Annotated in this window: 55 protein-coding genes and 1 pseudogene (2 of these 56 only partly in view); 36 read left to right on the top strand and 20 right to left on the bottom strand. The window is 62.7% G+C overall.

Annotation, left to right across the window (positions count from 1 at the left end; all coding sequences use genetic code 11):
- Positions 1 to 631: the 5' portion of a helix-turn-helix domain-containing protein gene (locus NXT3_RS10975; protein WP_097538221.1), read on the bottom strand. The gene continues 176 nt to the left of window position 1, outside the view; 631 of the gene's 807 nt are visible here — the first part of the coding sequence; its start codon is at positions 629 to 631; its stop codon lies off the left edge, out of view.
- Between the two features lie 399 nt (positions 632 to 1,030).
- Here NXT3_RS10975 and gndA point away from each other — a divergent pair, with 399 nt between their 5' ends.
- Both gndA and NXT3_RS10965 read left to right on the top strand, forming a co-directional pair.
- Positions 1,031 to 2,461, top strand: a complete 1,431-nt coding sequence (gene gndA / locus NXT3_RS10970) for an NADP-dependent phosphogluconate dehydrogenase (protein WP_104839325.1) — start codon at positions 1,031 to 1,033, stop codon at positions 2,459 to 2,461.
- Positions 2,462 to 2,566: 105 nt separating this feature from the next.
- Entirely contained in the window at positions 2,567 to 2,836 is a 270-nt protein-coding gene (locus NXT3_RS10965; RefSeq protein ID WP_097524941.1) for a hypothetical protein, read from the top strand.
- 24 nt (positions 2,837 to 2,860) lie between these two features.
- Here the strand turns inward: NXT3_RS10965 and NXT3_RS10960 are convergent, their stop codons facing one another.
- Positions 2,861 to 3,460, bottom strand: a complete 600-nt coding sequence (locus NXT3_RS10960) for a YdeI/OmpD-associated family protein (protein WP_097524940.1) — start codon at positions 3,458 to 3,460, stop codon at positions 2,861 to 2,863.
- Positions 3,461 to 3,688: 228 nt separating this feature from the next.
- On the opposite strand from NXT3_RS10960, the gene NXT3_RS10955 reads away from it, so the two are divergent.
- Both NXT3_RS10955 and NXT3_RS10950 read left to right on the top strand, forming a co-directional pair.
- Positions 3,689 to 4,363, top strand: a complete 675-nt coding sequence (locus NXT3_RS10955; protein WP_037423723.1) for a hypothetical protein — start codon at positions 3,689 to 3,691, stop codon at positions 4,361 to 4,363.
- Positions 4,364 to 4,479: 116 nt separating this feature from the next.
- Positions 4,480 to 6,258 (top strand): adenylate/guanylate cyclase domain-containing protein, encoded by a 1,779-nt coding sequence (locus NXT3_RS10950; RefSeq protein WP_104839324.1) that lies wholly within the window; start codon positions 4,480 to 4,482, stop codon positions 6,256 to 6,258.
- Positions 6,259 to 6,280: 22 nt separating this feature from the next.
- Here NXT3_RS10950 and NXT3_RS10945 read toward each other — a convergent pair whose 3' ends face one another.
- Positions 6,281 to 7,342, bottom strand: coding sequence for a LacI family transcriptional regulator (locus NXT3_RS10945; protein WP_037426813.1), 1,062 nt, complete (start codon positions 7,340 to 7,342; stop codon positions 6,281 to 6,283).
- A 514-nt stretch (positions 7,343 to 7,856) separates the two neighbouring features.
- On the opposite strand from NXT3_RS10945, the gene NXT3_RS10940 reads away from it, so the two are divergent.
- The 10 genes from NXT3_RS10940 (at position 7,857) to NXT3_RS10895 (ending at position 19,989) form a co-directional block, all read left to right on the top strand.
- Positions 7,857 to 9,092 (top strand): ABC transporter substrate-binding protein, encoded by a 1,236-nt coding sequence (locus NXT3_RS10940; RefSeq protein WP_037426803.1) that lies wholly within the window; start codon positions 7,857 to 7,859, stop codon positions 9,090 to 9,092.
- A gap of 197 nt (positions 9,093 to 9,289) precedes the next feature.
- The gene (locus tag NXT3_RS10935; protein ID WP_037426801.1) at positions 9,290 to 10,198 is read left to right on the top strand and encodes a carbohydrate ABC transporter permease; all 909 of its coding nucleotides are present in this window, start codon (positions 9,290 to 9,292) and stop codon (positions 10,196 to 10,198) included.
- Positions 10,191 to 11,132 carry a carbohydrate ABC transporter permease gene (locus NXT3_RS10930; protein ID WP_104839323.1) on the top strand — a complete coding sequence of 314 codons (942 nt, stop codon included), beginning with the start codon at positions 10,191 to 10,193 and terminating at the stop codon, positions 11,130 to 11,132. The genes NXT3_RS10935 and NXT3_RS10930 overlap by 8 nt, the downstream gene beginning before the upstream one ends.
- Before the next feature lie 6 nt (positions 11,133 to 11,138).
- Positions 11,139 to 12,224 carry an ABC transporter ATP-binding protein gene (locus tag NXT3_RS10925; protein ID WP_104839322.1) on the top strand — a complete coding sequence of 362 codons (1,086 nt, stop codon included), beginning with the start codon at positions 11,139 to 11,141 and terminating at the stop codon, positions 12,222 to 12,224.
- Between the two features lie 79 nt (positions 12,225 to 12,303).
- Entirely contained in the window at positions 12,304 to 14,778 is a 2,475-nt protein-coding gene (locus NXT3_RS10920; protein ID WP_104839985.1) for a beta-mannosidase, read from the top strand.
- A 112-nt stretch (positions 14,779 to 14,890) separates the two neighbouring features.
- Positions 14,891 to 15,652 carry a sugar phosphate isomerase/epimerase family protein gene (locus tag NXT3_RS10915; protein WP_097538229.1) on the top strand — a complete coding sequence of 254 codons (762 nt, stop codon included), beginning with the start codon at positions 14,891 to 14,893 and terminating at the stop codon, positions 15,650 to 15,652.
- Positions 15,653 to 15,667: 15 nt separating this feature from the next.
- Positions 15,668 to 16,801 carry a Gfo/Idh/MocA family protein gene (locus NXT3_RS10910; protein WP_097538230.1) on the top strand — a complete coding sequence of 378 codons (1,134 nt, stop codon included), beginning with the start codon at positions 15,668 to 15,670 and terminating at the stop codon, positions 16,799 to 16,801.
- Between the two features lie 205 nt (positions 16,802 to 17,006).
- Positions 17,007 to 18,035, top strand: coding sequence for an L-glyceraldehyde 3-phosphate reductase (gene mgrA / locus NXT3_RS10905; RefSeq protein ID WP_097524934.1), 1,029 nt, complete (start codon positions 17,007 to 17,009; stop codon positions 18,033 to 18,035).
- A gap of 294 nt (positions 18,036 to 18,329) precedes the next feature.
- On the top strand, positions 18,330 to 19,436 hold the full coding sequence (locus tag NXT3_RS10900) for a TRAP transporter substrate-binding protein (RefSeq protein ID WP_097524933.1): 1,107 nt from the start codon (positions 18,330 to 18,332) through the stop codon (positions 19,434 to 19,436).
- Positions 19,437 to 19,575: 139 nt separating this feature from the next.
- Positions 19,576 to 19,989 (top strand): cupin domain-containing protein, encoded by a 414-nt coding sequence (locus tag NXT3_RS10895; protein ID WP_104839321.1) that lies wholly within the window; start codon positions 19,576 to 19,578, stop codon positions 19,987 to 19,989.
- Positions 19,990 to 20,080: 91 nt separating this feature from the next.
- Here the strand turns inward: NXT3_RS10895 and NXT3_RS10890 are convergent, their stop codons facing one another.
- Together NXT3_RS10890 and NXT3_RS10885 are read right to left on the bottom strand one after the other, a co-directional pair.
- The gene (locus tag NXT3_RS10890) at positions 20,081 to 21,874 is read right to left on the bottom strand and encodes a TRAP transporter large permease (protein ID WP_097524932.1); all 1,794 of its coding nucleotides are present in this window, start codon (positions 21,872 to 21,874) and stop codon (positions 20,081 to 20,083) included.
- Positions 21,871 to 22,446 (bottom strand): TRAP transporter small permease subunit, encoded by a 576-nt coding sequence (locus tag NXT3_RS10885; RefSeq protein ID WP_097538233.1) that lies wholly within the window; start codon positions 22,444 to 22,446, stop codon positions 21,871 to 21,873. Before NXT3_RS10885 ends, NXT3_RS10890 begins: the two co-directional genes overlap by 4 nt.
- Before the next feature lie 315 nt (positions 22,447 to 22,761).
- On the opposite strand from NXT3_RS10885, the gene NXT3_RS10880 reads away from it, so the two are divergent.
- On the top strand, positions 22,762 to 24,390 hold the full coding sequence (locus NXT3_RS10880) for a glycoside hydrolase family 43 protein (RefSeq protein ID WP_104839984.1): 1,629 nt from the start codon (positions 22,762 to 22,764) through the stop codon (positions 24,388 to 24,390).
- Between the two features lie 122 nt (positions 24,391 to 24,512).
- Positions 24,513 to 24,884, top strand: coding sequence for an RcnB family protein (locus NXT3_RS10875; RefSeq protein WP_037426751.1), 372 nt, complete (start codon positions 24,513 to 24,515; stop codon positions 24,882 to 24,884).
- A 98-nt stretch (positions 24,885 to 24,982) separates the two neighbouring features.
- Here the strand turns inward: NXT3_RS10875 and NXT3_RS10870 are convergent, their stop codons facing one another.
- Positions 24,983 to 26,005, bottom strand: coding sequence for a zinc ABC transporter substrate-binding protein (locus NXT3_RS10870; protein ID WP_104839320.1), 1,023 nt, complete (start codon positions 26,003 to 26,005; stop codon positions 24,983 to 24,985).
- A 157-nt stretch (positions 26,006 to 26,162) separates the two neighbouring features.
- On the opposite strand from NXT3_RS10870, the gene NXT3_RS10865 reads away from it, so the two are divergent.
- The 3 genes from NXT3_RS10865 to NXT3_RS10855 are packed head-to-tail and all read left to right on the top strand — an operon-like array spanning position 26,163 to position 28,280.
- On the top strand, positions 26,163 to 27,071 hold the full coding sequence (locus tag NXT3_RS10865) for an ATP-binding cassette domain-containing protein (RefSeq protein WP_104839319.1): 909 nt from the start codon (positions 26,163 to 26,165) through the stop codon (positions 27,069 to 27,071).
- The gene (gene znuB, locus NXT3_RS10860; protein ID WP_037426734.1) at positions 27,064 to 27,885 is read left to right on the top strand and encodes a zinc ABC transporter permease subunit ZnuB; all 822 of its coding nucleotides are present in this window, start codon (positions 27,064 to 27,066) and stop codon (positions 27,883 to 27,885) included. Before NXT3_RS10865 ends, znuB begins: the two co-directional genes overlap by 8 nt.
- Positions 27,885 to 28,280 (top strand): Fur family transcriptional regulator, encoded by a 396-nt coding sequence (locus NXT3_RS10855; protein ID WP_037426730.1) that lies wholly within the window; start codon positions 27,885 to 27,887, stop codon positions 28,278 to 28,280. Before znuB ends, NXT3_RS10855 begins: the two co-directional genes overlap by 1 nt.
- Positions 28,281 to 28,290: 10 nt before the next feature.
- Here the strand turns inward: NXT3_RS10855 and NXT3_RS10850 are convergent, their stop codons facing one another.
- The 5 genes from NXT3_RS10850 to NXT3_RS10830 form a co-directional block, all read right to left on the bottom strand.
- Positions 28,291 to 28,944, bottom strand: a complete 654-nt coding sequence (locus NXT3_RS10850) for a phytochelatin synthase family protein (protein WP_104839318.1) — start codon at positions 28,942 to 28,944, stop codon at positions 28,291 to 28,293.
- Between the two features lie 73 nt (positions 28,945 to 29,017).
- Positions 29,018 to 29,548 (bottom strand): gamma carbonic anhydrase family protein, encoded by a 531-nt coding sequence (locus NXT3_RS10845; protein ID WP_104839317.1) that lies wholly within the window; start codon positions 29,546 to 29,548, stop codon positions 29,018 to 29,020.
- Between the two features lie 53 nt (positions 29,549 to 29,601).
- On the bottom strand, positions 29,602 to 30,288 hold the full coding sequence (locus tag NXT3_RS10840; protein WP_037426723.1) for a fumarylacetoacetate hydrolase family protein: 687 nt from the start codon (positions 30,286 to 30,288) through the stop codon (positions 29,602 to 29,604).
- A gap of 210 nt (positions 30,289 to 30,498) precedes the next feature.
- Complete coding sequence (locus NXT3_RS10835) at positions 30,499 to 30,711, bottom strand: hypothetical protein (protein ID WP_050988417.1); 213 nt, start codon at positions 30,709 to 30,711, stop codon at positions 30,499 to 30,501.
- A 415-nt stretch (positions 30,712 to 31,126) separates the two neighbouring features.
- Positions 31,127 to 31,366, bottom strand: a complete 240-nt coding sequence (locus NXT3_RS10830) for a DUF982 domain-containing protein (RefSeq protein ID WP_037426721.1) — start codon at positions 31,364 to 31,366, stop codon at positions 31,127 to 31,129.
- 414 nt (positions 31,367 to 31,780) lie between these two features.
- On the opposite strand from NXT3_RS10830, the gene NXT3_RS10825 reads away from it, so the two are divergent.
- Positions 31,781 to 32,029 carry a hypothetical protein gene (locus tag NXT3_RS10825; protein WP_037386209.1) on the top strand — a complete coding sequence of 83 codons (249 nt, stop codon included), beginning with the start codon at positions 31,781 to 31,783 and terminating at the stop codon, positions 32,027 to 32,029.
- Between the two features lie 324 nt (positions 32,030 to 32,353).
- On the opposite strand, the gene NXT3_RS10815 is transcribed toward NXT3_RS10825, so the two are convergent.
- Positions 32,354 to 32,575 carry a hypothetical protein gene (locus NXT3_RS10815; protein ID WP_234819707.1) on the bottom strand — a complete coding sequence of 74 codons (222 nt, stop codon included), beginning with the start codon at positions 32,573 to 32,575 and terminating at the stop codon, positions 32,354 to 32,356.
- 539 nt (positions 32,576 to 33,114) lie between these two features.
- Here NXT3_RS10815 and NXT3_RS10805 point away from each other — a divergent pair.
- From NXT3_RS10805 to dusA, 3 genes are all read left to right on the top strand, one after another.
- A complete protein-coding gene (locus tag NXT3_RS10805) occupies positions 33,115 to 33,369 on the top strand; it encodes a hypothetical protein (protein WP_097524927.1) in 255 nt (84 codons plus the stop codon).
- Positions 33,370 to 33,509: 140 nt separating this feature from the next.
- Positions 33,510 to 33,914, top strand: a complete 405-nt coding sequence (locus NXT3_RS31630; RefSeq protein WP_158665337.1) for a hypothetical protein — start codon at positions 33,510 to 33,512, stop codon at positions 33,912 to 33,914.
- A 123-nt stretch (positions 33,915 to 34,037) separates the two neighbouring features.
- Positions 34,038 to 35,195, top strand: coding sequence for a tRNA dihydrouridine(20/20a) synthase DusA (gene dusA, locus NXT3_RS10795; RefSeq protein WP_104839316.1), 1,158 nt, complete (start codon positions 34,038 to 34,040; stop codon positions 35,193 to 35,195).
- 240 nt (positions 35,196 to 35,435) lie between these two features.
- Here dusA and NXT3_RS10790 read toward each other — a convergent pair whose 3' ends face one another.
- Positions 35,436 to 35,648 carry a cold-shock protein gene (locus NXT3_RS10790; RefSeq protein ID WP_012708287.1) on the bottom strand — a complete coding sequence of 71 codons (213 nt, stop codon included), beginning with the start codon at positions 35,646 to 35,648 and terminating at the stop codon, positions 35,436 to 35,438.
- A 503-nt stretch (positions 35,649 to 36,151) separates the two neighbouring features.
- On the opposite strand from NXT3_RS10790, the gene NXT3_RS10785 reads away from it, so the two are divergent.
- Complete coding sequence (locus tag NXT3_RS10785) at positions 36,152 to 36,769, top strand: J domain-containing protein (protein ID WP_086022816.1); 618 nt, start codon at positions 36,152 to 36,154, stop codon at positions 36,767 to 36,769.
- Positions 36,770 to 37,028: 259 nt separating this feature from the next.
- Positions 37,029 to 37,469, top strand: a complete 441-nt coding sequence (locus NXT3_RS33235) for a hypothetical protein (RefSeq protein ID WP_192882717.1) — start codon at positions 37,029 to 37,031, stop codon at positions 37,467 to 37,469.
- A 496-nt stretch (positions 37,470 to 37,965) separates the two neighbouring features.
- On the opposite strand, the gene uvrB is transcribed toward NXT3_RS33235, so the two are convergent.
- The gene (uvrB, locus tag NXT3_RS10770) at positions 37,966 to 41,010 is read right to left on the bottom strand and encodes an excinuclease ABC subunit UvrB (protein ID WP_104839315.1); all 3,045 of its coding nucleotides are present in this window, start codon (positions 41,008 to 41,010) and stop codon (positions 37,966 to 37,968) included.
- A gap of 246 nt (positions 41,011 to 41,256) precedes the next feature.
- Between uvrB and NXT3_RS10765 the strand changes: the two genes are divergently transcribed.
- Entirely contained in the window at positions 41,257 to 41,610 is a 354-nt protein-coding gene (locus tag NXT3_RS10765; RefSeq protein ID WP_037424128.1) for a DMT family protein, read from the top strand.
- Positions 41,611 to 41,618: 8 nt separating this feature from the next.
- Here the strand turns inward: NXT3_RS10765 and NXT3_RS10760 are convergent.
- Together NXT3_RS10760 and NXT3_RS10755 are read right to left on the bottom strand one after the other, a co-directional pair.
- Positions 41,619 to 42,211: pseudogene (locus NXT3_RS10760) on the bottom strand (hypothetical protein).
- A 10-nt stretch (positions 42,212 to 42,221) separates the two neighbouring features.
- Positions 42,222 to 42,608 (bottom strand): acyl-CoA thioesterase, encoded by a 387-nt coding sequence (locus NXT3_RS10755; RefSeq protein ID WP_037424131.1) that lies wholly within the window; start codon positions 42,606 to 42,608, stop codon positions 42,222 to 42,224.
- 200 nt (positions 42,609 to 42,808) lie between these two features.
- Here NXT3_RS10755 and NXT3_RS10750 point away from each other — a divergent pair, with 200 nt between their 5' ends.
- The 8 genes from NXT3_RS10750 (at position 42,809) to NXT3_RS10715 (ending at position 51,121) form a co-directional block, all read left to right on the top strand.
- Positions 42,809 to 44,617, top strand: a complete 1,809-nt coding sequence (locus NXT3_RS10750) for a methyl-accepting chemotaxis protein (protein WP_037424134.1) — start codon at positions 42,809 to 42,811, stop codon at positions 44,615 to 44,617.
- Positions 44,618 to 44,823: 206 nt separating this feature from the next.
- On the top strand, positions 44,824 to 45,366 hold the full coding sequence (locus tag NXT3_RS10745; RefSeq protein ID WP_104839314.1) for a Kazal-type serine protease inhibitor family protein: 543 nt from the start codon (positions 44,824 to 44,826) through the stop codon (positions 45,364 to 45,366).
- Positions 45,367 to 45,572: 206 nt separating this feature from the next.
- Complete coding sequence (locus NXT3_RS10740; protein ID WP_104839313.1) at positions 45,573 to 46,799, top strand: extensin-like domain-containing protein; 1,227 nt, start codon at positions 45,573 to 45,575, stop codon at positions 46,797 to 46,799.
- A gap of 272 nt (positions 46,800 to 47,071) precedes the next feature.
- Positions 47,072 to 47,893, top strand: coding sequence for a sulfite exporter TauE/SafE family protein (locus NXT3_RS10735; protein ID WP_097524919.1), 822 nt, complete (start codon positions 47,072 to 47,074; stop codon positions 47,891 to 47,893).
- Positions 47,894 to 48,077: 184 nt separating this feature from the next.
- Positions 48,078 to 48,968, top strand: a complete 891-nt coding sequence (locus NXT3_RS10730; protein ID WP_037424151.1) for an MBL fold metallo-hydrolase — start codon at positions 48,078 to 48,080, stop codon at positions 48,966 to 48,968.
- On the top strand, positions 48,969 to 49,307 hold the full coding sequence (locus NXT3_RS10725) for an ArsR/SmtB family transcription factor (RefSeq protein WP_179864697.1): 339 nt from the start codon (positions 48,969 to 48,971) through the stop codon (positions 49,305 to 49,307). It abuts the gene before it with no gap.
- Between the two features lie 129 nt (positions 49,308 to 49,436).
- Positions 49,437 to 50,363, top strand: coding sequence for an ABC transporter ATP-binding protein (locus tag NXT3_RS10720; protein WP_037424205.1), 927 nt, complete (start codon positions 49,437 to 49,439; stop codon positions 50,361 to 50,363).
- On the top strand, positions 50,360 to 51,121 hold the full coding sequence (locus tag NXT3_RS10715; protein ID WP_097524918.1) for an ABC transporter permease: 762 nt from the start codon (positions 50,360 to 50,362) through the stop codon (positions 51,119 to 51,121). Before NXT3_RS10720 ends, NXT3_RS10715 begins: the two co-directional genes overlap by 4 nt.
- Positions 51,122 to 51,138: 17 nt before the next feature.
- On the opposite strand, the gene NXT3_RS10710 is transcribed toward NXT3_RS10715, so the two are convergent.
- Genes NXT3_RS10710 through NXT3_RS10700 form a run of 3 tightly spaced genes read right to left on the bottom strand, consistent with a single transcriptional unit; the run spans position 51,139 to position 52,891 of the window.
- Complete coding sequence (locus NXT3_RS10710; protein WP_037424161.1) at positions 51,139 to 51,840, bottom strand: retropepsin-like aspartic protease family protein; 702 nt, start codon at positions 51,838 to 51,840, stop codon at positions 51,139 to 51,141.
- The gene (locus NXT3_RS10705) at positions 51,837 to 52,058 is read right to left on the bottom strand and encodes a DUF1289 domain-containing protein (RefSeq protein ID WP_037424164.1); all 222 of its coding nucleotides are present in this window, start codon (positions 52,056 to 52,058) and stop codon (positions 51,837 to 51,839) included. The genes NXT3_RS10710 and NXT3_RS10705 overlap by 4 nt, the downstream gene beginning before the upstream one ends.
- 44 nt (positions 52,059 to 52,102) lie before the next feature.
- Positions 52,103 to 52,891: an adenosylcobinamide-GDP ribazoletransferase gene (locus tag NXT3_RS10700; RefSeq protein WP_104839983.1), complete on the bottom strand. Its 789-nt coding sequence runs from the start codon at positions 52,889 to 52,891 to the stop codon at positions 52,103 to 52,105.
- Between the two features lie 149 nt (positions 52,892 to 53,040).
- On the opposite strand from NXT3_RS10700, the gene cobT reads away from it, so the two are divergent.
- Together cobT and NXT3_RS10690 are read left to right on the top strand one after the other, a co-directional pair.
- Positions 53,041 to 54,057, top strand: coding sequence for a nicotinate-nucleotide--dimethylbenzimidazole phosphoribosyltransferase (gene cobT, locus NXT3_RS10695; RefSeq protein WP_097538244.1), 1,017 nt, complete (start codon positions 53,041 to 53,043; stop codon positions 54,055 to 54,057).
- 187 nt (positions 54,058 to 54,244) lie between these two features.
- Positions 54,245 to 54,655: a diacylglycerol kinase gene (locus NXT3_RS10690; RefSeq protein WP_037424173.1), complete on the top strand. Its 411-nt coding sequence runs from the start codon at positions 54,245 to 54,247 to the stop codon at positions 54,653 to 54,655.
- A 23-nt stretch (positions 54,656 to 54,678) separates the two neighbouring features.
- On the opposite strand, the gene NXT3_RS10685 is transcribed toward NXT3_RS10690, so the two are convergent.
- Positions 54,679 to 55,940 carry the 3' portion of a sensor histidine kinase gene (locus NXT3_RS10685; RefSeq protein WP_097524914.1) on the bottom strand. Its footprint extends 274 nt past the window's final position, so only the last 1,262 of its 1,536 coding nucleotides appear in the window; its start codon lies beyond the right edge, outside the window; the stop codon is at positions 54,679 to 54,681.

Below are 55,940 nucleotides of genomic sequence, written 5' to 3'. Positions count from 1 at the left end.
GCTGCAGGCGCAGCACGCGATCTAGGGTCTTGGCACCATAGCCGAAATGCTCGAGGCAGAGACGGCGGAGACTTCGCTCGCTAGAGCCGGTTGTTCGCGCCAGGTTTCGGATGGGATCGGCCGCGGCTGGGCGAGCCTCGTGGAGATGCTTCACCAACGAAGCGATGTTCGGTGGCGGGGGGTGCGCGGTCGAGAGGCGGCCTTTAAATGCGCCTGCCAATATCGCGAGCCGCTCGGTGGCGTCCCGTGCCAGCGCCATCCGCTCGTCCATTTCGTTGGCCGCTCGCCCCCAAAGGAGATCGAGTGGGACCGTCCGGCCGGTCAACCCGCTCAACGGCGTGCGCAGCCAGGCGGCCGCTGCACCAATTCTGAACCGGGCACCGAAGATGGTTTCGCCTGCGGCGAGCTTGGGGAAGGCGGCGACACGGTCGGGTCCAACGATTGCCGGGCCGCCGGACGTCCAGATGACGTCGGCGCAGCCGTCCGGTACGACGGCCATGCTTGGCGCTTCGCCGTCGGGGAGTCGATGCAGCCACAGGCATTTGAAATAGGCAGCAAGCGCGCCGGCGGCGGGCCGCTCCCGGTAAATGCCCGTGCTTTGCGCAAGTCGGGGCGGTGTGATGTTCGGCATGCCCGGCTCTCCTCGATGTCGGCGCTACTACGGCGACACGGCAGCCATCTTACAGCCGGAAGTGGGCCGAAAGGAGCTGATTGTTGCCGGGGGCGACGCACCGCGCGCATTCGACTCCAGAACTTGACGCAGATCAAGGATCTGGGTCGGTCTCAGCCTCGCTGCATTCCGCTGGACGGCGCGTGCTCGACGACGGCGACGGCAAGCCGGAGAAGCAGTGATTTTCTCAGGAATGGCTTGTCGTAAATCGATTTGAGTGCCAAAACAGCCTCCTCCGCCGCATGTTGCCGGCACCCCCTTCGCGGGCCACCGGGACGTGCGCAGTTCAATTCGAAGGAGCCGGCACCGACGCGACTTCGCGGCCCGTGCATGGCTCTCCTGCCCAATGGAGGGAAGCACGTGTCACAGGCGGAAATCGGCCTCATCGGTCTCGGCGTCATGGGATCGAACCTGGCACTCAATATCGCGGAAAAAGGCAACAAGATCGCCGTTTTCAACCGTTCGGTTGACGCGACGCGGAAATTCTACGCGGAGGCGGGCGCGCTCAAGGAACAGATCGTTCCCTGCGAAACGATTCAGGAATTCGTCGCCGCTATCCGTCCGCCGCGCCCGATCATTATCATGATCAAGGCCGGCGACCCCGTCGACCAGCAGATGCAGGCGCTGAAGCCCCATCTCGACAACGGCGACATCATGATCGACGCGGGTAACGCCAATTTCCGCGACACGATGCGCCGCTTCGATGCGTTGAAGGATAGCGGCCTCACCTTCATCGGCATGGGAGTTTCCGGCGGCGAGGAGGGGGCGCGCCATGGACCGTCGATCATGGTCGGCGGTACGGAGGAATCCTATCGCCGCGTCGAGAAGGTGCTGACCTCGGTCGCCGCGAAATACGACAATGATCCCTGCGTCGCTTGGCTCGGCGAAAACGGCGCCGGCCACTTTGTCAAGACGATCCATAACGGCATCGAATATGCCGACATGCAGATGATCGCCGAGATCTACGGCATCCTGCGCGACGGACTGAAGATGACGGCGCAGGAGATCGGCGAGGTCTTCGGTGCCTGGAACAAGGGCCGGCTCAATTCTTACCTGATCGAAATCACCGAAAAGGTTTTGAAGGCCGCCGATCCTTTGACCGGCAAGCCCATGGTCGACCTGATCCTCGATAAGGCCGGACAGAAGGGCACCGGCAAATGGTCGGTGATCGAGGCGCAGAACATGGGCGTGCCGGCGACCGCCATCGAGGCGGCCGTCGCCGCCCGCAGCATCTCCTCCGCGAAGGAGGAGCGTGACGCAGCCGAAAAGATCCTCGGGCTGCCGCCGGTCGGCGAGTTCAAGGTGACGGACAAGCAAGCCTTCATCAAGGACCTCGAAAGCGCGCTGCTCGCCGGCAAGATCGGCGCCTATGCGCAGGGCTTCGCGGTGATGTCGGCCGCCTCGAAGGAGTTCGACTGGAACCTCCCGATGCCGACGATCGCCCGGATCTGGCGGGCCGGCTGCATCATCCGCTCGCAATTCCTCGACGAGATCACCACCGCCTTCACCAAGGCGCCGGATGCGGCCAACCTGATCGTCACGCCCGCCTTCGCGGCGATGGTCAAGGAAACCGACGGGGCGCTCCGCCGGGTCGTTTCCGCGGCGGTGCTCGGCGGCCTGCCGGTGCCGGCGCTCGCCTCGGCGCTCGGCTATTTCGACAGCTACCGCCGCGGCCGCGGCACGGCGAACGTCATCCAGGCGCAGCGCGACTTCTTCGGCGCTCACGGTTTCGACCGCGTCGACGGCGCCGACAGCCACCACGGACCGTGGGGCAGCGGATTGACCGCTTAGTTTAGAATCAGTTCAGATCGCTTCTACCAAAGGAAGGGTGGCGCCGGTCGCCCTTCCGCGGCAAGCTCACGACATCTCAAGCAAGGGAGCAATCGGGAAGGCAGCATGAAATTCAGGGTGATCGAAGGGGGCAAGGCGATCGACACTGGGTCCGGAACCGGGCCGGCAGGCATCCGCGGCGAGGCGGAGCGGCGCATAAGGGCGTCGGGCTACGAGCAATGGCGGGTACGCAGCCTGGCCACGGGTGCGCCGATGCCGCATTCCATCCGCTATCTGAAGATGCAGATCGATTTCGTCGCCGAGAAACTCGAACAGCTCAATCCGATCCCGGCGGATTTTACCGACGACAAGTACTGGCCAGCCGTGAGCATATGAAGCATAAGCACGGGCTCGATCGGTTCACTTCTTCCCCTGCGGATAGATCGTCTCGCCGCGCTTCAGCATCTCGACAAAGGTCTCGATCTTCTTCTTTCGACCGGCTTCGGTTTTCATGTTGTGGGTGCGGAAGGCCAGCGCGAAGCGGTTCTGTTCGCTAAGCTTGCTAAGCATCTCGTTGGCCTTGGGTTCGGCTTCGATTGCGGCCTGGAGGTCGTCGGGGATCTTCATGTCCTTGCCGCTCTTATAGGCGCGGTCCCAGCGGCCGTCGGCCTTGGCCATCTCCACCTGCCGAAGCCCGTGCTCCGTCATCCGGCCGTCCTTGATCAGTCGCGCGACATTATCGACATTGATCTGGCTCCAGGTGCTCTTCCTGCCACGTGGCGTGTAGCGTTGGAGAAAGCTTTTCTCATCGAGCCCCTTGCGCACCCCGTCGATCCAGCCCCAGCAGAGCACCACGTCTATGGCCTGCTTGGGCGTGATCGACTTGAGCCCCGACCCAACTTTGTGGACCTTGATCCAGACTTCGTCCTGCTTGTCGTGGTGCTCGCCGAGCCACGCATAAAAGGCTGCGGGGTCCTCGAACTCATGCACTTTGTCGGGATCGACCTTGACGGGCGGCATCAGTCAGTTTCCTCCTGGCGGTGACATCATCGCTCCTGAATCGGCGAGCCTACAAGGCGCCGCTGTCGCCTTCCAGCCCTCACCCTACGACGCGAACCGACAAGCGGGGCGCGGTAAACGCAACTGGCGTGCGCAACGGGCTCGTGAGATGGTTAAGTTACGTGGATGATTGGCCCCGGCATGCCTGCGCGTTCCGGATAACGTGACCTCCAACGGAAAGAGGCTCGCATGCCCGCGGTTTCGAACCTGAGCTACGATGCCTGGCTCGAGCACGCCTTTGGCCACTCGATCAGGCCGCACGGCTATCCCTGGTTCTTCGACGAAGATCCGCCTTGGTGGAATCCAGAGCCGCCCGTCGCCATCGAGTACTTCACGAGGCTCTTTTCAACAACTGAGCACTCGCTCGCCAGCTTCTCCGATGCGCAGATTGCCCAGGGACTCACCTATCTCCTGAGCACCAGCGCCTCGGGTGACAACGGGTGGTTCTACAGCACCTCAACGCCGACGGGGGCGCGGCTCTCCTGCATTGAGGCCATAGAGAACGTCTTCACCGATCTATTCGCACCTCGCTGTGCTGCTGTGTTGGGCCACATAGACGAGCCCGGCGCGGCTCCCCTGAACACTGTCTGTTACATGTGGTGGGACGAGTTCCCGTCTTTGGCGCTCCCGGACGATCCTTCTTGCGACCGCATGCAGAAGGCAGCGATCGATGTCATGCGCCGCACGCTAGGCCTCAGCTCGATCGCGTGCCAGGAAGCAGCCCTCCATGGCCTCGGCCATTGGGCACGGTACCGGCCGAGCGACGTCGCCGCGGCCGTCGACGAATTCCTCGGCGACGGGCGCAGCAAACGGGTCGAGATCATCTCATATGCCCGATCCGCGAGGTGCGGCTGCGTCCTTTGAAACATTGTGAAATCTGAAATGTTCGTCCGCGGCGGTGCATCTCATCGGTGTCGCCTCTGGATGAAGGCGTCCGGCAAGGTGTAGACTTGCTCCATTGAGGGGCGAGGGAGGGGCTAGTGCCGACGAATGAAGCAAAGGGACGCCATCTGGCCGTTGTCCTGGCTGCCGACGTCGCTGGGTACAGCCGTCTCATGTCGGAAGACGAAGAGGCGACGCTCAGCCTACTTACTAAGTATCAGGAGATCATTGCGGGTCTTGTCGCCGAACACCGCGGTCGGGTGTTCAACATGGCTGGCGATGGCGTCATGGTCGAGTTCGCAAGTGCCGTGCAGGCGGTGCGTTGCGCCGTCGCTATTCAGCGCGCCCTCGGCCGCCGCAATATCGATCTTCCCGAACGCCGCCGCATGATGTTCCGCATCGGCATCAATCTTGGCGACGTAATCGCCCGCGGCGGTGATCTCTTCGGAGACGGGGTCAATATAGCGGCGCGGCTGCAGACGCTCGACGAACCGGGCGACATCTGTATCTCTGCTTCCGTGCATGATCAAATCGTCGGAAAGCTAAGCTTTGCGTGTGAGTGCCTCGGCGAAAAAACCTTAAAAAATATCGCGCGACCGGTGCGCGCCTATCGCGTCCGCTCCAGCATGGAGCCGCCTGTGCCGATAACCGAGCTCCAGAGCGGCTCTTTGGCCTTGCCGGACAAGCCGTCGATCGCGGTGATGCCATTCGTCAATATGAGCGGAGATGCCGAGCAGGATTACTTTGCTGACGGCCTGACGGAGGATCTTATTACGGCCCTCGCAAAGTTCCGGTGGTTTTTCGTCATCGCCCGCAATTCGAGCTTCACCTACAAGAACCGCGCCGCCACGGTGCAGCAGATCGGCAGTGAACTCGGCGTGCGTTATGTGTTGGAGGGGAGCACGCGCAAATCGAGCGACAGGGTTCGCGTCACGGCGCAGTTGGTGGAAGCGGAAACCGGCCATCATGTCTGGGCCGAACGGTACGACCGTGACCTGGCGGAGCTCTTCGCGCTGCAGGACGAGATCGTCGACCGCGTTGCCGGCGCGATCGAGCCGGAAATGCTGAGAATGGAGACCCTACGGGTGCGGCGCAAAGCGCCGGACAACCTGACCGCCTGGGAACTGATCTTTCGCGGCATGTGGCACTTCTATCAGTTCACGCCGGCCGAGCATCGCTGTGCGCGCGAGCTGTTTCGCAAGGCGATCGTGGCGGCGCCCGATATCGCCGAAGGATACACCTGGCTTGGCAGGTGCAACGCGGGGACGCTGTTCTTCCGGTGGAGCGAGAACCCCGCGGGGGACATGGCGGAGGGATGGCAGGCGGCGCTGCGTGCCGCGCAACTTGCCGAAACCGACCCCTATGCGCATTATGCGGTGGGAATTATGAGCGTCGTCATGGGCAGGCTCCATCGGGCAATGGAGGCCGCCCAAAGATCGATTGACCTCAGTCCCAGCTTTGCGCTCGGCTATATGCTCCTCGGTATGTCGCGCCTCTTCCTCGGCCGGGCCGGCCAGGCGATTGAGCCATTTCAGAGAGGCCTGCGCCTCAGTCCGCACGATCCGCTTGCATTCCTATGGCTGCATTTCCTGGCCTTCGCTCATTTCCTCACAGGGGAGTACGAAGAATCGCTTCAACCGGCGCTCAATGCCGCGGCCAAGCGGCCGGATCTACCCTCCACGCACTGCGCACTCGTCTGTTGTCTCGTGGAACTGGGGCGCCAGCGTGAGGCCGAACAGGCAGCCGCCGAAATGCAACGGAACTCGTCTGAAGGACAGGAGGAACTCGGCGAGTTCGTATCGCGCTTCGTCAATCCCGAGCAACGCGAACAAATACGCACTAGTCTCCGCAAAGCGGGCTGGCAGGGCAACTGGTAGCCCGCGGATCGACCGACCTAGTCTAAACTTCCGGCGATCTCTGCATCGGCGGCTGGAATTCGGGCTGGCTGAGGCTTTGAAGCGTTTCGGGAGGGCTTCCCTCGATGCGGCCGATGACCGCCTTGGCGAGTTCGCGTCCGGCGACCCGGATATCCTCGTACATGGTCATCACTTCCGGGCGCAGCCAGCGCAGGAAGTCGCTCGGGACCTTGGAGACCATGTCTGCGTCCTCGCCGAGCTTCTTGCGCGCCGCCTCGATGCCGGCAATCAGCGCAATGGCACCCGAGCCGCTGCCGGAGACGATCCCGTCGGGGGCGTCCGAAGAGCCCATCAGCTTCTCGAAAGCGTCGCGGATGGCGACGAGGCTGTAGTCGATGTTGACCTGATGGAAGCTCACCGACTCCGCGCCGAAATCCTTGAGACCGTGCTCGAAGCCGGTGCGCATGTGGGAATGGAAGGTGAGGTGCGGCGGCGGTTCCAGGAGCACCAGCCGGCGCCTGCCGCGCTCGACAAGCCTGCGCACCGCCTCATACGCGAAGCGTCCGTTGTCGAAGTCGTGATAGGGATGGGCGATCCCCATTTCGGTCCGGCCATGTGTCGCGAAGGGAAATTGACGCTCGGTGAGCAGCGTCACGCGTGGATCGTTCGGCTCCATTCGAGAGATGATCACGCCGTCGGCAGCGCCGGTATCGAGAATGTAGCGGATCGGCCCGAGCGGATCCTTGGAGGAACTATAGGGCGTGACGACGAGATGATACGGCGTGCCGGCGAGGATCTCGGTGATGCCGATGACCATCGGGCTGGTGATGCCCATGATCTCTTCCTCGAGCGTCAGCACAAGGCTGATGACATTCGTCTTGCCGGTCCTGAGGCGGACGCCTGCGCGGTTCGGCTGATAGCCGATCTGCTTGGCGACCAGGCGCACCCGCTCCTTGGTCTCGGCGCCGATGTCGGGCGCGTCCTTCAGCGCGCGGGAAACGGTTGTGATGCCGAGCCCGGTCATGAAGGCGATCGTCTTCAATGTCGGCCTGCCGCCCTCCGTTGGCGGCGCTGCCGCTGGCCTGTTTCTCGTCCTGTCTTCCATGCCCATCACGCAAAGCCCGCTCGTTCGGACCTTCAAGGTCGCCGTTCCCAGCCGCACCCCGCGGTGGCCGCTCGCGATAGCCCGTCTCCTTAGCCCGTAGGGGCGTTATATACGATTTGCCCGAACGCACCATATCGGGGCGAGGCGAAATCGTATCTTGAAATCTGTAACGATACAGTAGTGATGTCGAGCCTTTTTGTTGTTGCGCTGCGAAGGGCGTAAACGGTGAGTTGAATTAGGAGTGCGTGCAGCGTCATGCTGCGTTCGCGGACACTCCATTGGTGATGCGCATCGCAACACGTCGAATTAAATTATGCATCGCAGGCACTTAAAGGATGATTTCTGAAGCGCTGCGGCAGCTTGGTATGGCCGATTGAAGCCATTTGCCGGGCCGCAGAATACAACCAAAGGAAGTATCAAAATAATAAATTTGAATTATCCGTTGTGGGTGTTGCGTCGGCAATTGGATTGAACTAAGTTTTTTACGGTAACGTTACAGTGAGGGAGGAGACTCATGAAATTACGTTCTTTGGCCGGCGCTTTGGCCGCAACCGTGGTCCTGCCGTTCGGCCTGGCTCAGGCCACCGATCTGGAGGTCACGCATTGGTGGACGTCCGGCGGCGAAGCTGCCGCGGTCGCCGAACTTGCGAAGGCATTCGACGCGACCGGCAACAAATGGGTTGATGGTGCGATCGCCGGCTCCGGCGGCACGGCGCGGCCGATCATGATCAGCCGCATCACCGGCGGCGACCCGATGGGCGCGACTCAGTTCAACCATGGCCGTCAGGCCGAGGAACTGGTCGAGGCCGGGTTGATGCGCGACCTGACCGATGTCGCTACGCGCGAAAACTGGAAGGAAATCGTCAAGCCGGCCAGCCTGCTCGACTCCTGCACGATCGAAGGCAAGATCTATTGCGCGCCCGTCAACATCCATTCCTGGCAATGGCTGTGGCTTTCGAATGCTGCCTTCAAGCAGGCCGGTGTGCCGGTGCCGAAGAACTGGGACGAATTCGTTGCGGCCGGGCCGGCGCTTGAAAAGGCCGGCATCATACCGCTTGCCGTCGGCGGTCAGCCGTGGCAGGCGGCCGGTGCGTTCGACGTGCTGATGGTGGCGATTGCCGGCAAGGACGTGTTCGAGCAAGTCTTTGCCAAGAAGGATGAGGAAGTCGCAGCCGGACCGGAGATCGCCAAGGTCTTCAAGGCGGCCGACGATGCACGCCGCCTGTCGAAAGGCACCAATGTTCAGGACTGGAACCAGGCGACGAACCTTGTCATCACCGGCAAGGCCGGCGGCCAGATCATGGGTGACTGGGCCCAGGGCGAGTTCCAGGTGGCGGGCCAGAAGGCCGGAGTCGACTATACGTGCCTTCCGGGTCTTGGCGTGAACGAAGTGATCTCGACCGGCGGCGATGCCTTCTATTTTCCGCTGCTCGAGGATGAGGAAAAGTCGAAGGCGCAGGAAGTGCTGGCATCGACGCTCCTCAATCCGAAGACACAGGTCGCTTTCAATCTGAAGAAGGGCTCGCTGCCGGTGCGCGGCGACGTGGACCTCGCAACCGCCAACGACTGCATGAAGAAGGGGCTGGAAATCCTCGCTAAGGGCAACGTGATCCAGGGCACCGACCAGCTGCTGTCGGCCGACAGTCAGAAGCAGAAGGAAGACCTCTTCTCCGAGTTCTTCGCAAACCCGTCGATGACGCCGGAAGACGCTCAGAAGCGCTTCGCCGAAATCATCGCCGCAGCGGACTGATCGCGGCTTGCTGACGGCCTCGCTGCTGCGCGAGGCCGTCGCCCGGCCTGCCGCCGTGCCCGGATGCCGCTGACGCGGGGTCGGTCGTTGCAGTCAAGGGCAGGGGCCACGTCCGTGGTCGGCGTTGAAGTTCGGCGGCTTGCTGGTCGCCGGTGCCGCCCGCCGCCAGACATTGTCGCAGTTCCGGAGGAGGAAACATGACGGCTCTAACACGTGGTTCGGGCAGACCGAACCAGTGGCTGCGTAACCTGAATGCGAAGATCGCCTCGATTCCGATGATCCTGACAGCCGTGGTCATCTTCCTCGGCGGCACGATCTGGACTGTCGTCTACTCGTTCACCAACTCGAAATTGCTGCCGCGTCTCTCCTTCGTCGGCCTCGACCAGTACGAGCGGCTGTGGGCGGCGCCGCGCTGGATCATCTCCATCCAGAACCTTGCGGTCTACGGCTTCTTCTCGCTGGTCTTCAGCCTGGTGATCGGCTTCGTGCTCGCGGCGCTGATGGACCAGAAAATCCGCTTCGAGAATACCTTCCGAACGATCATGCTCTATCCCTTCGCCCTGTCCTTCATCGTGACCGGGCTGGTCTGGCAGTGGCTTCTCAATCCACAATTCGGCATCCAGTCGATCGTTCGGTCGCTCGGCTGGACAAGCTTCTCCTTCGACCCGCTCTACGATGCCGATATCGTCATCTACGGCATCCTGATCGCCGCGCTCTGGCAGGGCACGGGTCTCGTCATGTGTCTGATGCTCGCGGGCTTACGCGGCATCGACGAGGACATCTGGAAGGCCGCGCGGGTCGACGGCATCCCAATGTGGAAGACCTATGTGCTGATCATCATCCCGATGATGCGCGGCGTTTTCATCACCACCCTGGTGATCATCGCGAGCGGCATCGTCAAGGTCTACGACCTCGTCGTGGCGCAAACGAGCGGCGGCCCCGGCATCGCGTCGGAGGTGCCGGCCAAATACGTCTACGACTACATGTTCCAGGCCCAGAACCTCGGCCAGGGCTTCGCCGCCTCCACCATGATGCTGATCACCGTCGCCATCATCATCGTGCCGTGGGCGTATCTGGAATTCGGAGGAGGCCGCAAGCGTGGATAACATTGCCAGCAACAGCACGCTCACTGCCCATGAAACGGCAACCGGGCGGATCGAAAAGGGCCCGAGCGGCCGCAAGCCGCGCCGCCGGCTATCGCGGCGCAACATCATCGTCTACGGCACCTTGATCGTCGTGGCCCTTTACTACTTGCTGCCGCTCTACGTGATGATCGTGACGTCGCTCAAAGGCATGCCGGAAATCCGCGTCGGCAACATCTTCGCGCCGCCGCTCGAAATCACCTTCGAACCCTGGGTGAAGGCTTGGGCGGAGGCCTGCACGGGGCTCAATTGCGACGGGCTCTCCCGCGGCTTCTGGAATTCGGTCCGCATCACCCTGCCTTCGGTGATCATCTCGATCGCGGTTGCCTCGGTGAACGGCTATGCGCTGGCGAACTGGCGCTTCAAGGGGGCGGAGCTCTTCTTCACCATCCTGGTCATCGGCGCCTTCATCCCATACCAGGTGATGATCTATCCGATCGTGATCGTGCTTCGTGAAATGGGCGTCTATGGCACGCTGACCGGACTTGTCATCGTGCATACGATCTTCGGCATGCCGATCCTGACCCTCCTGTTCCGCAACTACTTCGCGGGACTGCCGGAAGAGCTCTTCAAGGCGGCGCGGGTCGATGGTGCCGGGTTCTGGACGATCTACTTCAAGATCATGCTGCCGATGTCGCTCCCGATCTTCGTGGTGGCGATGATCCTGCAGGTCACCGGCATCTGGAACGACTTCCTGTTCGGCGTCGTGTTCACGCGGCCCGAGTACTACCCGATGACCGTCCAGCTCAACAACATCGTCAATTCGGTCCAGGGCGTGAAGGAATACAACGTCAACATGGCAGCGACGGTTTTGACGGGAGCCGTTCCGCTCGTCGTCTATTTCGTCTCCGGTCGGCTCTTTGTCCGCGGCATCGCGGCCGGTGCAGTGAAAGGATAAGCAAGGATGACAAGTGTTTCCGTCAGGGATCTGTCACTGAATTTCGGCGCCGTCACGGTTCTCGACAGGCTCAATCTCGACATCGACCATGGCGAGTTCCTCGTCCTGCTCGGTTCGTCAGGCTGCGGAAAGTCGACGCTGCTGAACTGCATCGCCGGCCTGCTCGACGTGTCCGATGGACAGATCTTCATCAAGGACCGCAATGTGACCTGGGAGGAGCCCAAGGATCGGGGCATCGGCATGGTGTTCCAGTCCTATGCGCTCTATCCGCAGATGTCCGTCGAGAAGAACCTTTCCTTCGGCTTGCAGGTCGCCAAAATTCCGCATGCGGAAATCGACAAGCGCGTGAAGCGCGCCGCGGAAATCCTGCAGATCCAGCCGCTGCTGAAGCGGAAACCCTCGGAGCTCTCCGGCGGCCAGCGCCAGCGCGTGGCGATCGGCCGGGCGCTGGTGCGCGACGTCGACGTCTTCCTCTTCGACGAGCCGCTGTCGAACCTGGACGCCAAGCTGCGCTCCGAATTGCGGGTCGAGATCAAGCGGCTGCACCAGTCGCTGAAGAACACGATGATCTACGTCACGCACGATCAGATCGAAGCGCTGACGCTCGCCGACCGCATCGCCGTGATGAAGAGCGGGGTCATCCAGCAGCTCGCCGATCCGATGACCATCTACAACGCCCCAGAGAACCTCTTCGTTGCCGGCTTCATCGGCTCGCCGTCGATGAACTTCTTCCGCGGCGAGCTGGAGGCGAAGGACGGCCGCAGTTTCGTTCGGGTCGACGGCGTTGCCTTCGACGTCACCGCCTATCCGGCACGCACGAGGCTTCACCCTGGCCAGAAGGTGGTCCTCGGCCTGAGGCCCGAACACGTCAAGGTCGACGAGGCGACGGAAGGGCACGAGGCGCACCCCGCGACGGTCGACATCGAGGAGCCGATGGGCGCCGACAACCTCCTTTGGCTGAGGCTTGCCGGCCAATCCATGTCGGTGCGGATCGCCGGCCAGCGGCGCTACCCACCGGGCAGCACGGTGCGCCTCTCCTTCGACATGGCCGTCGCCTCGATTTTCGACGCAGCCAGCGAAAACCGACTTTGACCGAACATCCGATAGGCCGGTGACGTCTCATCGGATGAAAGCCGGCGCGAAATCACCGGCCAATGAATGGACTGTGGGAATGCCTTCCGAGATCAACAACCGTGACCCGATCCGCATCGATCTTTCCGGCGACTGGCTGCTCGCTTCGGCCGACAACAGCCATGCCCTGACGATCGCGCTGCCGGGCGACGTGCACAGCGCGCTGCAGCGCGCCGGCATCATTGCCGACCCCTATCACGGCCGGAACGAGGCGGACGTCCAATGGGTGGCGTACAAGGACTGGGTGCTCGAGCGCACGGTCGCCATCGACGCGAGCGATCTCGAGGGACACTGGTATCTCGATTTCGAGAGCATCGACACGGTCGCCTCGGTCTTCGTCAACGATCGCCTCGTCTTGCAGGCGGACAATTGCTTCCGCCGCCATCGCCCCGATGTGTCGCAGGCACTTGTCGCCGGAGAGAACCGGATCCGCCTCGTGCTGCATTCCTCGATCGCCGAAGGTGCCCGGCGCCAGGCGGAGCAGCCGTTTTACGTGCCCTATCACGACGGCAACTCGCCGATCGCCAACGGCAACACGCTGCGCAAGCCGCAATGCCATTTCGGCTGGGATTGGAACATCGCCATCGCGCCGCTCGGCGTCTACGGCTCGCCGGCGCTCTGCCGGCTTGAGACGGCGCGCATCGAACATGTGACGACACGCCAGGTCTGGCTCGATGATGGGTCTGTCGACCTGCAGGTGACCGTGGAGCTCTATGCCGGCGATCCGGGCATCCTGCCGATCCATTTCGAACTCGACGGCCTGCGCGAGCGCCTGGACTGCAGCGTTGCCGCAGGCGAAACCCGCATCACCCATGTGTTCAACGTGGCGGAACCCAGGCGCTGGTGGCCGGCCGGCAGCGGCGAGCAGGTGCTCTCGATCCTCAAGGTGGAAACGCCCGAGGAGAGCGTCACGCGGCAGATCGGCTTTCGGACGCTCGAACTTGTCACCGACCAGGACGAAGCCGGCAGCCGCTTTGCGTTCCGCGTCAACGGCCGCGAGATTTTCTGCCGCGGCGCCAACTGGATACCGGCGGATGCGCTGACGTCCCGCGTGACGCCGCAGGGTGTCGAGGACCTGTTGCGCTCTGCAGTCGAAGCCAACATGAACATGATCCGCGTCTGGGGCGGCGGCTTCTACGAGCCGGATTGGTTCTACGATCGCTGCGACCGCCTCGGCCTGCTCGTCTGGCAGGACTTCATGTTCGCCTGCAATCTCTATCCCTCGACGGCTGACTTTCTCGAAAACGTTGCCGCGGAAGTCGAGTATCAGGTCAAAAGGCTTCAGTCCCATCCGTCGATTGCGCTCTGGTGCGGAGACAACGAACTGGTCGGAGCGCTGACCTGGTTCGAGGAAAGCCGCAAGGATCGCGACCGCTACCTGGTTTCCTATGACCGGCTGAACCGCACGGTGGAGACTGCGCTCAAGGCCGCCTCGCCGGAGGCGATCTGGTGGCCGTCGAGTCCGTCGGCCGGATATCTCAATTTCGGCGATGCCTGGCATGCGGATGGCGCCGGCGACATGCACTACTGGTCCGTCTGGCACGAGAACAAGTCCTTCGACAATTATCGCACCGTGCGGCCGCGCTTCTGCTCGGAATTTGGCTTCCAGTCCTATACGTCGATGCCGGTGATCCGGCAGTTCGCCGAGGCGGGCGACCTCAACATCGCCTCGCCGGTCATGGAGGCACATCAGAAGAATGCCGGCGGCAACGAGCGGATCGCCGGGACCATGTTCCGCTATTTCCGCTTTCCCAAGGATTTTCCAAGCTTCGTCTATCTGAGCCAGATCCAGCAGGGCCTGGCGATCCGCACGGCCGTCGACTACTGGCGCTCGCTGAAGCCCCATTGCATGGGAACGCTTTACTGGCAGCTCAACGACACCTGGCCGGTCGCCTCCTGGTCGAGCCTCGACTATGGCGGCCATTGGAAGGCCATGCATTACATGGCGCGCCGCTTCTTCCAGCCGGTCGCCGTCGCAGCCATTCCTTCGGTGGATGGCCGGGAGATCGCCTTCTCAGTGGTGAACGATACACCCGAGCCGGTGACGATCGAGCTCGAGGCTTTCCTCGTTGCGCTCGACGGCAGCCGCCGTCCATTGATGGCCGCCATGGGATCCTGCTCGTCGGACCGCGCGGCGACGCTCGTGAGCATCGCCGCAACCGACATTCCCCGGGATACGCTGCTCTTCTGGTCCTTCGAGGTCTCCAACGGCATGCGCGGGGAGGGGCACTACGTCCACGGCACCTACAAGGCGCTCGAACTCGCGCCGTCCGGGCTGTCGCTCGAAGCGGCATCGCGGCCGGACAGCAGTTTCGACGTCACTGCGACCGCGACCGGTCTCGCGCTGCATGTCATGCTCGAGGCCGATGTCGAGGGCCGCTATTCCGATAATGCCTTCGACCTGACGGCGGGCCAATCCAAGACCATTCGCTTTACACCAAGAACCCGGCTCGCCGAGGGCGCTCTGCCGCGCTTCGCCGCCTGCGATCTCGAATCCTGCCAGGGAAAAGGGTGAGTGAGTGAGGCGTATTCCGGCAAATGGCCCGCGGCTCCGCGTCCGACGTATGGGCGGTCGTTATCTCTTTTTTCCAGCAATCCTTCCCGCAAGTCCCACGAGGAGATTCTCAATGAAAGACGTCAGCTTCCAGCTCTATAGCGCCCGCAACTTCCCGCCGCTTGCCGAGGTGCTCTCCGCTCTCGGTGATGCCGGCTACACGCAGGTCGAGGGCTACGGTGCGCTCTACGCGTCGCTTAGCGACGGCGAGATTGCCGGCTTCAAGAGCGGTCTCGATCGCCACGGCCTCTCCATGCCGACCGCCCATTTCGGGCTCGACATGCTCGAGTCGGATCCGGAGCGGGTCCTGAAGATCGCCAAGGCGCTCGGCATCCGCGCCGTCTATTGCCCCTATCTGATGCCCGACCAGCGCCCGACCGATGCGGCCGGCTGGCGCGCCTTCGGAGCGCGGCTGCAAACTGCGGGCAAGCCGTTCCGCGAGGCGGGGCTCGACTTCGGCTGGCACAATCACGACTTCGAGTTCCATCCGCTTGCGGACGGTTCGGTGCCGCTCGACCTGATTTTTGCCGGCGGACCGGAACTCTCCTGGGAGGCCGACATCGCCTGGATCGTGCGCGGCGATGCCGATCCCTTTGCCTGGATCTCGAAATACGGCAGCCGCATCACCGCCGTCCACGTCAAGGACATCGCGCCGAAGGGCGAGAATGCAAGCGAAGACGGCTGGGCGGATGTCGGGCAGGGCACGCTCGACTGGAAGGCGCTCATCCAGGCGCTCTCCAGGACCTCGGCCAAATACTTCATCGCCGAACACGACAATCCCAGCGACTTCCGGCGCTTCGCCAAGCGCTCGCTGGCTTCCATTCAATCCTACTGAGAAGCGGATATTTCCATGGCAAAAGAACTGGGCGTCGGCATCATCGGATGCGGCAATATTTCAACCACCTATTTCAAGCTCGCGCCGCTCTTCAAGGGCATCAGGGTCATCTCCTGCGCCGATATCAATCCGGCCGCCGCCGAGGCGCGTGCCGCTGAATTCGACGTGACGGCGCAAAGCATCGAGGCGATGCTTGTCAATCCGGAGATAGACATCGTCGTCAACCTGACGATCCCGGACGCGCATTTCCCGGTTTCGAAGGCAATCCTCGAATCCGGCAAGCACGTCTATTCGGAGAAGCCGCTGGTGCTCACGCTCGAGCAGGGCGAGGAACTGCGGGCAATCGCAAAAGCGAAGGGGCTGATGGTCGGCTCGGCGCCGGACACCTTCCTCGGCGGCGCGCACCAGCTCGCCCGTGCCCATATCGACGCGGGCAAGATCGGTCGGGTCACATCGGGGACCTGCCATGTGATGAGCCCGGGCATGGAGATGTGGCATCCGAATCCGGACTTCTTCTTCCTGCCGGGCGGCGGGCCGGTGCTCGACCTCGGGCCCTATTACATCGCCAATCTCGTCAATCTCATCGGACCGGTGAAGCGCGTCGCAGCACTTTCCTCGATGGCGAGCCAGACCCGCACGATCACCAGCGAGCCTCGGAAGGGCGAGGTGATCCCGGTCAAGACGCCGACCAACATCCACGCGCTGCTCGAATTCCACAACGGCGCGACAATCACTCTTTCAGCAAGCTGGGACGTCTGGTCGCACCGCCACGCCAATATGGAGCTCTACGGCACCGAAGGCTCGTTGTTCGTACCGGATCCGAATTTCTTCGGCGGCACGGTCGAGGCCAGCGGCCAGGACAAGGAGATCCAGCCGCTCACGATGTGGGAGCACCCGTTCGCCGTCGACAACTGGGAGCATCCGCTCGGCCCGATCGCCAACTATCGCACGGCCGGCCTCGCCGACCTGGCAGACGCCATTCTGACCGGCCGTGATGCCCGTTGCTCGCTCGATCGTGCCCTTCACGCCGTCGACGTCATGGTGTCAATTTTGAAATCGGGCGAGGAGGGCCGCTTCGTGACTCTGTCCACGACCTGCACCCAGCCCGCAGCGCTCGGCATCGGGGAGGCGCAGGCGTTGCTGCGGTGAGGCCGAACAAACCCCTCCCCAACCCCTCCCCACAAGGGGGAGGGGCTTCTCGGCCGGACCGTTTCCACCGCCCTCTCGACCTTTACGCAAGTCACGCAATTGGAAATCGCACGTGATCGCAGCGGGCACGACTTGCCCCTCCCCCTTGTGGGGAGGGGTTGGGGAGGGGTATTCAAAGCACCCGACGCAATTGAGGAGCATAGCCATGGCCTGGCAACCGGCGGAAAACCGATACGAGAAGATGAAGTACAACCGCTGCGGCCGGAGCGGGCTGAAGCTGCCGGCGATTTCACTGGGGCTGTGGCACAATTTCGGCGGCGACACGCCGCATGAGCGCAAGATCGACATGTGCCGGACGGCTTTCGACCTCGGCATCACCCATTTCGATCTCGCCAATAATTACGGTCCGCCGGCCGGTTCGGCCGAGACGGCCTTCGGCGAAATCCTCAGGACCGATTTCGCCGGTCTGCGCGACGAGCTGATCATCTCCTCCAAGGCAGGATACGACATGTGGCCGGGTCCCTATGGCGAATGGGGCAGCCGCAAATATCTGATCGCCTCCTGCGACCAGAGCCTGAAGCGCTTGGGGCTCGACTATGTCGACATCTTCTATTCCCACCGCTTCGATCCGGACACGCCGCTCGAGGAGACCTGCGGCGCGCTCGACCACATCGTCCGCTCGGGCAGGGCGCTTTATGTCGGCATATCCTCCTACAATTCGCAGCGCACCCGCGAGGCGGCAGCGATCCTCAAGGAACTCGGCACGCCATGCCTCATCCACCAGCCGAGCTATTCCATGCTAAACCGCTGGGTCGAAGACGACGGGCTTGTCGACACGCTTGAAGAGCTCGGCATCGGCTCAATCGTCTTCTCACCGCTCGCCCAAGGGATGCTGACGACGAAATATCTGAGCGGAATCCCGCAGGACAGCCGCGCCGCCCAGAACCACTTCCTCAAGAAGGACTTCATTCGTCCGGCGATCACCGACAACATTCGCAAGTTGAACGCGATCGCCGAAGGGCGCGGCCAGACGCTGGCGCAGATGGCGCTTGCCTGGGTGTTGCGCGGCGGGCGCATCACCTCGGCGCTGATCGGCGCGAGCCGCTCCGAGCAGATCGTCGATTGCGTCAGGGCGCTCGATAACGACGCCTTCACGGCCGAGGAACTGGCGGAGATCGACCTCTACGCCCGTGAAGCCGACATCAATCTCTGGGCTTCGTCAGCCGAACGCTGATTGCACCGGAATGCCTTGATTTGCCTTGAATTTACGGCCATCGGACATAGTTTCCCAAGCCTGTACAAAAGTAGGGGGCGGCGGCTCGATGCCGCCGCTGGACATGGGATTGCGTTTATGTAAGGTGCGTTGCTGTTGTCCGGTTTGCGCAGTGCTTTTTGCAACGCGTGCCGGGCGGCAAACGAGGAGAAACAAGGCGCTTTCGATCACCCGAAATGGATCGAGGAAGCCTCGATAGGCGGGGGCGTTGACAGTCGACAGCGTCGATCGCCAGGCGGGAACCAGGGAGGAACTATGGATCGCCGTTCATTCATTAAAAACGCGAGCTTGGGCGGCCTCGGTGCGGCTGCCGCGTCAGCGCTCGCATCGCCGGCCATCGCGCAAAGCAATCCGAAAGTGACCTGGCGTTTGACGTCGTCGTTCCCGAAGTCGCTGGATACGATCTACGGCGGCGGGGAAGTCCTGTCGAAATACGTGTCCGAGGCGACCGACGGCAACTTCCAGATCCAGGTCTTCGCAGCGGGCGAAATCGTCCCGGGGCTGCAGGCCGCCGATGCGGCCGCGGCCGGCACCGTGGAAGCGTGCCACACCGTCGCATACTATTACTGGGGCAAGGACCCGACCTGGGCGCTCGGCGCTGCCGTGCCCTTCGCGCTCAACGCGCGCGGCATGAACGCCTGGCACTATCACGGCGGCGGCATTGACCTGTTCAACGAATTCCTCGGCGGGCAAGGCCTGGTCGGCTTCCCGAACGGCAATACCGGCGTCCAGATGGGCGGCTGGTTCCGCAAGGAAATCAAGACCGTCGCCGACATGAAGGGGCTGAAGATGCGCGTCGGCGGCTTCGCCGGCAAGGTCATGGAGCGCCTCGGCGTGGTGCCGCAGCAGCTCGCCGGCGGCGACATCTACCCGGCCCTCGAGAAGGGCACGATCGATGCCGCCGAGTGGGTCGGCCCTTATGACGACGAGAAGCTCGGTTTCTACAAGGTGGCGCCGTATTACTACTATCCCGGTTGGTGGGAAGGTGGTCCGACGGTGCACGCCATGTTCAACAAGGCGGCCTATGACGGTCTGCCTAAGGCCTATCAATCGCTGCTGCGCACCGCCTGCCAGGCGACAGACGCGAACATGCTGCAGAAGTACGATTTCCTGAACCCGTCGGCGATCAAGCGCCTGGTTGCGGCCGGCGCCAAGCTGAGTCCATTCAGCCCGGAAATCCTGTCGGCCTGCTTCGACGAGGCGAACAAGGTCTATGCGGAGATGGAAGCGTCGAATCCGACCTTCAAGAAGATCTGGGATTCGATCAAGGCGTTCCGCGCCGAATACTACCTGAACGCCCAGATCGCCGAATACAACTACGACACCTTCATGATGATCCAGCAGCGCAACGGCAAGGTCTGAGCTTAACCTCTGTTCCTGACTGCAACCAGCCGCTCGCAACCTTGGTCGCGGGCGGCTTTCTTATTGCCGGACGTCGACCGGCGATTGTCCAGTGGTTTCGTGGTAGGGTTGCCGCCTCAACGCGCAAGGAGGATGCGTAATGCCGAGCGAAAGCCAATCGATCGCGCTCGGCCCCGGAGAGGGGCGGCGCTACGACATGGGTGCGATACAGGCCGTCTTCAAAGCCGATGGAACGGAGACCAAGGACCGCTTTTCGGTCTCGGAGTGGTGGCTGGACGCACGGCATGAAGGGCCGGGTGCCCACAAGCACGATGACAACGACGAGATCTTCTATGTGATCGAGGGCACGGCCAGCATCCTAGTGGGCGACACCTGGCACCAGATGGCGAAGGGGTCGCTTTGCGTCATCCCGCGTGGAACGATGCATGATTTCAAGAACGAGAGCGCGGCCCGCATGGGCCTGCTCAACGTTTTCGTGGGTGGCCCCTTCGAAGAGATGATGCCCATGATCGTCGACTGGTATCGCGACAATCCGGCAAAGCGGCTGGATTAGGAACCGGGTTTTCTTGTCGGGAGCGTAAGCCACAAAGAAAACGGGCGGCCGTGGTCGGGGCCGCCCGATGCATTTCGAGCCGATTCTTGCTCTATTTGAACGACGGCGGCTGACTGAGATCGTTCGAAGGCGCGGTCTGCGGCTGCGGCTGTGCGCCGCCGTTCTGATCAGCGGGCTTCTGGTCGAGCGGGCTGCCACCGGGGAGTTGCAGGCCGCCCGGAAGGCCGAGGCCGCCGCCGTTGTCGGGCAGGGTCAGTCCGCCGCCTCCCGTCCCGAAACCGGGCACCTCGATCTTGATGGTCGACGGATCGACCGTGGCGCCGCTTCCCTTGTAGTGCATGACCATCTGCGGGAAGAGGATCGTCAACGCCACCATCACGATCTGGATGCCGACGAAGGGCACCGCACCCCAATAGATTTGGCCGGTTGTCACCGGCTGCGTCATCTTGCCGGTCACCTTGTCGAGATAGGGCACCCTCGCGGCGACCGAACGCAGGTAAAAGAGCGCGAAGCCGAAGGGCGGATGCATGAAGCTCGTCTGCATGTTGATGCCGAGCAGCACACCGAACCAGATCAGATCGATGCCGAGCTTGTCCGCCGCCGGTGCGAGCAGCGGCACGATGATGAAGGCGAGCTCGAAGAAGTCGAGGAAGAAGGCCAGGAAGAAGACGAGCAGGTTGACGGCGATCAGGAAGCCGATCTCGCCGCCCGGCAGCCCGACCAACAGGTGCTCGACCCAAAGGTGCCCGTTGACGCCGTAGAAGGTTAGCGAGAAGACGCGAGCGCCGATCAGGATGAACAGCACGAAAGCCGAAAGGCGGGTGGTCGACGCGAGCGCAGCCCGGATAACCTCCATGTTGAGGCGGCCTTTCGCCGCAGCCATGATCAGCGCGCCGACTGCACCCATCGCCCCGCCTTCCGTCGGCGTCGCGATTCCGAGGAAGATCGTGCCGAGCACGAGAAAGATCAGCGCCAGCGGCGGGATCAGCACGATGATGACCTGTTGGGCGAGGCGCGACAGGGCATTGAGCTTCATGGCCCGATCGACGAGCGCAACGACATAGATGATCGCGACGCCGACGGTCGCGCCGAGAATGTCGGCGTTTTCGCCCTGGGTTGGCGACAGGTAGACATGCGCCGCATAGGCGATGCCGGCTGCTACGAGTAGCGCGACGATGAGCGACGCCACGCCCGATCCGAGCGTACGCGCTTCCAGCGGCAGCGCCGGCATGGAATCGCGCTTCAGGAAGGTCATAAGCAGGATGTAGCCCATGTAGAGGCCTGTCAGCACGAGACCCGGGATCAGGGCGCCGGCATACATGTCGCCGACGGAGCGGCCGAGCTGGTCGGCAAGAACGATCAGCACAAGCGACGGCGGGATGATCTGGGCAAGCGTGCCGGAGGCGGCGATGACGCCCGACGCGATGCGCCGGTCATAGCCGTAGCGCAGCATGATCGGCAGCGAGATCAGGCCCATGGCGATGACCGAGGCCGCCACCACACCGGTGGTTGCCGCAAGCAGCGCGCCGACGAAGATCACCGCATAGGCGAGGCCGCCGCGGACGGGGCCGAAGAGCTGGCCGATCGTGTCGAGAAGGTCCTCGGCCATGCCGGAGCGTTCGAGCACGATCCCCATGAAGGTGAAGAAGGGGATGGCAAGCAATGTGTCGTTCGACATCACCCCCCAGAAGCGCTCCGGCAGGGCGTTGAGCAGCGGCCAGGAGAGATTGATCGAATCCGAAAGCGGCGCCAGTTCCACGCCGATGATGAAGAACAGCAGGCCGTTGGCGGCAAGCGAGAAGGCGACCGGGTACCCCAGCAGCAGGAACACGATCAATGAGGCGAACATGATCGGCGCCAGGTTTTCAGCGATGAGCTCGATCACGGGCGTACCTCCGGAGCGACGGGGTCTTCAAGCGGCGCGTGGGTCGGTACGTAGGGGGTCGGATCGTCCATGTTGCCGGTCATGATGGCAATCTTCTTGATGATTTCCGAGACGCCCTGCAAGGCGAGGAGAATGAAGCCGAACAACAGGATGGCCTTGGCCGGCCAGATGATCAGCCCGCCGGCGCTCGACGATACCTCGCCCGAGACATAGGACATTCGGACGTAAGGCACGAGGTAGTAGAGCATCAGGACCACGAAGGGCATCAGGAAGAAGACGTGCCCGAAGAGATCGATCCAATGCTGGACGCGCCGCGAGAACATTCCGTAGACGACATCGATCCGGATGTGCTCGTTCTGGCTGAGCGTATAGGCGGCGGCGAACATGAAGGCGGCGCCGAAGAGGTACCATTGCGCCTCGAGCCAGGCGTTGGACGACACGTTGAAAGCTTTTCTGATGACCGCGTTGCCGGCGCTGACGAGAACGGCGACGAGTATGAGCCAGGAAACTGCCTTGCCGATTCTCTCGGTAATGGCATCGATCAATCGGCTGAAGCCGAGTAACGGATTCATTGAATACCTCCCCGCATTGGCTGGTTTTTGGTGTTCTGCCAAGCACAGTCACAGTGCCGATTTCAAGCTTGCTTTCAAGTCTGGGCGGCCATTTTTCCATTTCGTGGCCGGCGGATGTACGAAAGTATCATGGGGAGGCCCTCGGAGTGCCTCAAGCTCCGGCGCTAGGCCCGATATACCGCCCTGTATTGGCGTGCGGTTCCCCTCGTGGAGGCGATTCGGTCACCCTCCGCGCATGCGCTGGATGGACAGGAAAGGCCTTGAAACGGCGCCGAGTTTGGGGCTGGATGCTGCGCAAAGATGGAGGAGCAAGACATGACCGCGATGATCCGCAATCCGATCCTGCCGGGCTTCAATCCCGACCCCTCGATCTGCCGAGTTGGCGACGACTATTACATCGCGACGTCCACCTTCGAGTGGTTCCCGGGCGTGCAGATCCACCACTCGCGCGACCTCGTGAACTGGCGTCTCGTCCGCCGACCGCTGGAGCGGGCTAGTCAGCTCGACATGCGCGGCAATCCCGACAGCTGCGGCATATGGGCCCCGTGCCTTTCCTATTGCGACGGGCTGTTCTGGCTGGTCTATACGGACGTGAAGCGCTTCGACGGCAACTTCAAGGATGCGCACAACTACATCGTCACCGCGGAAGCGGTGGAGGCGACCTGGTCGGATCCCGTCTATGTCAATTCCTCGGGATTCGATCCGTCGCTCTTCCATGATGACGACGGCCGCAAGTGGTTCCTGAACATGCAGTGGAACCATCGCACGGAGAGTTTTGGCGGTGCGCCGAAGCATCCGGCTTTCGACGGAATCTTGCTGCAGGAATGGGACGAGCGGACGCGCAAGCTCGTCGGTCCCGTCAAAAACATCTTCGCCGGCAGTCCGCTCGGTCTCGTCGAGGGGCCGCATCTCTTCAAGCGCGACGGATGGTATTACCTGACCACGGCGGAAGGGGGGACGGGCTACGACCATGCGGTGACCATGGCGCGCTCGCGGACGATCGACGGGCCGTACGAGGTGCACCCGCAGGTCCATCTCATAACCTCGAAGGATCATCCGGAAGCGCCGCTGCAGCGGGCCGGCCACGGTCAGTATGTCGAGACGCCGGATGGGCAGGCCTATCACACCCACCTTTGCGGCCGGCCGCTGCCGCCGCAGCGCCGCTGCACCCTCGGTCGCGAGACGGCCCTGCAGAAGTGCGTCTGGCGGGAAGACGGTTGGCTCTATCTGGAAAGCGGCATCGTGCCGGAGCTGAGCGTCCCGGCTCCGGCCGAGACGAGCGTTCTTTCGCAGCCCGCCGTCATCGAGACGGATTTCGACGAGACGATCCTTGCGCCGGAGTTTCAATGGCTGCGCACGCCGCTGCCGGAGCGAATCTTCTCGCTGGAAAGGCGCGAAGGGCATTTGCGCCTGTTCGGCCGCGAAAGCATCGGCAGTTGGTTCGAGCAGGCGCTCGTGGCGAGGCGCCAGGAGCATCATTCGTTCCGAGCCGAGACTGTCGTCGACTTTGCACCCCATACCTACCAGCAGGTCGCCGGCCTGACGCACTATTATAACCGCCACAAGTTCCACGCGCTCGGCGTCACCTGGCACGAGACGCTCGGCCGTGTGGTCACCATCCTCTCATGCCCGGGCGATTTTCCGCATGGGCGTCTGCAGTATCCGGCCGGTAGCGGCGTGACGGTGCCGGACGGCGCGGTTCACCTGGCAATGGAGGTGAGGGAAAACGAACTCCAATTCTTCTGGCGGACCACCGCTGAGGAGGATTGGGCCTCCATCGGCCCTGTGCTGGATGCGAGCGTCGTCTCGGACGAGGGCGGCCGCGGCGAGCACGGCTCTTTCACCGGCGCCTTTGCCGGCATGTTCGCCTTCGACACGTCCGGCAGCGGCATGCCGGCGGATTTCGACCGGTTCCGCTATCAGGCGCTTGGTTCTATGATCTGATATTTGTTTGTAAGAAAGTACTTATAAGCATCGATTATCATTACATAAATGTAATCTCGACTTCATATTCGGTTCAGGAGGCGGGAACTAGTTTCCAGGGGCAGACAAAGAAAGGAAACCCTATGAAACGCCTCTTGATCGCGCTTGTCGCCAGTTCATTCCTCGCCACGCCGATGGCGTTCGCTCAGTCGGCCGGCGCCTCGTTCGAGCTTGCACAGGCGCATGATCGCTATCGCTACCGGCCGGTCGATCGCCATGTCGATAAGCGCGTCGAAAAGACCATCGAAAAACGCGTCATCATCAAGAAATACCGTTGGGCGCGCGGCCATAGGCTGAGCCCGTCCGAGCGGCGGCATATGGACTATGTCCGGGATTACCGGCGCTATCGGCTGCGGACTCCACCGCGCGGCCAGCAATGGGTGCGCGTCGACAACGACTTCCTGCTGATCAGCCTTGCTACGGGTGTCATCGTCGGCTTGGCCTCGGCCCATTAGTATGTGAATGCGAGGGGCGAGAGGAATTCGGCGCTCGACGGCGCCATGAAGAAGGCGGGCTCCTGCGAACCCGCCCTCGCTACCGCGGGAGGGCGACGTCAGCTGGCCGAAGAAAGGCAGTCTTTGAGCGACGTTCCGACATTCTCCATCAGCTGGAAGTAAAGATCCGGGCCTGCCTCAAGAGTGGCCGCCTCCGGGTCGAGCGTGCCGGACTTGGCCGGCGTGCCCTCTAGGACGACATTGACCAGCTTCGGCTCGAATTGCGGTTCGGCAAAGACACAGGTGGCTCCGAGATCCTCGATCTTGGCGTGGATCTCGGAAAGCCGCTCCGCGCCCGGTAATACCTCCGGGCTGACGGTGATCGAGCCTGCGACGCGCACTTTGTAGCGGTGCTCAAAATATTGATAGGCATCATGGAAAACGATGAAGGGCTTGTCCTTGATCGGCGCAACCGTCTCGGCGAGGCTCTTATCCAGGCCATCGAGCCTCTGGTTCAGTTTTTCCAGATTGGCCTTATAGGCCGCGGCATTGGCGGGATCGGTGTCGGCGATCGTCTTCTCGATCTCGGCGGCCATGGCCTTGGCATTCATCGGGTCGAGCCACAGATGCATGTCGAATTCGCCTTCGCCGTGACCGTGATGGTGCTCGGCTTCCTGCGCTGCGGCGCCATGAGCGTCGGCATCGTGCCCCTCATGGCTGGCTTCCTCGGCGCCGTGCCCGTGCCCTTCCTCGCCATGCTCGTCGCCATCGTCGTGCGGTTCGAAGGCGCCGCCCTCGCGAAACTTGAGCTTCTCGATGCCGGGCGCCTCGCTGAGTTCGACCACTTTTGCGCCGCCACCGAGGGCTTCGAGCGGCTTTTCAAGGAAGATTTCGAGCCCGGGGCCGACCCAGAACACCAGATTTGCCGCCTGCAGTGCTGCGGCGTTCGAAGGCTTCATATTGTAGGTATGGGGCGAGGCTGCGCCTTCGACGATCAACGACGGCTCGCCTACGCCCTGCATGATCGAGGCGACGAGAGAGTGGATCGGCTTGATCGAGACCACCACGTTGGGAGCTTCCGCCCAGGCGGGCGACGACAGAAGTAGGTTGGAGAGCAGGAGGAGGGCAGGCGTCGATTTCATCGGATTCTCCGAGCTTGCAGTTCAAAGTTAAAATCGCACCGGCGAATCCGCGCTTCCAAGACTGCGCGACATCGCCATGTAATGTTATTACATCCATTGCGTTATGCTATAACGTGTGCGATAGCCAGAGGCAACCGTGAAAAGACGGAATTTTTCGATGCTGAATTTCCGATCGCCAGACATTGCGCCGCTTGTCAGCCTTACCAATGCGGGCGTACGCCGCAATGGGCGCTGGCTGGTGCGCGGCGTCGAATTCTCGATCAGCCGCGGCGAGATCGTCACGCTCATCGGTCCGAACGGATCGGGGAAATCGACGACCGCGAAGACCGCCATCGGCGTGCTGAGGCCCGACGAAGGGAATGTCGCGCGGCTTGCCGGTCTCAAGGTCGGCTACGTACCGCAAAAGCTAGCCGTCGATTGGACTCTGCCGCTGACGGTCGAGCGGTTGATGACACTGACCGGTCCATTGAAGGGCAGGGAGATCGAGGAGGCGCTGGCCTCAACGGGCATGCTGCATATGGCCAAGGCCGAGGTGCAGCATCTTTCGGGGGGCGAATTCCAGCGGGCGCTGCTGGCGCGCGCCATCGCCCGCAAGCCGGATCTTCTCGTTCTCGACGAGCCGGTGCAGGGCGTCGACTTTTCCGGCGAGATCGCGCTTTACGAATTGATCAAGCAGATCCGCAACCGCACCGGCTGCGGCATCCTGCTGATCTCGCATGATCTGCACATCGTCATGGCGGAGACCGATACTGTCGTTTGCCTGAATGGCCATGTCTGCTGCCGCGGAACGCCGCGGGCCGTCAGCCAAAGCCCGGAATATCTGAAGCTCTTCGGGCGCAGGGCCGCCGGGGCACTGGCCGTCTACAGCCATCATCACGACCACACGCATCTGCCGGACGGGCGGGTGCTGCACGCCGACGGCAGCATCACCGAGAGCTGCTTCCCCGGCGATGGCCATCATCACCATGACGAGGCCGAAAACGTCCACGACCACGAGCCGGACTGCGGCTGCGGCCATCACACACGGCTGCACGGCTTTGACGCCGCGGAGAAGCGCGATGCTTGACGATTTCTTCATCCGGGCGCTGCTCGCCGGCATCGGCATCGCCATGGTCGCGGGACCGCTCGGCTGCTTTGTCATCTGGCGGCGCATGGCCTATTTCGGCGACACGATGGCCCATTCGGCGCTGCTTGGAGTGGCGCTATCGCTGCTTCTCGACCTCAATCTGATGATCAGCGTCTTCATCGTCGCCTCGGCCGTTTCCCTGCTGCTTCTCTTTCTGCAGAGGCGCGGCGCCCTGTCGACGGATGCGCTGCTCGGCATCCTGTCGCATTCGGCGCTGTCGATCGGCTTGGTCATCGTCGCCTTCATGACCTGGGTCCGCATCGACCTCGTCGGCTTCCTCTTCGGCGATATCCTCGCCGTTTCGGAGGCCGATATCGACATTATCTGGGGCGGCGGCATCCTGGTGATCCTGGCGCTCGTCTATCTCTGGCGGCCCTTGCTCGCCTCGACGGTCAATCCGGAGCTTGCAGAGGCCGAGGGACTGAAGCCGGGACGGGCGCGGCTCGTCTTCATGCTGCTGATGGCGCTGGTGATCGCCATTGCCATGAAGATCGTCGGCATTCTCCTCATCACCTCGCTGCTGATCATCCCGGCGGCGACCGCGCGCCGCTTCGCCACCTCGCCGGAGGTGATGGCGGTCCTCGCCTCGCTGATCGGCGCTCTCGCCGTCGCCGGCGGGCTTTTTGGCTCGCTGCACTGGGATACACCCTCCGGACCATCGATCGTGGTTGCCGCGCTGGCGCTTTTCGTGCTCAGTCTGCTGCCGGTCGGCCGACCAGGGCGCGCGTCGCATTCTTCGCAGGGAGGACATTGATGGGTACGCCCCAATTGACGAAAAACCAGTCGCTGGTGATGGGCGCGCTCTCTCATTCGGACGGACCGATGAGCGCCTACACGATCCTCGACAAGCTCAGGGACCACGGCTTCCGGGCGCCGCTCCAGGTCTATCGCGCCCTCGACAAGCTGCTGGAATACGGCCTCGTCCACCGGCTGGAAAGCCTCAACGCCTTCGTGGCCTGCACGTGCCCGCATGAGCACGAGCATGACCACGGCGTGACTGCCTTCACGATCTGCGAGGGCTGCGGGCAGGTGACCGAGTTCCACGACGAGGCGATCGAACAGCGGCTGTCGACGCTCGTTCGCGCCCAGAGCTTCAAGACCGAGAAGACCACGATCGAAATCCGCGGGCACTGCAAGAGCTGCGCCTGAAGCCGTCCATCTATTCGATCAGCAACAATCCGCGCTTGCGGTCGCCGTCCAAGGTGTTCACCGCCGAATAGAGCTTTTCGCGCGAAACGAGCCAGGGCTTGAAGCGCTCGTTTACGTCCAGGACGAAAACCAAATCTTCCGCCTCGAGATAGCCGCCGATCGGCGAGTGATGGCCGACGCCGGCGCCGAAGATCGCCTCTCGTGAAAAGTTGACGATATAGCGCTTGGCCGGATCGTTGCTCGCCCGCAAATGCCGCCGAAACTCCTCCGGCGTCAGGTCCCGCAACACGCTGACATTGCGATCCGTCTGGGCGCCCGCCACCTCGGCAAGCTCGTCGAGCGTCAGCCCCATCCAGCAGAAGCCGAGCCGGCACCAGCCGGTGCCCTCGAGCACCTCGGTTTCGGTGGTCTCCTCTTCGCCTATGGAGCGGAAGAGGTTGGCGACGCTCGCCGGGCCGCAGAAGGAGCCGTTCGCCTGCCACGTCAGTGTCCGCCCATAGCTCAGGGCGACCGGGAGACTCCAGGCGCGGTCCAGCAGGTCAGGCGATTGCTCGACCGAGGCGCGGATCGCAGCCGGCGAAACCTCGGCTGGGCGCAAGACATAGACGCCGCCGAGGAGGACGGAGAGACCAATTGCGGCACCGACGAGAATTCCACGCCTCATCGCCCTGACCTCTGAAAATGGTGGCAGAGCATAGCGCAATGCGATAGCCGCGCCTACCGATGCTGTCGAAGGCTCAATCCAGCTGGGTAAACTGTGCGGCGTAGCGCTGCCAGTTCTTTACATAATGTTCGGCCGAACGCTTCAAGCCTTGCACGGCCGCGTCGTCGAGCGTCCGGATCACCTTGGCCGGGGCGCCGACGATCAATGAGTTGTCTGGAAATTCTTTGCCTTCGGTGACCAGCGCATTGGCGCCGACCAGGCAGTTGCGGCCGATCCTGGCGCCGTTCAGGACGGTGGCGCCCATGCCGATCAGCGAGTTGTCACCGATGCTGCAGCCGTGAACGATGGCTCTGTGGCCGATGGTGCAGCCTTCGCCGATCGTCACCGGGAAGCCCGGATCGACATGGACGATCACCGCCTCCTGGATGTTGGTGCGTGCACCGATGCGGATCGGCTCGTTGTCGCCGCGCAAGGTCGCGCCGAACCAGATGCCGACGTCTTCGCCGATCTCCACCTGGCCGATGACATGGGCGTCCGGCGCCATCCAGTAGCTGCCTTGCGGCGGCGTGTTCGGCTGCAGCGGTCCCAATGCATAAAGTGGCATGGTGCGTTCCTTCTGCTGAGCGGAAAGGCGCGGGCAGCCTTCCACGCGGCGCGTCAGACGACCTTGACGGAGAGCGCCGCGATACCGTCGATGCCGCAGGTGATGACGTCGCCGCGCTCGACGGCACCCACGCCGGCGGGCGTTCCGGTCATGATGATGTCGCCGGGTGCCAATGTGAAGAGGCGTGAGAGTTCGGCGATGATCTCCGGCACCGTCCAGATCATCTGGGCGAGGTCGCCCTGCTGGCGCGTCTCGCCATTGACCTTCAGCCAGATATTGCCGTTTGCCGGATGGCCGACGGCCGTCGCCGGCGCGATTGCCGAAATCGGCGCGGAATGCTCGAAGGCCTTGGCCGCGGTCCAGGGCCGGCCGGACTCTTTCGCCTGGGCCTGCAGGTCGCGGCGGGTGAAATCGATGCCGACGCCATAGCCGTAGACATGCGCGGTCGCTTCTTCGACCGGGATATCCGCACCGCCGTGGCGAAGGGCAACGACCAGTTCCACCTCGTGGTGCACGTCCGAGGAGAGCGGCGGATAGGGGAAATCCTGGCCGGTCGGCAGCAGGTTGTCGGCATTCTTCTGGAAAAAGAACGGCGGCTCGCGCTCGGGGTCATGTCCCATCTCGCGCGCATGGGCCGCATAGTTGCGGCCGACGCAATAGACGCGGCGCACCGGAAAGCCGACGGCACTCCCGGAAATCGGCAAAAGCACAGGAGGTGAGGGCGGTATGACGGTTTCCAAAATGGCGGTTTCCTGTCGTCCGGTTCTCGCATCGGCCAGTCTGGCGCCGAGCAAATGAATATGCGGGAGGCGAAACGCTACAGCGACCCACCGTGCCGGCTGGACGGTGGTGCTGTAGCGAATCTTTGGTGGGACGTTAGCAGCCGGAAGGGCTGCGGCAATAGGCAAACTTATGCCGAGAGTGATTTATAGGGCTCGCAGGGCCTGCGGTCAGGCGCAGCAGCGGGCATAGGCTTCAAGCTGGTCGCGGGTCAGAAAGCGACCGTCCGAGCGCGAGTTGAGTTCCGGGTGGCTGTATTCGAGGCTCGGCACTTCGGGAAGCTCAAGGGCCTGGCGAACGGTCATGATGCCGATGTCCTTGCGGCCGGTTTCACGCTTCATGCTGACTTCGACGATACGTCGGAGATTGCTCTCTCTCATCATGATGTCTCTCCCGTAGTATTTTCTTTTCCCTTTTTATCCGGAGTTAAACACTCCGAACTTGTTCTTTATGAGGCACCTCAGAATATAAGGGCTTTAGATGAACGCTTCACGACAGAAATCCGGCGGTTTCGCGGAAATTTCCGTGTCATTTCAAGATTGGTCGCAAATTCGGCCTCGCCCGAAGGCATGCTGATGACTTAAAGTTTGCGCCCTTGCTTATATTGGAAACGACCTTGATCTTCAAGCAAAGCCGTTGGCTGACGATATTAATACTATTTATGCGCCCCGCGATCTACCTATAAATATTATGATTTCGGCCTCCCGACGCGGTTTTGGCGAGCAAATAGCAGACAATACAGGTGCGGGCGTACACAGACGCTGAACACTGGATCGGTCGAAATAGCGTCTCTCCGGCTCAATGAGCTCTCAGATGCGCTTCCTCGACGGCAAAAATGAACAGCCTGCGCGCCTCGTCGGGAGTCCGACGGCCGGCAATCGCCGCACGGCAGGCGCTGCGCGCTGCGACGTAATAGGGACCGCGGTGCGGCCATTGACCTGCCAGGCATGCGAGCGCATCGGACGGCCCCTTGACCATGCGGATATCGCCGGCGGTCAGTCCAAGCTCGATAGGACGGTTCCACAACACCTGATGCATGCTTCTCCTCCTGAGGTGCGACGTCCCGGACAAGTCCGGGACCGGCGAATTTCGGTTCCGACAGTCGGGTGGAGGGCCCTCGAGCGCGGCTCCTCCCGCCTATTCGAGTTTCGAATGCAAAAACGTCGTCGGCCATGGCCCGGTTCCGCGCAGGCTCTGGGCGCGTCCGCAGTCAGGCTCTTCAATCTAGCGCAGGTTTTTTCGTTTGTCCGCATTTTCGAGAGGCTGGCCTTTTTGCGTCCGTGCAAGCGGCCGACAGTGCCCGGCCGCGCATTTCGGCCGGCCCGCCGCTTCCCTCCAAGGTTGTTCCGTTCGCGATAACCGTTCTTCCCCGCCTCTGGCCGCAAGCCCCTCAATTGCTGGGGTTTCAAGCACTTGATTGCCAGCCTACTATATTTTCGGCTGGAGGCTGAAATGATAGAGGTTGCAGAGATCCGCTTGACATGGTTGCCGCTGCGCAACGGAACCTATTGTGCCATGCTGGGCCGGCACGAAGTCGCCTTCGTCATGAAGCGCGAGACGATGAGCGACTGGGCCTGGCGCATTTCGCATTGCAACGGCACCAACAATACCGGCTTTCATTATGCGCCGACGCTTGAGGGCGCCAAGTCGGCGGTGCTGGCCGGCGTCCAGGAGTGGTTCCGGCAGGCTGGATTTCGGTAGCCGACCAGCCATGGCCGCCGCGTCGCCGCTGCACATCAAGTCGGCCGGCGGGGCGCGCGGCGCAACGATGTCGTGGCTCTGCGATGCACACCGAGCGGTCTTGCCATCTCGCCTTCTTTGCGTCGGCGCAGTACAAGGCCCCGACCCGCATCGCTCACGCCGCAGATGATCATGAATCCGCATGTTCATCTGTGCAGTTGGCGGAACTCTTTCAACGCGGCGTCGCGCCGCTGGTCCAGATAGTCGGCCAAATCCTGCAGAGGGTTTTTAATTGCGAGTTAGCGCTTCGAAAGCTACGGCCCAAAAGCAAAGAATCCGAAATCTTCAGGCATTTCCGGCGGCGCCGCTTCCCGCCAGCAACCGCAAGACTTCAGTTTGAATGCTTGCGCAAATGTCCCTGTATTCTGCCACGAGCTCCGGCTGTATCGGCGTTTGTGTACTCAGTCTTTCCAGTGCTGCCGCCGAGAGGGCGTAGGCTTCGAAAAGGTCGTCGAGTTCAGCGCTCTTTATGGAGAGCAGTTGCTTTCGATGTTGCGGCAGAGCCATCGCCAAGCGCGCTCTGCCGACTCGAATCACGGACATGTTTTTGCCTGCTTGCTGCTGATTGCGTTGTCGGCGAACAACTAGCGCGCAAAGAAATTCAGCGCGTCGTCGGGACGTCTGTGATTTGCGGCGCGTACACGACTGTCTCAGTGCTGTTCTCCGACCACGCTCCACCGATTGTAAGATAGGCTAGGAGAGCGCCAACAGAGAGCAAGAGAAGGCCGATGGGAAGGCCCGGCGAGGCGCTCCGTTCCGGCTTGTTGTTATCCTGGACAAACATAATCGCACTCCCACGGAAGACTGAGGGAAGAACGGAAAAGGCTTTCACCAGTTCCCGCCGGACTGCCGTAAGGGACTTTAGTCCGAGCAGATCTGGACAAAGGTCTTACCCCCATTGCCGAGGGTTTTTCCTGATCCATATGCGACCATGCGCACTCGCTAAACAAATGCTGAAGCCTGATGGTGCGAGTCCCAGAGCGGCGCTTCCGCCCCTTCCGCAATGCTCTGGGATTTTCCCCTTCGGCAACCTGGGAGGAGGCTCGATGGCTCATTCAACAAAGAAGATCCAGATCGCACCGACGCTGGAGAGCGAAGCCGAGCTTGTGGAGCAGGTCGTCACCGATTGGTGCGACGTGCACCGGGTCGATCCGAAGAGCCACACGGCGGTAATGGAAGGTCTGAGAGTTCTATATTTTATGCGAGAGTTCGATATAAAGAATAGAAGGCAGCTTCTGAAAGCACTACTCGACAGCGACGAAGGGAATATTCCCGAAGCGCCACATGGATCCAAGGCTTAATCGACAAGCCGGCCCCGCCTGTTAAAATGAGCCCATAGGAAAAAATACCCGTCTCGACTGAATGAGCTCGTTGGTCCGCCGCAAACAATCGGGCTCATCTTTCCTCCACGAAATTCGAGGCTCGATCGCTGTAGTGCTCCATGAGCTTGTGGGAGCTCCTCGAGCGTCGGCCGGCGATCGCGTGCGACGACTTCGCAACCAGGCCGAGGCGCTTCAATACGACCTGGGCGTCCTCCATGGCCGGGTGGTCGAGATCGATCTTCCAGGCGGGGCGGGCGATCGCGAAAATACTCGACAGGTGTGAGATGTATTTGACGCCGGCCGACGACCCTGCGAAAGCTTTTCGCGAATTCGGCAATCTCGGCGCTGCAATGTCGTTGCAGGACGTCTTGGCGATCTCGCTCTTTCAGCTTCTCGAGCGCGCCTGGTTCCGCCAATGCGGTTTCCCGCTTCTTCAGCCAAGCCGCGGCGGCCAGCCGACGTTCGAACGTCTGCGCCTGGACTGTGGCGCCATCTCGCATTATTCGGATCTGCGCAGTATATGATTTCTGCCCATTGCGAGGCTTTTGCTCGCCAATGGTGCTCATGATTTTTCTACACGCCCCTCAGTTGTAGCAATAGCACAGCGAAACGGGTCTAAAAAGGGATCAAACAAGAGCGAACCGGATATGAAAGAAACGGCGCAACTGACTGAAAAACCGGGAAAGGGCCGGTACTTCAATGCCCCGGTTTTTGCCGTGGCGCCTATGATCGACTGGACGGACCGTCACTACCGTTTCTTCGCGCGGCAGCTCTCGCGTCATGCGCTGCTTTATACGGAGATGATCGTCGCCGACGCGATCCTGCGCGGCGACAGGGACAGGCTGCTTGGCCATCACGCCACGGAGCACCCGGTCGCGCTGCAGCTCGGCGGCAACGATCCGGTCAAGATGGCGGAGGCGGCGCGGATCGCCGAAGCCTCCGGCTATGACGAGATCAACATGAATGTCGGCTGCCCCTCCGACCGGGTGCAGTCCGGCACCTTCGGCGCCTGCCTGATGCAGGAGCCGGAGCTGGTCGCCAAATGCGTGGCGGCGATGAAGGCGGCCGTGAAGGTTCCGGTCACGGTCAAGTGCCGCATCGGCGTCGACGACCAGGATCCGGAGGTGGCGCTTCGCACGCTCGTCGAGCGCGTCAAGGATGCCGGCACGGATGCCGTCTGGGTGCATGCCCGCAAGGCCTGGCTTAAGGGCCTGTCGCCGCGGGAGAACCGCGAAATCCCGCCGCTCGACTATGGTCTTGTGCATCGGCTGAAGGCCGAGAACCAAAATCTTTTCATCGGCCTCAATGGCGGTCTTCAGACTCTGGATCAGGCGCTGGCGCATCTCGACGCGCGGCCGTTTCCGGCTCCATCGCCGAGGCTTGCCGGGGGCGAGGCGGGAAATGGAGCGCCGCTGGACGGCGTCATGCTCGGCCGCGCCGCCTACCACGACAGCGGCCTGCTGACAGCCGCGGACGGCTATTTCAACCACCCGCTGACCGGCGTCCCACCGGCGCTGATCGAGCCGGAGGCCTTCTCCGGCCGCCATCATCGCCTGTCGCTCGCTTTCTGGGTAAATGTGCGCGATGCCATGGCAGCCTATGCTGCCGCCCATATCGAAGATGGCGGCCGGCTGATCCATATCACGCGCCACATGGTGGGATTGTTCCAGGGTTGGCCCGGGGCGCGGCGCTTCCGCCAGATGCTTTCCGCCGACGCCACCCGCAAGGGCGCCGGTCCGGACGTCATCCATGCCGCCTTCGAGGCTGTGTTCGAGGCGGTCACGGCGCGTGAGGCGGCGGAGTAGGGAGCCGCGCCGGTTCCCCTCATTCCTGTCCTTGTCACAGGAATTCAGCCACAGCGCGTCTGCGGTGCGAATGACTAAAGCTGTACCGAGAGCTTCAAAGCACCCTACGGCGCCAGGGACTTGGCGCACTGGATTCCTGTGACAAGCACAGGATTGAGGGAGTTCCAGTGGGGCAACCCCAACGAAAAACGGCGCCTCTTGCGAGGCGCCGCCCTTCACGATCTGATCGCAACGTCCGGCTTAGAGCGCCTGGAGGTTGACGGCCTTCGGGCCCTTGCCCATGCGGTCCGGCTCGGTGTCGAAGCTGACCTGCTGGCCATCCTTGAGCGTCGCGAGACCGGCGGCCTGAACGGCGGAGATGTGGACGAAAACGTCCTTCGCGCCGCCGTCCGGCGTGATGAAACCAAAACCCTTGTCCTGGTTGAAGAATTTTACGATGCCCTTGGTGGCCATGGAAGAAGTCCTTTTCCTTCAGTCTGTCATTTGCCGCAACCCAGCGCTTCAATAGCACGGCTTGGCTGCTTGAGGTAGTGTGTTCGTGCCCCCTCAGGAGGAAACGAACCGGTCGTCTTCAGCGATATGCTGAAAGCGTCGAGTGGTCACGATATCGGGGAAAAGACGTCTACGATGCCGCTTGCGGCAGTCCCGGCAGTGGCCGGGCTCAAACGAAAGTCCAGTCTCCGGGATTGAAATCGCCCGAACGGCGCTAGGAGTGGCAGTATTCGGGGGAAAAGGCAAGTAGAGAGTTCTAGCCGTGGCGGTATCCGGTCAATGCCTTGTGAGGTCGACCTTTCCCTGAGTTTAATGCAGCCCGAGGCGAGGATAAATGTCGTGGATTGCCTCGTTTCGACCACAATTTCGTCCGGCGCTGCGTTGAGCGTGGCGCGCCTCGGGCATTCGTCACTGGCCTTGCTGCTGGCGCGGCTAACCGGTAGGTCTGGACCGGACAGGAAACATTGCAAGTCGACGAAAAGCAGGTGGCCCGCGTGATCGATCCCTATGCCCTCCTTGGACTTGAGCGCGACGCCGACGAGCGGGCGATCCGCGCGGCTTACCGGCGGGCGGTGAAAACCGCGCATCCGGACCGCGGCGGCGATGCCGAAGAGTTCGGCAAGCTGCAGGCGGCCTATGATCTTTTGAAAGATCCGGTGCGCCGCAAGGTCTATGACGACACCGGCTACGATCCGCAGCTCGTCGATCCCAAGCAGCTCAAGGGCCTGATGATGCTGGAGACGCTCGTCAACGACTTCATTCTCGACCTGCGCGAGCCCGGCAGTTTCGATCCGGTCGCGGCCATGCGGCGCAAACTCTCCGACGACATCGTCAAGACCCGCTTCCATATCCTCGAACTGGAGCGCCACCGCTCACGGGTCCGCAAGCACATGGACCGCCTCGGCCGGCGGCCGGACACGGACGTGCTCGGCTCGATGCTGCGCGCCCGCAGCCAGTCGATCGGCGAGGCCATTAAGAACGCCGAAGCGCAGATCGAGGTGATCGAGGAGGCGTACCAGATGCTGGAAGGCTATTCCTATGAGATGGAGCCGCTGGAGATCGAGGCGCGGGCGGCGGAGTAAGCTTCAGTGTGGAGCGTGCCGTCGCAACGCGATTCAATACTATTTTCAGGAAATGCGTGCAACGAATCGTGAAATGATCCAGATCACGGTCTCCCGTGGACTGCACCACAAGCACCCCGTATTTCTGCGGAAGTACAAAAATCTATAGGCGGCGCCAAACGCTGGCACCGCCTATAGAGCATTGATTGTCCATCGATCGGCGGATTGGGACGATCATCGACGCTGCGTGTTATCTGGCCCCGCCCGTCTTCGAGCCGCTTTGCGAATGTCCGGCGCCCGGGCCACCTTTCGAAACGCCCTTACCATGAGCGCTGCCGGGATTTGTCGAATCCCGTCCGTTGCCCCAACCGTTGTTGCCGCGATCCTTATCACCATTGTCATGACCGCCGCCATTGCCGTTGTCGTGGCCGCCGCCGTTGCCGTCGTCATGACCGCCGCCATTGCCATTGTCATGACCGCCACCATTGCCGTCGTCGTGGCCACCGCCGCCACCGTCGTTGCCGCCGCCACCGCCGTCGTTGCCGCCGCCACCGCCGTCGTTGCCGCCGCCACCGCCGTCGTTGCCGCCGCCGCCGCCACCGCCGCCGTTGCCGCCTCCGCCACCGGGACCACCGCCGCCACCGGGACCACCGCCGCCACCGGAACCACCGCCGTTACCCCCGCCTCCGCCGAGGCCGCCGCCGCCGGCATTAGTCGTTGAGAAGGGATCGGTGGGCGCAATCACTGCCGTAGACAAAGGCGGGCATTGCGCGATTTGCGCGGACGTGAGGATGTCGGCTCGGTTTTCCGCCGCACAGCAAGCCGCGAAGTTCGTGTCTGTCAGCGGGCTGCACTGCTGAGCCATAAGGATGGGCCGATCCTGGCTTTGTGCCGGAACCGGGGCCGATGCAATAAATCCGGCCGAAATCAGCGCCAGACCGGTGCTCGTCAAAAATGTTTCCAGGATGCGCATCTTCGTTCTCCCTAAATTAGTTTGAACTGAAATTCGCAATCTGCGGGAATGTTCCCTATAAAGTTAGGGTTTTTGGTTGCGTGAGGATGGGGAAAACGGGGATAGGCGCGTGAACTGGCCCGTAAAAAAGATAGGGTGCGGCGCGTGAATACACGTCTTCTCACGTCACCCTTACGGGCCGATCGAGCGGTCGGCCGGCGGAGTAGCGAAAAATGGGTTCTCTAAAATTGAGTCCCTCGATCCATTACCGCCCCGGCCGCCCCGTTTTTCCTTTCGTTCGGCCCTTCTGCCGCTTCTCGTCCGCTTGGTCCTCATAGGAGCCAATGCCCGGTTTGGCGCGGGTGAGGGTAGGCTTTTCCGGAACGTGGCCAGCGACCGGCTTTTCGGTGCGGCCGACGGTCATCTCGTCGAGGGTATTCTTGCGGAACAGCGACTGACCCTTGCCCGCGGGGATAGCCACATCACGGCCCATTTCGTCGAGGTCCGGTTTGCGGAAGAGGGGGCGCTCGGTATCGGTACCCGGGCCCATGTCGTCGAGCGAGGGTTTGGCGAAATAGCTCGTGGAAGCCCCCCCCTCTGTCCTCCCGGGCATTTCCCCCGCAGGGGGGGAGATCGGGCTGGGCGCGGCCTTGCTGCCCCGCTTGCCGCCCTCAGCGCTCCTCGCCTCTTCCCTTGCCATCGGGTCGTCCAGCACGGCCAACTCGGCCGCCTTGAGGCGCTTGATCTCGTCGCGCAGCCGCGCGGCGGTTTCGAAGTCGAGGTCGGCGGCGGCGTCGCGCATCTGTTTTTCCAGCGCATTGAGATGCGCCTGCAGATTGTTGCCGACGAGGTGGCCGGCCTCGGCAAAGCCCTTGCCGGCCACGCCGGAGATGTCGGCGCGGACGTGGTCGCGCTCGTAGACCGAGTCGAGAATGTCGGAGATCTTCGCCTTCACCGATTCCGGCGTGATGCCGTTTTCGAGGTTATAGGCCATCTGCTTCTCGCGGCGGCGGGCTGTCTCCTCCATCGCCCGACTCATCGAGCCGGTGATGGTGTCGGCGTAGAGGATGACCTTGCCGTCGACGTTGCGGGCGGCGCGGCCGATCGTCTGGATCAGCGAGGTTTCCGAACGCAGGAAACCTTCCTTGTCGGCGTCGAGAATGGCGACGAAGCCGCACTCGGGAATATCCAGGCCCTCGCGCAGCAGGTTGATGCCGACCAGCACGTCGAAAGCACCTAAACGAAGATCGCGGATAATCTCGATGCGCTCCAGCGTGTCGATGTCGGAATGCATGTAGCGCACCCGCACGCCCTGCTCGTGCAGGTATTCGGTGAGGTCCTCGGCCATGCGTTTGGTCAGCACCGTGACGAGCGTGCGGTAGCCGGCGGCAGCGGTCTCGCGGATTTCTCCGAGCACGTCGTCGACCTGGGTCTTGGCGGAGCGTACTTCGACCGGCGGGTCGATCAGGCCGGTCGGGCGGATCACCTGCTCCGCGAAGACGCCGCCGGACTGCTCCAGTTCCCAGCTGCCGGGCGTCGCCGAGACGGCGATCGTGTCCGGGCGCATCGCGTCCCATTCCTCGAAGCGCAGCGGTCGGTTGTCCATGCAGGAGGGCAGGCGGAAGCCGTATTCGGCGAGCGTCGCCTTGCGGCGGAAGTCGCCGCGATACATGCCGCCGATCTGCGGAATGGTGACATGACTCTCGTCGATGAAGATCAGCGCGTTATCGGGAATATATTCGAACAGCGTCGGCGGCGGCTCGCCCGGCCTGCGGCCGGTCAGGTAGCGCGAATAGTTCTCGATACCCTGGCAGGAGCCGGTGGCTTCCAGCATTTCGAGGTCGTAGCGGGTGCGCTGCTCCAGCCGCTGCGCCTCGAGCAGGCGGCCGGCCCGTTCAAGCTCGGCAAGGCGATGCGTCAGCTCCTCTTTGATCGCCTTGATGGCGGCGTTCAGGGTCGGGCGCGGCGTCACATAGTGTGAGTTGGCGTAGATCTTCACCGATTTCAGGTCGCCGGTCTTCTGGCCGGTAAGCGGATCGAACTCGGTGATGGAGTCGATCTCGTCGCCGAACATGGAGATGCGCCAGGCGGCATCCTCCAGGTGGGCCGGGAAGATCTCGATCGTGTCGCCGCGCACCCGGAAGGAGCCGCGCTGGAAATCCATGTCGCGGCGCTTGTACTGCTGCGCCACCAGGTCGGCGAGGAGCTGCCGCTGGTCGAGTCGGTCGCCGACATTCATCTGGAAGGTCATCGCCGTATAGGTTTCGACCGAGCCGATACCGTAGATACAGGAGACCGAGGCGACGATGACGACGTCGTCGCGCTCGAGCAGCGAGCGCGTCGCCGAGTGGCGCATGCGGTCGATCTGCTCGTTGATCGAGGATTCCTTCTCGATATAGGTGTCGGAACGCGGAACGTAGGCCTCCGGCTGGTAGTAGTCGTAGTAGGAGACGAAATACTCGACCGCGTTTTCCGGAAAGAAGTTCTTGAATTCGGAATAGAGCTGGGCGGCGAGCGTCTTGTTCGGCGCCAGGATGACGGCCGGGCGCTGCGTCGCCTCAATCACCTTGGCCATAGTGAAGGTCTTACCGGAGCCGGTGACGCCGAGCAGCACCTGGTTGCGCTCGCCCGAAGAGAGGCCGTCGACCAGATCGGCAATCGCCGTCGGCTGGTCACCGGAGGGCTGGTAGTCGGTCACCATCTTCAGCGATATGCCGCCTTCCGACTTGTCCGGCCGGGCAGGGCGGTGCGGGGTCCAGAGCTTGCCGTCCTTGAACAGCGGGTTGCCGCTCTCGATCAGCTTGGCGAGCGCCTCGACCGTGGCGGTGACGCCGGAGCCCGTCGTCAGCTTGTCGACATCCTCGAGTGCAACGTCGAGACCGGCGACCGGGTTGAGCCCGGCGGCGGCGCGCGTCTTCGGGTCGTGGCTGCCGCCCATGGAAGTGCCGCGTGCGGTCTTGCCGCTGAAAGTTTTTCCGCTCGTACTGTCGGCGCGCAGCGCCTTCGCTCCGCGGGGGCCTTGCGTCAGCTCGGACGCCCGTTCGGGCTTGGGGCCTTCGGCCGATTTCTCTTCCGCATCCGCGGCCGCTTTCGAGGCGGCAATCTCGACCTTCTTGCGGTGCTTGCCGGCCTTGGAGGCGATCTCCCGCTGGCTTTCGAAAGCGGAGGTTTCCGCTTCCGCCTCGAGCTGCTTCACCCAGTCGGAGACGTTGCCGGAGAGCGGCGCACCGGAAAGCGGCGCCTGCGGGGCTTCTTCGAAACCGCCGGGCGCTGCCGATTTCTTCGGGGGATTCTTCGGATTTTGAGCCATGGCCGGGAATATGGAGAGAGTCAGCGCGAAAGAAAAGGGGGAATGAGTACAAAAGGGAAACGGCCGGCGCGGAATTTCCTGCCTTGGCGAACCGGTCGAGGGCTCCGGTAAGACCGGACGTTGCTTTCCGATGACAGGGACAGATTATGTTGGACGGTACTGGTTCAGCGCGGATCAGAAAAACTTGAACCGACGGCTGCGTCCAGATCATCCTCGTGCACCGATTCGCGTCCTCCCGAGGTCTTCATGTCCTTTGCCATCAATCCCGCCTATGTCTGGCCGGTGCTGCTGCTCATCGCCTCGAATGTTTTCATGACCTTCGCCTGGTACGGCCACCTGAAGTTTACGTCCTCGCCGCTCTATATCGTCATCGTCGCCAGCTGGGGCATCGCCTTCTTCGAATACTGGCTGGCAGTACCGGCCAACCGCATCGGCCATTCCGTCTATTCGGCGGCGCAGCTGAAGACGATGCAGGAAGTGATCACACTCAGCATTTTCGTCCTCTTCTCGGTCTTCTGGCTAAAGGAGTCGATCGGTTGGCATCAACTCGTCGGCTTCGCGTTCATCGCGCTGGGAGCGTCGTTTATCTTCAAGGGGTGAGCCCTGAATCATTCCAAGAGATCGAAGGCTCCATACATCCAGGTCAGTTGATAGAGCACGCCAGCCACCAAAAAAGACGGCGTGGAACCGGCGGTTCGGTGTCATCGCAGCGATGATGCAGAGCGCAATGTAAGCCGCGTTGCGCAGCGGATATTCCATGCCGAAGGATTCGAAGTAGGCTTTTCCCTTCACCGCGGTGCCGACCAAATCGACGAGGAAGGCGAGGGTCAGAAAGCCGAAGAACCAGGCGCGGCGCGACATGAAATAATGTTCGTATCCGCTGTAGTCCTCCAGCGACGCGGGAAACAGCAGCACGCTCAGGAAGAAAGAAGACGCAGGCATAGAGGATGACGAACAGATAGACGGTGACGTCGATCGCCGGTAGCGCATGCAGGTGATATTCCCACCACCAGAAATGCACGAGGAAGATGAACAGGAACAACACCCAGCCGAGGTGGATCCAGAACACCCTGGTCTTGCCGGGGTGCTGTATGAAGAGCGCCACGCCGCTCAGCGGCCGCGCCAGGCTGAGGCTGATGATCATGCCCATCACCACCCGGATATGGGAGAAAATCGCCGAATCCGGCGCGGGTGCGTCCATGGCGCTACCGCTATTCCGCCGGTACGGGCGTCGGCTTCCCGCTGCTGTCGAGCGCCACCATCACGAAAATCGCGTCGGTAACCTTTTCCATAACATGCGACAGGTAGCGCTGCGCCCAGGCCTCGACCTTGAGCGTCATCGAAGTACGGCCAACGCTGACGATGTCCGTATAGATGCAAAGCGTGTCACCGATCTTAACCGGCAGGGCGAAGGCCATTTCCTTGACGGCGGCGGTGACGACGCGGCCCCGGGCGCGTTCGGCGGCGCGGATGCCGCAGGAAAGGTCCATCTGCGCCATCACCCAGCCGCCGAAGATGTCGCCGGCCGCGTTGGCGTCGCCGGGCATCGCCAGCGTGCGCAAGGTTAGCTCGCCGTTCGGCTTGATCACGACATTCATGCGGCCCGTCTCCCTCATTCAGGCAAGCTTTAGCGCATGACGCCAATCCGAAAAAGGGGCTCTGCGACGATCGGGGAGGGGGCCGGTGCTCGTGTTGGTTGTCGAAAGGTTAATTGTCCATCCTAAAATCTAGCAAAACCTTTGTTAGGAGCTTCGCAAATTCCTGCCTGTATCCTGCACCCACTTTGAGGGAGGCTGGGATGAGACGATTTCGGATTTCGGCGCGGCTTTACGCGCTCGTGGCATTTGCGTTGCTCGCCATGGCAGCGGCGCTGACCTTTGGCCTGATCCAGGCGCAGGACAAACTCGTCGCCGAACGCAAGGCGATGCTTTCGGCAATGAACGAGAACGCCGTGACGGTGTTCGAGGCCTATCACAAGCAGGAAGAGGCCGGGACGCTTTCGCGCGAGGAGGCGCAGAAGCGCGCCCTGGAAGCCATCAAGGCGATGCGCTACCAGGACAGCGGCTATTTCTGGGTCAATGACATGCATCCGACCATGGTGATGCACCCGATCAAGCCGGAACTGGACGGCAAGGATCTCTCCCAGAACAAGGATCCGAACGGCAAGTTCCTGTTCGTCGAATTCGTCAAGACGGTGCAGGCGGAGGGCCGGGGCTTCGTCGACTATTACTGGCCGAAGCCCGGCGCCGAGGAGCCGGTGCTGAAATATTCGCATGTGGCCGGCTTCAAGCCCTGGGGCTGGGTTGTAGGCACCGGCGTCTATGCCGACGACCTGGCGGCGATGTTCCGCGAGCGTGCCTGGCAGGTTGGCGGCATTCTGGCGGCGGCGGCGCTGGCGATCCTGCTGGCGGCGCTGGCGATCGTCCGCAGCGTCGTGAGGCCGGTCGAAAAGCTGAAAGTCGCCATGCAGGCGATCGCCGACGAAGATATTTCATCGGACGTGCCCGAAACGGACCGTGGCGACGAGATCGGCCAGATGGCCAAGGTGCTGCTGGTGCTGCGGGATTCCGTCAAGGAGCGCCTGGAGCTGCGCTCGCGCGAAGTCGAGCAGCAGGACCGTCTGAACGCCGAACGGCGCGGCAACGAGGAACTGCAGCGCTCGACCGCCGCGGCCCAGGCCGAGGCGATGGAAGCGCTCGGCGCAGCTCTTGAGCGGCTGGCAAGTGGCGATCTGACGGCCGAGGTCGGGCGGATCGCGCCGGAATACGGCAAGCTCAAGCACGACTTCAACACCGCCGTTGCCGCGCTTCGCGATGTCATCGGGGCAATCTCGCATTCGACCGAGATCGTGCACGGCAGCGCCGGCGACATTTCCGAAGCGGCGAACAACCTGGCGCGGCGGACTGAACAGCAGGCGGCCGCCTTGGAGGAAACGGCAGCCGCGCTCGACGAGATCACCTCGACCGTACGCCATGCCTCGGACCGCGCCGTCGAGGCCCGTGACATGGTCAACGAGACCAAGGCAAGCGCGGCGAAATCTGGCGGCATCGTCCGCAACGCGATCGATGCCATGGGCCGGATCGAGGATTCCTCGAGCCGCATCAGCCAGATCATCGGCGTCATCGACGAGATCGCCTTCCAGACCAACCTGTTGGCGTTGAATGCCGGCGTCGAAGCGGCGCGGGCGGGCGAGGCGGGACGCGGCTTCGCGGTCGTCGCCCAGGAAGTTCGCGAGCTCGCCCAACGTTCGGCCGGCGCCGCAAAGGAGATCAAGGATCTGATCGGCACGTCGGTCAAGGAAGTCGGTGCGGGTGTCGAGCTCGTCCGCTCCACGGGCGACGCGCTGATGGAGATCGAGGCTCTCGTCAACCAGGTGAACGAGCAGGTCGCCTCGATCGCCACCGCGGCGCGGGAACAGGCGACCGGCCTGCAGGAGGTCAATACCGCCGTCAACAGCATGGATCAGATGACCCAGCAGAATGCGGCGATGGTCGAGGAAACGACCGCCGCCAGCCAGGTCCTGGCGCAGGAAAGCCGCGAATTGAAAACCTTGCTAGACAGGTTCCGCCTGCGGGACGGGCAAGCGGCCTACGGCCGGGCCGCCTGACACATAAGAAAAGACGGATTTTGCTGGCCCGCGTTCGAAAGAGCGCGGGTTCTTCTTTTCGGCGCTTTTGCCGTTCCTATCCTCGGTTGCATGCAGCCGGAGCGGTTCGCGGATATTGACGGCGTTCTCCGTTCGGGGTGAGATCGGGCCGGGAACGAGCGGCTGTTGCAATTCGCTCGAGGCACAGCACCCTCGCGGAGGACTTCATGGCGCTTCTCAGGCTTCTCATTTCGCGGCCAACCGCGGCAATCTTGACGGTCATGGGCCTGCTCTCCGCCTGCACGGTTGTCGTCGACGAACCGCGTCACGGGCCGCCGATCCGGCCGCCGCAGATGTGCACCATGGAATTCGCGCCGGTCTGCGGCGAACGCGGCAACCGCCTCAGAACCTTCCCCAATGCCTGCAACGCGCGTGCCGACGGATTTCGCGTCCTGCACCGCGGCGAATGCCGCCCCGATTTCCGTCCACCGGTTGAGCAGGCCTGCACCCGGGAATACGCACCGGTCTGCGGCGAGCGCGGTAGGCTGAGGCGGACATTTGCAAATGCCTGCGTGGCAGGGGCCGACGGATTCCGGGTGATCGGGGCGGGCGAATGCCGTCGCAGCGATGAACCGGCGCCACAGCAGTTCTGCACGCGGGAATATGCCCCGGTTTGCGGCCAGCGCGGCGGGCGGCTCAGAACCTTCCCGAATGCCTGCGAGGCCGGCGCCGCCGGTTTCCGCATCGTCCATGGCGGCGAGTGCGGCTGAGGAACTAGCCGCGCTAAGCGAGCCCTCGTCCCATTTGCGGTGCCGGGCAAACGCTTCGTTTACCACGTTTGCATAGACTGCGGCCTCAGCCCGTTTTTTTGGCCGCTTGCCCGCGTGGCGACATAGCGGACCTTCAGTTTCGATCGCGGGCGGGGCGGTGGACCGGCAAAGTCAAGGCTTTGCCACGGACGAAGGCGGCGAGTGTATTGGCGTATGTTTCTCTTCTCCATCGGCCGTTGACGGCGCTGCTGCTGTCTCTTCCGCTTGTGGCCTGCAGCACGGACGTGCTGTCGCCGCCCGCCCGGATCGACGAGGCGTCGCGCGTCGGCGCCATCCGGCCGAGCCGCGTCATTGCCCATCCGGAACGGCAGGCGGCTGCCTATCCCTCTCCGGAGCCGGTATCGACCTTCAGCGACAGGAGCGCCGGCGTGGCCAAGCCGCAGGGCCGCCTGCCGATGATCGACAGCGAGCCGGAAATGGCTGACACGCGAGTCGCGAGCGCCGGCCCGATGACGGTTCCTCCCGAAGGCGTCAACATGGATGCGATGCTCGGCGTCGAGCCGGTTGTCGGCCTGGCGCAGGAGCAAGCCGGTGATATTGCCGAAGGCAACACCGCTCAGCCGGTCGTCGGCGGCATCGGCGAGGAGAACGTGCGTCAGCTCGGCGGCCTCGCCGAGCCGCCGCCAGCCATCGACCCTGCGCCGGGTTACGACCCCGATCTGCCGCCGCTTACGCCGGAGCAGATCTCCGCAGAAGAGGCGAAGAGGGCGCGCTCCGTCATGCCGCAACGAACCGTGCGGCGCACCGAGGAGCCGCAGCAGGTCGCTTTCCTGCCGCGCGTCCGCAGTCCTCTGTCGGCGCCCGAATATACCGGTGAAATGCCGCGGTCGGAGATCGCCTGCCGCCAGCGCCTGAAGAAGCTCGGCGTCGTTTTCCGCGACGTGCCGCGCATCCATGACGGTCCGTCCTGCGGCATCGACTATCCGGTCGAGATCAGCGGCCTTTCCGGCAATATTGCCGTCAGGCCGGCGGTCAAGCTCAATTGCCAGGTGACCGAAGCCTTCGCCAAATGGGTGAAATACGAGCTCGCGCCGTCCTCGCGCTACCGCTACTGGTCGGGTGTCAAGACGATCAAGCCGCTCGGCGGCTATTCCTGCCGGACGATGAACTCGCGGCGCGGCAATCCGATGTCGGAACATGCGCGCGGCAATGCGATCGACGTCGGCAAGTTCGTGCTGAAGAACGGCAAGGAGATCGATGTGCGCCGGAAGGGCTTCTTCGCCTTCCGCGAACGTGGGCTGCTGAAGGCGGTGCGCGCCGACAGCTGCAAGTATTTCAACACCGTGCTCGGTCCCGGCAGCGACCCCTTCCACAAGGATCATTTCCACTTCGACCTCAGAACCCGGAAGTCCGGCTACCGGCATTGCGATTAGCGCATGTCGCCCAAAAGTGTGCAGCGGTTTTGGGACAAAGACAGGCGCAAAACAAAGACCCTAAAGCGCGTCGCATGATGCGCCCTGAAAGAGGCCGGCGGGGGGCCGGCCAAAAACGCCCGGAGGATAGGGGAGGCTCCGGCGTGCAAGTCACGAGAGCGGGGTTGCTCGTCGCGCACTGAAGGTGATTGAAAAGCATCACCGATTCATGACAGGGAAGGCCCTTTCCCATCGGCGGCATCGGCCGCCGGCCTTCGAAAGATCGGGTTCTCATGCCGCCGCTGTCGGAACTGATGATGTTTGCCCTGGCGCTGGCCGCGGCCGGTGTCGTATCGGGCGTGCTTGCCGGCCTTTTCGGCGTGGGCGGCGGTGCGATCCTGGTGCCGGTCTTCTTCCAGGTCTTCGGGCTTCTCGGTGTCGACGACGCCGTGCGGATGCACTTGTCTGTCGGCACCTCTACCGCGATCATCGTACCGACATCGGTGCGCTCCTTCCTGGCGCACTATAGGCGGGGCATGGTCGACGTGGCCGTGTTGCGCAATTGGATCCTCGCCATTCCGCTCGGCGCCCTCCTTGCCACGGTGATCGCTGCCTATGTCAGCAGCGAGACCTTGCGGCTGATCTTCGCCGTCGTCGCGCTCCTGGTGGCGTCGAGGATGATCCTCAACCGTGCCTCCTGGCGTCTTGGCACGGAGCTTCCGAAAAATCCGGCCAAGTGGCTCGTCGGAGTGGTGATCGGCGTTCTATCCGCCCTTATGGGTGTCGGCGGCGGCGTTCTCAACAACACATTCATGACGCTGTACAACCGGCCGATTCACCAGGCGATCGCGACGTCCTCCGGCGTTGGCGTGTTGATCTCCATCCCCGGATTGTTCGGCTATATCTGGGCGGGCTGGGGCGACCCCGGCCTGCCGCCGCTTTCGACCGGCTTCATCAACTGGATCGCCGTCGCCTTGATCATCCCGGTCTCGCTGCTGGTGGCGCCGCTTGGCGTGCGGCTTGCCCATGCGATGGACAGGCGGCAGCTGGAGGTCGGTTTCGGCATCTTCATGACCTTGATTGCCTTGCGCTTTCTCTACAGCCTTTACGGCTAGGCGAAGCCCGAGCCGGACAGTCGTCTCGCCAGCCACCCAAAATGGCTGAGTCTTGCCCCTGCGGCTGTGCGATAATCGCTATCCAAGTTCTTGAACACGCACCGCAGGACTCGCACGGGTCACTTGGCGTGATCTTTCACTATATATTATATTTAAATATATAGTGATGATATGGAGGGGACCCATGCCGGCAGCTGCAACTGCAAAACCGGAAGTCAAAGGCTTTTACGAGTGTCGCACATGCAGCATCCAATACGTCGTCTCCGATCCGGCCACGAAGCGTTGCGCCATCATCGACCCGGTTCTCGATTTCGATGAAAAGTCGGGTGCGACGGCGACCGTGCAGGCGGATCTGATCCTCGACTATGTCGCGGAGAACGGCCTGACGGTCGAATGGATCCTCGACACCCATCCGCATGCGGATCATTTTTCGGCCGCGGCCTATCTGAAGGAACGGACCTGTGCGCCGACCGGCATCGGATCCGGGATCGTGCGGGTGCAGAAGCTCTGGAAGGATATTTACAATTGGCCGGAGCTCGAGGCGGACGGGTCGCAGTGGGACCATCTCTTCGACGAGGGCGAGCGCTTCTCCCTTGGATCGATCGAAGCCCGGGTGCTCTATTCGCCGGGCCACACCCTTGCCTCCATCACCTATGTCGTCGGCGACGCAGCCTTCGTCCACGACACGATGTTCATGCCCGACAGCGGCACGGCAAGGGCGGATTTCCCCGGGGGTGACGCGCGTCAGCTGTGGCATTCGATCGGCGAGATCCTGGCGCTGCCGGACGAAACCCGGGTTTTCACCGGGCACGATTACCGCCCGGAAGGTCGCGAGCCGCGCTGGGAAAGCACGGTCGGCGAGGAGAAGCGCTGCAATCACCATATCGCCGGCGTGAGCGAGGATCAGTTCGTTCAGTTGCGCGAGGCACGCGACAAGACGCTGCCGATGCCGAAGCTGATCCTGCACGCATTGCAGGTCAATATTCGTGGCGGCCGCTTGCCGGACCCGGAGGCCAACGGCGCGCGCTATTTGAAGTTTCCGCTCAATGCGCTGAAGGGAGCGGCATGGGGCTGAATGGAGATGCGAACGGTCACCAAATGTCAAAACCGCGGTCGGGACATGGGCGGGCAGGCGGGCGAAGCGGCGGCGCTTCTCAAGACGCTTGCAAACCAGAACCGGCTGATGATCGTCGCTACGCTCGCCGACGGCGAGCGTTCGGTGGGCCAGTTGGAAGAGATGCTCGGCATTCACCAGCCGACCTTGTCGCAACAGCTGACCGTGCTGCGGGAGACGGGCATCGTTGCGACGCGGCGCGACGCCAAGCAGATCTTCTATCGCCTTGCCGAAGAAAGGGCTGTGCGATTGATCACCGCCCTCCAAGACATCTTCTGCCGGGAGGGGACGAAGCGATGACCATCTATCGGCGTCCGTGAACGGTGCGTCACCGGAAATTTGTCTGGGACGGGCTGCAAAACAGCGCGAATTGGCCCATATAGAGCGGCAACCCGCCGATATTTGCCCCGCTTTCCGGATTCGTTTTTCATGGCTCCTATTGTTTCCGTTTCGAACCTGTCGAAAACCTATGCCTCAGGCTTCGAGGCGCTGAAGGGCGTCAGCCTCGAGATCGAGGAGGGGGAGATTCTCGCCCTGCTCGGGCCGAATGGCGCCGGCAAGACCACGCTGATCTCGATCATCTGCGGCATCGTCAATCCGAGCGACGGAGAGGTCACGGTCAATGGCCATGACGTCGTGCGCGACTTTCGGCAGACGCGGGCGATGATCGGGCTGGTGCCGCAGGAACTGACGACCGATGCCTTCGAGACGGTGTGGAACACCGTTTCCTTCTCGCGCGGCCTGCACGGCAAGAAGCCGGACCCCGCCCACATCGAGAAGGTGCTGAAGGACCTGTCGCTCTGGAACAAGAAGGACAACATGCTCCGCGAGCTTTCCGGCGGCATGAAGCGGCGCGTGTTGATCGCCAAGGCGCTGTCGCACGAGCCGCGCGTACTCTTTCTTGACGAGCCGACCGCCGGCGTCGACGTCAGCCTTCGCAAGAGCATGTGGGAGGTCGTCGAGCGGCTGCGCGCCTCGGGCGTGACGATCATCCTGACGACGCATTACATCGAGGAAGCGGAAGAGATCGCCGACCGGATCGCCGTCATCAACGGCGGTGAAATTCTTCTGGTCGAGGACAAGAATGCGCTGATGACCAAGCTCGGCCGTAAGCAGTTGCGCGTCGATCTCGCCCAGCCGTTGGAGCGTATCCCGGATTCCTTGTCGTCCTACAATCTGACACTCGAGGACAATGGCCAGAGCTTGATCTACGACTACGACACGAGCGCCGAACGCACCGGCATCACCGCGCTGCTCGCAGCGCTCGCCGAGACCGGCGTCAGGCTTCGGGACCTCTCGACCCAGCAGAGTTCGCTCGAGGACATTTTCGTGGAGATTGTGGAGGCGGGGCGATGAACATCGAGGCAATCAAGTCCATCTATTTCTTCGAGATGGCGCGTACGCGACGCACCCTGTTGCAAAGCGTAGTGTCGCCGGTCATTTCGACATCGCTCTATTTCATCGTCTTCGGTGCGGCGATCGGCGAGCGCATCCAGCAGATCGACGGCGTCTCCTATGGCGCCTTCATCACGCCCGGGCTGATGATGCTGACGCTGCTGACGCAATGCATCGGCAACGGCTCCTTCGGCATCTATTTCCCGAAGTTCACGGGGACGATCTACGAAGTGCTGTCGTCGCCGATCTCGATGCTGGAAATCGTTCTCGGCTATGTCGGCGCGGCGGCGACCAAGGGGCTGATGATCGGCACGATCATCCTGATCACCGCCTCGCTCTTCGTCGATCTCAGCATCGCCCATCCCTTCGCGATGATCTTCTTCTTCGTGCTGACGGCGGTGACCTTCAGCCTGTTCGGCTTCATCATCGGCATCTGGGCGAAAGACTTCGAGCAACTGAACCTGATCCCGATGCTGGTCGTTCCGCCGCTCGTCTTCCTGGGCGGAAGCTTCTACTCGGTCGACATGCTGCCGCCCTTCTGGCGGGCCGTCAGCCACTTCAATCCGGTGCTCTATCTGATCAGCGGTTTCCGCTGGAGTTTCTTCGAGATCTCCGACGTCAACCCGCTCGCGAGCGCCGTGATCATTGTCGCTTTCCTGGCGATCTGCATGGCCGTCCTGACCTGGATTTTCCGCACCGGGTACAGGCTGCGGAACTGACGACCCGACGATAAGCGTCAGTCCCTCAGACGCAGCTCATCGGTGCGCATCTGCAGGGTGTCGAGGGTCGAGAGGAAGCTCATGCCGAGCAGGCTGCGGTCGAGCTTGCCTTCGGCGGCGACGGTCGCGCGGATATTGCGACGCTCGATCGGGCCGATCGCAAACTCCTCCAGCGTCACCGGCGCAGCGAGCGCCGGGCCGTTCGCCGTCATCACTGTCAGGGTATAGCCGAGGCCGGACGGATCGAGGCCGACCCGCTCGGCGTCCTCGTAGGTCAGGGCGATGCTGCTCGCTCCGGTGTCGACGAGCATGCTGACCTCCTGGCCATTGATCGTCGCGTCGGCCTGGAAGTGGCCGTCGAGGCGCTTGCGCAGCACGACTTCCGGCTGCCCCTCGCTGTCGGTGACGACCATCGTCCGGCCGGGCACGAGTTCCGAGAGCACCCGGTCGCCGAAGGCCCGAAGCTCGACGCGATAGGCATAGCCGGAGACAAGCCCGACGGCGATCAGCAGCCATACGGCGATCTGGCGCAGACTCTCGCCGAAATGGCGTCGGCTGCGCAGAATGCCGGCCGCAAGCAGCGTCGCAATGGCCGCGAGCGAGACAAGCTGGCCGAAGTCGTCATTGTTCATGCCGAGAGTCTGACCGCTGTCGTGATTGAAAAGGAGGAGCGCGAGGCCGATGGCGAGGATTGCCAGCAGAAGGATCAGACGGTTCATGCGCCGCTTCGTTCCCGCGCCAAGCGTGCCCGGCGGGTTTCCCGCCGCGGCTTGCGCTCGACGGTCTCGAGCCGGGCCGGCAGCGCCTGCATGATGCTATGCCGCTCTTGGTCGGTGTAGAGCGTCCAGGAGCCGATTTCATTCCGCGTACGCCCGCAGCCGAAACAGTAGCCTGTCCGGTCGTCGATCGCGCAGACAAGAATGCAAGGAGATTCCATCGGCTTGGCGTGCTCTGTTGGCTTCGTCGATTTATATCGGCCTTTCAGATGGCCAGCGCAAGAGCGCCGAGGACGGCGATCTCCGTCAGCTGCTGCGCGGCGCCGATCGTGTCGCCCGTATGGCCACCGAGCTTGCGGGAGACGGTCCGCCCAAAACCCAACACGGTGAAGGCCAGGGCAACGAAAGCGAGCAGGGCTGCAATCAGAGAAACGCCGGCAGCGTAAAACAGCAGAAGCGAGAGGATCGCCCCTGAACCAAGCGCTTGCGATGCGGCGCGTGGCTCTGGAGCGCCGGCCGCGGCTGCAACTCCGTCGCGGCGGGCCGGCGGCAGGCGCGACCAGTGCCAGACCATGGCCGTGCGGCTGAGGGCGGCGGTCCCGAGAAGCGCAAAGGCGGCCCCGATGGGGGAGAGTAGCGGCAGGAAGGCCGCGAGTGCCGAAACGCGAAGTCCGAAGGAGAGGATGAGGGCCACCGCTGCATAGGTGCCGATGCGGCTATCCTTCATGATCGCCAGCGCTCTCTCGCGATCACGGCCGCCGCCGAGGCCATCGGCAGTGTCGCCGAGGCCGTCCTCGTGCAACGCGCCGGTGACGAGCGCCTGCACGCCGACGATCAGGAAGGCGGTGAACAGCGAACTCGCCTGAAGCACGTCCAAGAGCGCGGCGAGCAGCGCGGCAGGGAAGGCAATCAGGATGCCTGCGAGAGGGAAAGCGCGCACGGCGCGGCTCAATCGGCCGTCATGGCCGGCGAAATGCCGCTCAGGCATGGGGATGCGACTCAGGAAGGCAACCGATCGCGCCAGATCATCACAGAAATCGCCGATAAAGCGCATTGTCTCTCCCAGGCCGCAGCCGCCCGAATCGCCGGCCCTTTGCCGGATCATGCTCCGTGGACAGCATTTGGCGCAAATGCCGTTGCCGGAAGCGATAGCAGCCTCTATGAGGGGCACCGAACGCCCCTTCGGACATGCAAGGATTTCCCATGAGTGCCAGCGGTCTGCCGTTTGATGATTTCCGCGAGTTGTTGCGTAACCTGCCGGGTCCAGATGCCGCGGCGCTCGTTGCGGCGCGCGAACGCGATGGGCAACTGACGAAGCCGCCGGGCGCGCTCGGCCGCCTTGAGGAAATCGCCTTCTGGCTCGCCGCCTGGACGGGCCGTCCACCTGCCGTCAACCGGCCGCTGGTCGCGATTTTTGCCGGCAATCACGGTGTGACCCGGCAGGGCGTCACGCCGTTCCCATCGTCGGTCACGGCGCAGATGGTGGAGAATTTCGCCGCCGGCGGGGCGGCCATTAACCAGATCTGCGTCACCCACGACCTCGGGCTCAAGGTCTTCGACCTCGCCCTCGATTATCCGACCGGCGACATCACCGAGGAAGCGGCGCTTTCCGAACGCGACTGCGCGGCGACGATGGCCTTCGGCATGGAGGCGATCGCCGGCGGCACGGACCTGCTCTGCATCGGCGAGATGGGCATCGGCAACACCACGATTGCCGCCGCGATCAACCTCGGCCTCTATGGCGGGACGGCCGAGGAATGGGTAGGGCCGGGGACCGGCTCCGAGGGCGAGGTGCTGAAGCGCAAGCTTACCGCCGTCGAGAAGGCGGTGGCGTTGCATCGCGATCACCTGTCCGATCCGCTTGAACTGATGCGCCGCCTCGGCGGACGCGAGATCGCGGCCATGGCGGGCGCCATTCTCGCGGCACGCATGCAGAAGGTGCCGGTGATCATCGACGGCTACGTGGCAACGGCGGCCGCGTCGATCCTCAAGGCCGCCAATCCGGCGGCACTCGACCATTGCCTAATCGGTCATGTCTCTGGAGAGCCAGGGCATATCCGCGCCATCGAAAAGCTCGGCAAGACGCCGCTCCTGGCGCTCGGCATGCGGCTCGGCGAGGGCACCGGCGCCGCACTTGCCGCGGGCATCGTCAAGGCGGCCGCCGCCTGCCATGGCGGAATGGCGACCTTCGCCCAGGCCGGCGTCAGCAACAAGGACTGAAGCCGCGGCTTCGCCGCTTCCTGTCGGCCGACTGTCTGCCATGGTATGCTTGGCGGCTGCGGTCTTGATGCCGGGCGTCTTCTCGCCTATCCGCAGACACGGGGCGCGCGCTCTTCAATTGAAGTCGGCCTCGCATTCGCCGCAATCGCAATGTCGAAGCTCGCAGTTTGAAGCATGTCGAGACGAAATGGACGCCAAGAACACCACCCCAAACGGTCGAACCGCCCCGTTCACCAAGCATAAGGGCATCCGCCATCTCTTTGCGGCCGCGAGCTATTCGCTTGGCGGCGCGAAGCGGCTTGTCGGCGAGGCGGCCTTTCGCCACGAACTGATCGCCTTCGCGGTGGCAATGGTCGCCTTCGTGATCGCCGGCGCCAGCTTCTTTCAATATGTGGCGATGGCCATCCTGTTCCTGCTGATGATGGCGTTCGAAGCGATCAACACGGCGATCGAAGAGATCGTCGACCGTGTCTCGCCGGAAATCTCGGAAATGGGCAAGCACGCCAAGGATCTTGGATCCTTCGCGTGCTTGTGCCTCATCCTGGCGAACGCCACCTACGCCTTTTACGTGGTATTTCTAGCCCGCTATCTTGGCTGAGCGCAGCCGCCGGCGGGGCTCGATCAGGCGAAGCTCTTGCGGCGGCGCGCCGGCGAGGGGGCGTCCTCGACCGGAGGAAGGCTCTGAAGGACGCGGCGGGGCGGCAGGATGGCGATCGCCTCGGTGCCTTCGCGAAGCTTCGAGCGCAGGATGAATTGGCCATTGTGCTTGGCGAGGATCGCCTGGACGATCGGCAGGCCAAGGCCGGTGCCCTGTTCGGCGCTCTTGATGGCGATCGAGCCCTGGCCGAAGGCGGACAGCACGATCGGAATTTCCTCCTCGGGAATGCCTGGGCCATTGTCTTTGATGGAGATGTATTGCCCGCCGCCGGCGGTCCAGCCGACCTTGACAGTGATTTCTCCGCCGGACGGCGTGAACTTCACTGCATTCGACAGGAGATTGAGAGCGACCTGGCGCAACGCCTTCTCGTCGACCCAGACGGAGGGCATCGCCTGTTCGAACTGCGGCTCGATGGTTATGTTCTTGCCGCGGGCGCGCAGCTGCACCATGCCGATGCAATCCTCGGCGATCTCAACGAGATTGACGGCCTCTTCGTTGAGTTCGTAGCGACCGGCTTCAATGCGGGAAAGGTCGAGGATCTCGTTGATGAGGTTCAGGAGATGCTCGCCGGAGCGGTGAATGTCGACCGTGTATTCCTTGTAGGTCGGGTTGTTCAGCGGACCCAGCACTTCCGTCGACATCACTTCCGAGAAGCCGAGAATGGCATTGAGTGGCGTGCGCAGCTCGTGCGACATCGATGCAAGGAAGCGGGACTTGGCAAGGTTCGCCTCTTCGGCGCGCCGGCGCGCCTCGTCCGACATGGACTTCGCCACTTCGAGTTCGGCGATCAGGTCGTCCTTTTCCGATTGCATGGAGAGGATATGCACATTGGCCTTGTTCATCCTCTCGGTCATGAAGGCGAGGAAAACGAGCGAAAGCGACAGGATGCCGGTCATGCCGACATGGATAGGGTCACCGCCCGCCAATGACGTGAAACCGAGCGCGGCGACCACGGGGAGAAAAGTGTAGACCAGGGCGTTGCGCAGCAGAAACGTGCCCATGGCGGTGGCGGCAAGCGCAATGAACAGCCCGGTTCCTTCGAAGAGCGCGAACTGGATGTCGCCACAGGCACTGCAGTCCTGCAGGGCAAAGATGGCCCAGCAAAGCCCCATCAGCAATTGACCGGCGAGAAAGCGGCGGCGCCAAATGGCCACCTTCTCCGTGCCGATGTTCTGGCGCTTCGCCTTGCGGGCAAGGTAAACGGTGGCCGCGTGGGCCGAGAGCG

The organism is Sinorhizobium fredii (genome assembly GCF_002944405.1).
GTDB lineage: Bacteria > Pseudomonadota > Alphaproteobacteria > Rhizobiales > Rhizobiaceae > Sinorhizobium > Sinorhizobium fredii_C.
The sequence above is the reverse complement of the archived record's forward strand: the minus strand, read 5'-3'. Positions and strand labels throughout refer to the sequence as shown.

Coding starts and splice junctions, on each gene's coding strand:
- NXT3_RS10750 (WP_037424134.1), top strand. CDS start 42,809: ATGAGACGATTTCGGATTTCGGCGCGGCTTTACGCGCTCGTGGCATTT.
- NXT3_RS31630 (WP_158665337.1), top strand. CDS start 33,510: ATGAGCTTGTGGGAGCTCCTCGAGCGTCGGCCGGCGATCGCGTGCGAC.
- NXT3_RS10700 (WP_104839983.1), bottom strand. CDS start 52,891: ATGCGCTTTATCGGCGATTTCTGTGATGATCTGGCGCGATCGGTTGCC.
- cobT (WP_097538244.1), top strand. CDS start 53,041: ATGAGTGCCAGCGGTCTGCCGTTTGATGATTTCCGCGAGTTGTTGCGT.
- NXT3_RS10945 (WP_037426813.1), bottom strand. CDS start 7,342: ATGGAAGACAGGACGAGAAACAGGCCAGCGGCAGCGCCGCCAACGGAG.
- NXT3_RS10960 (WP_097524940.1), bottom strand. CDS start 3,460: ATGCCGCCCGTCAAGGTCGATCCCGACAAAGTGCATGAGTTCGAGGAC.
- dusA (WP_104839316.1), top strand. CDS start 34,038: ATGAAAGAAACGGCGCAACTGACTGAAAAACCGGGAAAGGGCCGGTAC.
- NXT3_RS10705 (WP_037424164.1), bottom strand. CDS start 52,058: ATGGAATCTCCTTGCATTCTTGTCTGCGCGATCGACGACCGGACAGGC.
- NXT3_RS10850 (WP_104839318.1), bottom strand. CDS start 28,944: ATGAGGCGTGGAATTCTCGTCGGTGCCGCAATTGGTCTCTCCGTCCTC.
- NXT3_RS10915 (WP_097538229.1), top strand. CDS start 14,891: ATGAAAGACGTCAGCTTCCAGCTCTATAGCGCCCGCAACTTCCCGCCG.
- NXT3_RS10715 (WP_097524918.1), top strand. CDS start 50,360: ATGAACATCGAGGCAATCAAGTCCATCTATTTCTTCGAGATGGCGCGT.
- NXT3_RS10830 (WP_037426721.1), bottom strand. CDS start 31,366: ATGCATCAGGTGTTGTGGAACCGTCCTATCGAGCTTGGACTGACCGCC.
- NXT3_RS10690 (WP_037424173.1), top strand. CDS start 54,245: ATGGACGCCAAGAACACCACCCCAAACGGTCGAACCGCCCCGTTCACC.
- NXT3_RS10835 (WP_050988417.1), bottom strand. CDS start 30,711: ATGATGAGAGAGAGCAATCTCCGACGTATCGTCGAAGTCAGCATGAAG.
- NXT3_RS10855 (WP_037426730.1), top strand. CDS start 27,885: ATGGGTACGCCCCAATTGACGAAAAACCAGTCGCTGGTGATGGGCGCG.
- NXT3_RS10910 (WP_097538230.1), top strand. CDS start 15,668: ATGGCAAAAGAACTGGGCGTCGGCATCATCGGATGCGGCAATATTTCA.
- mgrA (WP_097524934.1), top strand. CDS start 17,007: ATGGCCTGGCAACCGGCGGAAAACCGATACGAGAAGATGAAGTACAAC.
- NXT3_RS10920 (WP_104839985.1), top strand. CDS start 12,304: ATGCCTTCCGAGATCAACAACCGTGACCCGATCCGCATCGATCTTTCC.
- NXT3_RS10815 (WP_234819707.1), bottom strand. CDS start 32,575: ATGGCTCTGCCGCAACATCGAAAGCAACTGCTCTCCATAAAGAGCGCT.
- NXT3_RS10865 (WP_104839319.1), top strand. CDS start 26,163: ATGCTGAATTTCCGATCGCCAGACATTGCGCCGCTTGTCAGCCTTACC.
- NXT3_RS10735 (WP_097524919.1), top strand. CDS start 47,072: ATGCCGCCGCTGTCGGAACTGATGATGTTTGCCCTGGCGCTGGCCGCG.
- NXT3_RS10710 (WP_037424161.1), bottom strand. CDS start 51,840: ATGAACCGTCTGATCCTTCTGCTGGCAATCCTCGCCATCGGCCTCGCG.
- NXT3_RS10940 (WP_037426803.1), top strand. CDS start 7,857: ATGAAATTACGTTCTTTGGCCGGCGCTTTGGCCGCAACCGTGGTCCTG.
- NXT3_RS10885 (WP_097538233.1), bottom strand. CDS start 22,446: ATGAATCCGTTACTCGGCTTCAGCCGATTGATCGATGCCATTACCGAG.
- NXT3_RS10725 (WP_179864697.1), top strand. CDS start 48,969: ATGGAGATGCGAACGGTCACCAAATGTCAAAACCGCGGTCGGGACATG.
- znuB (WP_037426734.1), top strand. CDS start 27,064: ATGCTTGACGATTTCTTCATCCGGGCGCTGCTCGCCGGCATCGGCATC.
- NXT3_RS10870 (WP_104839320.1), bottom strand. CDS start 26,005: ATGAAATCGACGCCTGCCCTCCTCCTGCTCTCCAACCTACTTCTGTCG.
- NXT3_RS10895 (WP_104839321.1), top strand. CDS start 19,576: ATGCCGAGCGAAAGCCAATCGATCGCGCTCGGCCCCGGAGAGGGGCGG.
- NXT3_RS10925 (WP_104839322.1), top strand. CDS start 11,139: ATGACAAGTGTTTCCGTCAGGGATCTGTCACTGAATTTCGGCGCCGTC.
- NXT3_RS10745 (WP_104839314.1), top strand. CDS start 44,824: ATGGCGCTTCTCAGGCTTCTCATTTCGCGGCCAACCGCGGCAATCTTG.
- NXT3_RS10955 (WP_037423723.1), top strand. CDS start 3,689: ATGCCCGCGGTTTCGAACCTGAGCTACGATGCCTGGCTCGAGCACGCC.
- NXT3_RS10845 (WP_104839317.1), bottom strand. CDS start 29,548: ATGCCACTTTATGCATTGGGACCGCTGCAGCCGAACACGCCGCCGCAA.
- NXT3_RS10805 (WP_097524927.1), top strand. CDS start 33,115: ATGGCTCATTCAACAAAGAAGATCCAGATCGCACCGACGCTGGAGAGC.
- NXT3_RS10900 (WP_097524933.1), top strand. CDS start 18,330: ATGGATCGCCGTTCATTCATTAAAAACGCGAGCTTGGGCGGCCTCGGT.
- uvrB (WP_104839315.1), bottom strand. CDS start 41,010: ATGGCTCAAAATCCGAAGAATCCCCCGAAGAAATCGGCAGCGCCCGGC.
- NXT3_RS10730 (WP_037424151.1), top strand. CDS start 48,078: ATGCCGGCAGCTGCAACTGCAAAACCGGAAGTCAAAGGCTTTTACGAG.
- NXT3_RS10720 (WP_037424205.1), top strand. CDS start 49,437: ATGGCTCCTATTGTTTCCGTTTCGAACCTGTCGAAAACCTATGCCTCA.
- NXT3_RS10755 (WP_037424131.1), bottom strand. CDS start 42,608: ATGAATGTCGTGATCAAGCCGAACGGCGAGCTAACCTTGCGCACGCTG.
- NXT3_RS10965 (WP_097524941.1), top strand. CDS start 2,567: ATGAAATTCAGGGTGATCGAAGGGGGCAAGGCGATCGACACTGGGTCC.
- NXT3_RS10765 (WP_037424128.1), top strand. CDS start 41,257: ATGTCCTTTGCCATCAATCCCGCCTATGTCTGGCCGGTGCTGCTGCTC.
- NXT3_RS10825 (WP_037386209.1), top strand. CDS start 31,781: ATGATAGAGGTTGCAGAGATCCGCTTGACATGGTTGCCGCTGCGCAAC.
- NXT3_RS10790 (WP_012708287.1), bottom strand. CDS start 35,648: ATGGCCACCAAGGGCATCGTAAAATTCTTCAACCAGGACAAGGGTTTT.
- NXT3_RS10875 (WP_037426751.1), top strand. CDS start 24,513: ATGAAACGCCTCTTGATCGCGCTTGTCGCCAGTTCATTCCTCGCCACG.
- NXT3_RS10935 (WP_037426801.1), top strand. CDS start 9,290: ATGACGGCTCTAACACGTGGTTCGGGCAGACCGAACCAGTGGCTGCGT.
- NXT3_RS10880 (WP_104839984.1), top strand. CDS start 22,762: ATGACCGCGATGATCCGCAATCCGATCCTGCCGGGCTTCAATCCCGAC.